We start from the raw sequence: 55599 nt of genomic DNA, 5'->3' as shown, positions 1-55599 counted from the left end.
GTGCTCTCACTGCTCGCGACCTTCGGCGCCCTCACCGCGGTCTACCAGTTCGGCTGGGCCAGCGCAGTGTTCGGCGTGCACGACCCCGCCCCGATCCTGAGCTTCCTGCCCGTGATCGAGGTCGGTGTGCTGTTCGGTCTCGCGATGGACTACCAGCTGTTCCTGGTGTCGGGCATGCGGGAGGCGTACGCCCACGGCGCCCCCGCCAAGATCGCCGTTCAGCGCGGCCTCTACGCCGGTCGCGCCGTCGTGACGGCCGCGGCGATCATCATGATCTCGGTGTTCTCCGGCTTCATCTTCTCGGAGTCGTCGACGATCCGCCCGATCGGCTTCGGGCTCGCCTTCGGTGTGCTCCTCGACGCCTTCGTCGTGCGCATGTTGCTGATCCCGGCGGCGATGCACCTGCTCGGCAAGTCGGCCTGGTGGTTCCCGAAGTGGCTCGATCGCATCGTGCCCGACGTCGATGTGGAAGGCGCGAAGCTCGAGCGCTCGCACCCCGATGCCGAGACGGCTGGCGAGGGATCCTCGGCCGCTCCGGGCTCGCATGCTCACGCTCACGCCGCACCGGCACCCGTCGACGCGCCGAGCTCGGCGCCGCACGAGCCGCACCCGAACCACCGCGCCTAGCAAGGCCTAGCCGCTCCCTGCTTGCAAATTCGAAGGAAAAGCACCCCGCCGGAACCGGAAACATCAGGATCCGGCGGGGTGCTGCACGCGTTTCCCCTTCAAATTCGGAGGCGGCAGCGACGACGCAGGGCGCGAGCTATTCGAAGTGACGCGTCGCGAGCGGCACGGTGCTGCCCGTCACGGTAATCGACACGGCCCGGATCGACGCCGCGGGAATAGCGGTCGCCGCAGTCAGACCCGTCGCCTTTCCGCCGATCGCCTGCCACGAGGCCACGACGGTCTGGGCGCCGCTGTCGTCGGTCACGAGGAGGTCGTACGACCCCGATCCGCCCTTCCACGCCGTGGCATACGAGCACTCCCAGTCGAGACGCGAGCCCCACTTCGTCGAGGCGAGGGCGATGTCGGCGGTGACTTGGCTTCCGCCCGCGGGCGTCATGGCGGCAGAGGGTTCCGAGGATCCTGATGCCCCCGCCGTGAGGCCTCCCAGCGTGTAGCCGCCGACGACCAGCGCGACGACCGCCGCGGCCGCGACGAGGCTCGCTCCGACACGGCGGCGACGTCGACGGGCCGAGACGCGAGCAGCGAGTGCCTGCACCGTGCAGGTGCCGGCGGCGACGTCGTGGGTCGGCTCGTCGTCGAGCAGCGCCAACGCCTCGTCGACCGAGATCGATCGGAGCAGGCCGGGAAGACGGGCGAGATCGGCGACGTCGTCGCGCGCCGCCGGGTGCTCGTCGAGGTACGCCTCGTATTCGAGACTCTCGGCGGGGGTCAGCGCTCCGAGCACGTACGCGGCGTCCCAACGCCTCGGATGATCTCCGGGAACCGATTCGGGGTGATTCGTCATTGGGTCACTCCTCGTTCTTGCAGTGCCAGCCGGAGGGCCCGCAGGCCGTAGTGCAGGCGCGATTTGATCGTTCCCTCGGGAACGCCGGCCTGCGCGGCCAGCTCGGCAATCGGCAGCCCTAGGTGATAGGCGCCGATCACGACGGCCCGATGCTCGCGGCTGAGCGATTTGAGGGCGTCTTGCAGCAACCACTTCGACAGGCTGGCGTCGGTCTCGTCCGGGCTGGCGCGCTCGGGCACGAGCTCCGACTGGATCTCATGCCGACTCCTGGCGCTGCGAGCTTCGTCGACCGAGAGGTTGCGCGCGACGGTGAACAGCCACCGGCGCGCGGCCAGGTCGTCCGATTCGAGCAGCGAGTGGTTCTTCCAGAGCCGCAGCAGCGACTCCTGCACGATGTCTTCGGCGAGAGCGGGATCGCTGGTGAGCCGGGCGACGTACCGGTGGAGCGCGGGCGCATGCGCGTCGTGGACCGCCTGGAGCAGCGCTCCGCGGTCGCCGAGCGGCGTTCGTTTCTCGGGCATGGTCGCCTCCTGTGTCTCAGTATCCGGTGAAGGCGTCGGTGACGACGCGTTTCACACCCGAGGAGCGCAGGATCCGGCGCACGCCGCTCACGAGCCGCGGCGATCCCGCCACGTAGGCGCGCCTCGACCCGGCGTCCGGCACGGTGCTCTGCAGCAGGTCGGTGGTGAGGGGCCCGCTCCCGCCGTAGGTCCACCCGGCGGGAAGCGCCGACGGGCTCTCCGCTGCAAGAAGGACGCCGCGGAGTCGACCGCCGAGGGGCAGCTCGTCGAGGTAGGCGGCCTCGTCGGGCGTCGACACCGAGTAGATCACCACGGCGTCGGTGGAGGCAGACCGGGCCTGCACGTCGCGAAGATGACTGACGAACGGAGTGATGCCGATGCCTCCGGCGACGAGCAGGAGCGGAACCGTCTCGTCGCGCGGCAGGAGGAAGTCGCCGCCCACGAGGGTTCCGGTGACTCGCTCGCCGGGGTCGAGGTCGAGCAGCCGGGTCTTGAAGCTGCTCGAACGATCAGCGGTCTTGATGCCGAAGCGGACGACGTCGCGCTCGGAGGGCGGCGACACGATGCTGAAGGTGCGTCGCTGACCCCGGGTGTCGGCACCGGAGTGCGGCAGGCCGAGCTCCAGGTACTGGCCGGCCTGGAAACGGATCGGCTTCCTGGGGCGGAACGACAGCTCCCAGCTCGACGGCGACAGTCGACGCCGCTCGACGAACTCCAACCGCACACCGCGGCGCTGCCCGACGGCGAACGCCAGGATGTTCCCGATGACGAGGGCGAGCTCGTAAGTGCCGTAGAGCGGACCGAAGTGGAACGGAACGGCGAAGAGCACGCCGACGACCACGGCCAACGCGAGCTGCTGCCAGCGACGGGGCGGCAGGGTCAGGGGCTCGGTCAGCATGAATCCGGCGAAGAACACGATCGGCGACGAGAGCACGGCCGCCGAGAGAGCCGCCGACAGCGAACTGCCGAACGACAACCCGGCGAGGGCCACGCCGACCGTGGCAACCACGACGAAGACGGCTCCGAGCGGCAGCTTGCGGGTGCGGTGAAGAATGACGAGGGCGGCCACGAGAACGACCGGGAGCAGAGCCGGAGCGCCGACCCACCACCCGGGGAAGGCCGCCGGCAGCGCGACGCTGATCACGACGGCGGCGAACGCGGCCGGGTTGACCACGTGGCGTCCGCGAACGGCCAGCAGGTACTTGGACGCCGAGGCAATCACGCCGGCGAGGGCGACCGCTCCCACGCTGAGGGTCGTCATCGACGGCTGGAAGAGCAGCAGCAGGATGAGCCCCGTGACGAGCGACGACTCGGTGTGCGGTCGGACGCGGAAGACCAGCGCGAACAGCCGATTGCTGACGAGCGTCGCGACGACGACCGCCGCGCCGTTCGCCAGAATCGCGAGGGGCTCGTAGGCGATGAGCCCGGCGGCGCTCGTCACGAGGGCGGCCGCGACCACGACCAGCAGTGCGATGAGCACGAGCCGGTACATGGTGACGCGGGCGGTGACGGAGTCGAGCCAGGTCGAGAGGCTCCGGGGCGATCGGCCGACCGACGCCCGGGCCGCGGAGGGCGAGGTGGCGGTCATGCGAAGAGCACCGCCTCGAACGCGGGAGAAGCCTCGACGACCGGGCCGCGGAGGATCCTGAGCCCCTCGAACCGATCACCGACCCCCGCGGCTCGCAGCTCGTCGACTCCGCCGAAGAACAGCGCCGTCGCCAGACCGTCGGCCTCGAGCGCCGTCGGCGCCAGCGCCCAGGTGGCGAGAACGTCACGGGTCGGCTCGCCGGTGCGCGCGTCGAGGATGTGGTGGAGACCGTCACCCCAGGTGCGGCGGTTCGGCGCCGAAGCGGCCAGTGCGGCGTTGTCGAGTTCGATGACGCCGATGGCGAGCGACGGGTCGTCGGGGTGCTCCAGGGCGACCCGGGCCGGCGTGGCACCACGGTGCAGCAGGTCTCCCCCGGCATCGACGACGTACTCGTCGACCCCAAAGGACCGAAGGATCCCGGCCACCAGATCGACGAGGTAGCCCTTGCCGGCCGCCCCGATGTCGAGCATCACGGGCTCGCGGGTGGTGAGCACGCGGCCGTCCCAGGTCGCCGCGTCGCTCCAGGCGGGAACGCCCACCGGGTCGGCCGACGCGACCAGCGAGTAGGCGGCGTCGTAACCGAGACCCTCGAGGCGGCGCCCCACCAGGGGGTTGACGCTGCCGTCGGTCGCGCGGTCGAGCCGGGCGTAGAGGTCGAGCAAGGGCGCAGCATCGGCCGGAAGGACGTACTGCCCCGGAGTGCGGGCGATCGCGCTCACCAGCGAGTCGGCACGGAAACGCGACCAGTCGCGGTCGAACCGCTCGATGCGCTCGGCGACCGCGCGGCGCACGTCGGCGGGGAGCGCGCGGTCGGTCGTGATGTGCCACACGGTGCCGATCGCCTCGAAGCGATGCCGTCCGATCGCGTCGAGAACGGCCGGTGCGTCGAGCTCTGCGAGCACGGCCGGTGCCTCGAGCACGTCCGGTGCCTCCAGCACGTCAGGCCTTGGCATCGGTCTTGATCTTGCCGAGGGCGTCGGCGAAACCCTGGCTGGTGAGCGACGAGCCCGCCACGTTGGTGACGTTGAGGTCGTCGATCTTCTTGCCGACGACGGCGTCGCCGATGCCGCCGATGAACTTGTTCTGGTACTGCGTCGCGGTCGGATCGGCCTTGACGGTCTTCACGGTGACGGCCTTGACCGCGTCGCTCGCGATCACGAGGTTCACGCTGATGACCTCTTTGCCGCCGGGCGACGAGTAGGTGCCCTGCTCGGTGTACGAGCCGTCTTTGTAGGCGCCGGATGTGGTGGCCGTGCCGCTCGTAGCGCCAGAACCGGCCGCGGGCGTGGTGGCGGTGGCGGCCGGGGCGGATCCTGCGGTTCCTGATCCGGCGTCGGCGGTGCCGGTGCTGGCGCATCCGGCGAGCACGCCGATCGCCGAGAGGCCGGTCATGGTCAGAAGTGCTGCTCGGGTACGGGGGGCCATCGGGGTCTCTTCTCGTCTGGGGCGGACTACTGTCACCCGTACGACGAGGTAGCGCACCGGAAGGTTCACACAAGGCGGATTTTGTTTTTGATTCCGATTCCGATTGCGATTCCGAATTCGAAGGAGAAACCTGCGGCCGGCAACGCAGACATCAGGATCCGGCGGGGTGCGGCGCGCGTTTCTCCTTCGAATTTGCAGAGGGCACCGCCGTGTTACGCGGTGAGTCAGCGCGATTGGGCCTCGCCGGGAGCAGCGGGCAGGGTTGAGGCCTCGGATCAGCACGAGACCATTCCCCGCTCACACCGGGCTCCGCCGCCCCGCCCCGCATCGAAAGAGGCCCCCATGTCTGCACCCCAGCTCCCCGCCCGCGAGCGAAGCCGTCGACCGCTCGTGACCGGCATAATTGCGGCGATCGTCGTGATCGCCGTCGTGATCGTGCTCATCGTCGTTAAGCGCTCGATCGCCACCGACGACAGCGCCTCGGGTGCCGCACCGAAGACCGTCTCGATCGGTGTCGCCGATGCCTCCGAGCCGTACTGGAAGACCTACTCGACCCTCGCCAAAGACAAGTACAACGTCACGATCAAGCTGGTGAACTTCTCCGACTACAGCCAGCCCAACCCGGCACTCAGCCAGGGGCAGACCGACCTCAACGAGTTCCAGCACATCCAGTACCTGGCCAACTACAACGTGACCACCGGGAGCGACCTGCAGCCGATCGGCGCCACAGCCGTCTACCCGCTGCCGCTTTACTCGACGAAGTACTCCACGCCGTCCGAACTCCCCGAAGGTTCCAAAGTCGCGATCCCGAACGACGCCGTGAACGAGGCTCGCGGCCTCCTGGTGCTCCAGGCCGCCGACCTAATCACACTGAAAGACGGAGGTAACGCCTTCTCGACCGTGACCGACATCGAGACGAAGAAGGTCGACGTCACGGCCCTCGACGCTTCGCAGACCGCCAACGCCCTCAAGAGCAACTCCGTCGCCGCCGCCATCGTCAACCAGAACTTCGCCACTCAGGCCGGGTTCCAGAAAGACGAGGCGATCTTCAAAGACGACCCGTCGTCGACGAGCGCAGCTCCCTACGTCAATGTCTTCGTCGCCCAGAACAAAGACAAGAACAACTCCCTCTACCTCGACCTCGCGAAGCTCTACCACACGGCCAGCGTCGAGAAGGGGGTCCAGGAGGCCAACAACGACACTGCGGTGTTCCGCGACACCTCCGCCGCCGACCTGCAGAAGGAGCTCGCCACAGTCGAGTCCGACGCGAAAGCAGCAGCGAAGTAGTGACGTCTGCGGTTTCGACTCCGCTCGTCCGGCTCGAGGGTGTCAGCAAGGTCTACGACACCCCGGCCGGGCGGCGCACTGCGGTCGATGACGTCTCGCTCACGGTCAACGAGGGCGAGATCGTCGGCGTGATCGGCTACTCCGGCGCCGGCAAGTCGACGCTGGTGCGGTTGATCAACGCGCTCGAGCTCCCCACGAGCGGGCGGGTGTTCGTTGGCGACAGCGAGCTGACCGCCCTACCCGAGCGGTCCCTCCGTGCGGTGCGGCAGGGCATCGGCATGATCTTCCAACAGTTCAACCTGTTCCGCTCGCGCACGGTCGCCGGCAACGTGGCGTACCCGCTACGCGTGGCGGGCCTCGGCAAGGCGGAGCGCGATGCCCGCACCGCCGAGCTCCTCGACTTCGTCGGCCTGCTCGACCGTGCCCACAGCTACCCCGAACAGCTCTCGGGCGGCCAGAAGCAACGCGTCGGCATCGCACGGGCTCTCGCCACCAACCCCCGACTGCTCCTCGCCGACGAGGCGACCAGCGCTCTCGACCCCGAGACCACCGCCGATGTGCTCGCGCTGCTGAAGAAGGTCAATCGCGATCTCGGCGTGACGATCATCGTCATCACCCACGAGATGGACGCCATCCGCGCCATCGCCGACCGTGTCGCCGTGATGGATTCCGGCCGCATCGTCGAGAGCGGACCGGTCTACGACGTGTTCTCGAAGCCGACGACGCCGGCGGCCGCCCGCTTCGTCCGGTCGGTTCTGCAGGACCGCCCCTCGCCCGAGACGCTGACGCGCCTTCGGCAGAACCACGACGGCAGGATCGCGACGGTGCAGGTCGCCGAGATTCCCGGCTTCATCGGGGTGGTCACCTCCGCATTCACGGGCCAGGACGTCGCCGCCGACCTCATCTTCGGTGGCATCAGCGAATTGCAGCAGCGACCGGTCGGCGCCTTGACCTATGAGCTCAGCGGTGACGACGCCCGGATCGACGCGGCCCTCGCCGACCTCACCGCGCGCGGCATCGACTGGATCGAGGAGAACTGATGGACTTCTTCCTCAGCAACACCGACGTCTTCATCACGGCGATCGGCCAGACCCTGTTCATGGTGGTCGTGTCGATCGTGGTCGCCGGGATCCTCGGTCTCGCCCTCGGTATCGGCCTGTACGTGTTCCGCCCCGGAAACCTCCTGTCGAACCGCGCGGTCTTCACCGTGCTCAACGTCGTCGTGAACATCGTGCGCCCGATCCCCTTCGTGATCTTCATCGCCGCGATCCAGCCGCTCACGACCCAGGTCGTCGGCACCACGATCGGGCCGAACGCCGCCGCCTTCGCGCTGTCGCTCGCCGCCGCCTTCGCCGTGTCGCGGATCGTCGAGCAGAGTCTCGTCGGAATCGACCCCGGTGTGATCGAGGCCGCCCGCGCGGTCGGCGCGGGGCCGGTGCGGATCATCTTCACCGTGCTGATCCCGGAGGGGCTCGGGCCGCTGATCCTCGGCTACACGTTCATCTTCGTGGGCATCGTCGACATGAGCGCGCAGGCCGGGATCCTTGGCGGCGGCGGGCTCGGCGACTTCGCCGTGGCCTACGGTTCGCAGCGCTACAACTGGCCGGTCGTGTACATCACGGTGGCGGTGATCGTCGTGATCGTGCAGCTCGGTCAGTTCGCCGGGAACGCGCTGGCACGGAAGGCGCTGCGCCGCTGACCTCGGGCTGCTCCCCCCTCGGGCTACTCCCCCTCGGGCTGCTCCCGAATTTGAAGGAGATCCGTGCTGCAGACCCCGGCGAATCCTGATGTTTGTGTTCCTGGGCTCGGGTTTCTCCTTCGAATTTGCACGCGGGGGCTGGGGCCAGCTCTCGGGCGGCACCCAGGCGAGCGACTACCGTCGACCGCCGATCCACTCGAAAGGACACCCACGTGACCACCATCGCCATCATCGGAGCCGGCCCGGGGCTCGGAGCAGCGGTCGCCCGCCGCTTCGGCCGCGAAGGCTTCTCCATCGCCCTCATCTCGCGCAACCAGAGCCGTCTCGACGACCTCGCCGCCACGCTGACGTCGGAGGGACTCACCGCCCAGGGATTCGCTGCCAACGTGCGCGACACCGCATCCCTTCAGGCCGCGCTCGTCAATGCCACCGAGCAGCTCGGTCCGATCGAAGTGCTCCAGTACAGCCCGCTTCCGGCCAAGGAGTACATGCGCCCCACACTCGAGACGGTCGCCGACGATCTGGTCGGGCCGATCGAGTTCTCGGTCTACGGGCCGGTGACGGCGGCTCGGCAGGTGTTGCCTGGCATGCGTGCGCTCAAGGGCGGCACGATGATCTTCGTGAACGGCGCCAGCGCAGTGCGTCCGCGCGACGCCGTCACCGGCACATCGGTCGCGTTCGCCGCCGAGAGCGCCTACGTCGAGCTGTTGCATGAGGCTGTCGCTCCCGAGAACATCCACGTCGCTCAGCTGATCATCCCCCGCGGGATCGGTGGCGGCGAGCCCTCGCACGAGCCGGCCACGATCGCCGACACGATCTGGGGGCTGCACTCCGAGCGCGGGGAGTTCCGCACCTACGTCGCTCCCCTCGACTGACGCTTCGCGCCGGGGCGCTGCCGAATTCGAAGGAAAAACCTCGGGGCGACCCCCGCCGATCGGCATGAAGTGGCAGGCCGAGGCGCGTTTTTCCTTCAAATTTGCACGGGCCGGGCGATAAGGGGCACCGCCGCTCAGTGCCGGTGCGGCAGCTCCCACGCGGGCAGCGGATCGTCGAACCGCGCCCAGAGCATCGGGCCGCCGAGCAGCTCGTCCGGCGTGAGCAGACAGCGTCCGAGTTCGTCGGTCAGCGCAGCGGCGTCGAGGTCTCGCCCGTAGAACACCAGCTCCTGCCCGAGCGGCGCGTCCGAATCCCAGCTGTCGATCGAAGTCGGATCGAGCGAGAACACGTCACCGGCCGAAGCCCAGGATCCGACGGCGAACGGTCTCGAGGCCAGTCGCGCCAGTCCGCGCGAGCGCAGGATCGATCGGGGTCGCTGCCCGAATTCCGCGGCGACCGCCTCGGCCAACCGCCCGGGGTGGAACGGCAGCGGCTCGCGAAAGACGACCGCGTCGATGCCGGTGGAGGCCCGCCCGAGCAGGTTGCCGTCGGAGAGCTCGCGTTGCCACCCGAGATTCTGCGCCAGTAGCGCTGCCGCCCCCGGCACGACGGCCGCCGCTGGACGCCGAGCCTGGGTCGCGCGTTCGACCGGGACGATGCGGGCCACGACGTTGAGTCGCCGCAGCAGGCCAAGCGTCTCGTTCAGGAGCGACGGCGAGATACCGCTCGTATCTGTGACCACCAGCAGGGTCGCGTATTCGATCTGTGCTGCCAGGCGCTCGGCGGTGTCGTAATCGGGGCGTGCGGGATCCTCGTCCCTCTCCGCGAAGAGCCAGGCGCGAACGTCGAGGAGCGAGACCACCGTGACGATGTCGCGCACGAGCACCGGAGTCTCGTCCGGTTCGCGTGCGTCGCAGACACCTCCGACGACGAGGCCGACCTGGACGGGATCCGCCCGCGACGGGAGATGCACGACGATGTCGCCGCAGAGGCCGTGGTCGACCTGGCTGAGCAGGTCGTCGATCAGGTCAGCGGCAAAAGCCGCGCTGTCGGCGGGGATGTCGGCGACAGGGCTCTCGTCGGGGAGGTCCCACCCGATCTCGGCGACGCTCTCGGCGACGTCGACACTCGCCCCGGTGAATGCCCGAGCGAGGTCGCCTGCCGCCCGAGGTCGCAGCGAGCTCAGGAGCGTGAGGTGAAGAGGGCGAACTGTGCGCATGAAAGCCACCTTAGGTGATAATGGTTATCACTTAGCCATTTCACCGAAGGGAACACCATGAAGGTCCGCAACTCGCTCGCGTCGCTCAAGAAGCTGCCCGGGGCGCAGGTCGTCCGCCGTCGCGGACGGACGTTCGTCATCAACAAGCTGAACCCGCGCGGCAAAGGACGTCAGGGCTAGGAGCAGACTCGGTATCGGGCGGCATCACGGTCGCCCGAGGAGCACACCGGGAGGCACCGTGTCCGAATACAGCTACCAGGGCCCAGCAGACATCGACCGCGCGATCGGATTCTTCGTCGCACTCGACGACGCCCAGCGCAACGCCCTCGAGGTGCTGCAGATCGACCAGGTGCTCGAGGAACTCCAGGGCGAATACACGAAGGCAACGGCTGACTCGTCGTACCGGCCGAGCGACGACTTTCTCGCCCGGCTCAGCGGCTACCTCGAGCGAGCCGACGACTGGGACGCCTCGGTCGCCTAGGGCTTAACCACGTCGATCCAAGGAATTCCCGTTCGATCCATCGCCTGCGATGAAGGGAACGGGAATCCTTGGATCGATTCGCGTCGGGCGGGTCTACTTCGCCAGGAACGCCAACACGTGCTCGTTCCACTCGTCTTTGTGGCTCACGGTGACACCGTGGGGAGCGCCCTCGATGACGACGAGCTCGCTGTTCGCAACGGCCTCGTGAGTGCGCTTGCCGCTTACCTCGAACGGGACGATGGCGTCGGAGTCGCCGTGGATGACGAGCGTCGGCACGTCGATCTTGGTGAGGTCGTCGCGGAAGTCCGTCGTGGCGAAGGCAACGGTGCAGTCGAGGGTGCCCTTGGGCGAGGCCAGCTCGGCGATCGCCAGGTTGTAGGCGACCTGCTCGTCGCTCACGAGCGGCTTGTTGATCAGCGACGGCTTGCCGGCCGTGAAGAACATCTTGACGAACTCGTTGAGGAACTTGGGTCGGTCGCCCACGATGCCGTCGTGGAACCACGCGGCGAGATCGTCGTCGACGCCACCCTCGGGGTTGTCGCTCGCCTTGTAGAGGTACGGCGGCACGGCGCTCGCGAAGACGAGCTTGGCGATGCGCTCGGTGCCGTAGAGGCTGACGAAGCGGGCCAGTTCACCGCCGCCCATCGAGAAGCCGATGAGGGTGACGTCCTGCAGGTCGAGCTCGTCGAGCACAGCCTTGAGGTCGGCGGCGAAGGTGTCGTAGTCGTAGCCGTTCCACGGCTGCGACGACTGGCCGAAACCGCGGCGGTCGTAGGTAATGACGCGGTGGCCGGCCTCGACGAGGGCGGGAACCTGGCCCTCCCACGAGCGACCGCTCAGCGGCCAGCCGTGGATGAGGACGACGGGCTTGCCCTGGCCGTAGTCCTCGTAGTGGAGGTCGACTGCAGGGCCAGAGGCCTGGGGGACGGTGAGGAATGGCATAGAGTGCTCCTTCGCGTAGCAGGGATGGTGGGTCTGAACGTACGCCGCGAGGGATCCTTCGCTCCGATGTGTCGCGGAGGATTGTCCCCCGGGCTACAGGCCCGGGAAGGGCTCCGTCAGGTCGGTCAGCACGGCGTCGGCGCCGGCGTCATGCAACTCGTCGGCCGAGAAGTGCCCGGTCGCGACACCGATACCCTGAGCCCCGGCGGCTTGCGCCGACGTGATGTCGTGCGGGGTGTCGCCGACGACGAACACCTCGTCGGGCTGCAGATCGTGACCGACGAGCAGCGAGGCCTTGCGGATGGCGGCCCGGGTGGCCTCGTCGCGATCGGGCGAGTCGGATCCGTAGCCGCCGAAGACGAAGTAGCGGCCGAGGCGCCCCGGCTCCATCTTCGTGCGGGCCGCGCCCTCCATCGCTCCCGAGATGACGCCGAGGACGACTCCGGCCTCGGTGAGGCGAGAGAGCAGGTCATCCACACCCGGCTCGACGCGATATCCGTCGGAGGTGCGGATGTCGTCGGACAAATGCCAGAGGTAGCGGGAATAGAGCTTCGACAGCTCGTCGGGGCGCGGCGTGCGGCCGAGGACGCCCTCGAAGGTCTTGCTACCGACCTCGGGGTCGGTCTCTCCGGACGACGTGTGCGCGCCGATGTCGGCCGGGATGTCGTACAGGTCGAGGAACGCCGCCTTCCAACTGCGGCCGCCGGATCCTCCGGTGTGGACGAGGGTCTCGTCGATGTCGAACAGGACGGCGAGGGGTTTCTTCATGCCTTCGGGTCTACTCCCCCGGGGCCGAGCGAAGCGGGCTGCGAGGTCGTGGTTCGGGCCTCGGGTCGGGGCGGTCGGGGTCGCGCTGGCCCGGGTCGGGCAACTTCCCAGCACGTTTTGCGCCGCTTCGAATGCGACGCGAATCGAAACGAACACGTCGGGCTGGGGTTCGATTCCTATCAAATGTGACACGAATCAAAACGGGCAGGGGCACTCGCGATTCGATTTCGATCACATTTGATGCGGCGCAAAACACCTCCAGAGAGAGTCGCCTCCCCGCGCGGGACACGCTGACGCCGGGCGCGCCCGCTACCCCCAGCCGCCGAGATACGCCTCGACGTCGACCGCGGCAGGGTCGAGCGCCGCGACGCCGGGCAGCACGACCGACGCACGCTCGAACAGGTCGTCCTGCCCCCAGCGAGACGCCCGGGCAGCGGCCCGCGTCGACCGCACGACGCAGAGCGGCTCGCCGTCGTCGGCATCCACGACCTCCAGCGATCCGAGCGACTCGGCGCCGAGCCGGACGACGGCCTCGGCGAGCGCGGAGCCCCTGACTCGGAGGGGGCGGAGGACGTCGACGAGGATCCTGCACATCGCACTCGACGAACCGCCGCCGGGCAACCCGGCCAGCGGCAACGCCTCGGCCAGCGAGTCGAGCGTGACGAACCACGCGGCATCCCACCCGGTGACCTCCTCAGGCGCAGTGACGCCATCGGGCACGGAGACGAGCACATCGGCGAAACGTCCGCGCAGCCCGCGAGGCCCCGACCCCGGCACCGGGATCAGCTCGGCGAGCCGCACTGACTCCTCGTTCTTGCGCGCGAGCGCCGCTTCGGGGCGCCCCGACCACTCGGGTCCGTCGTGCCAGGCGATCGCCGTCGGCACGTGGGCGAGAACGGCGCCGGCGAGCCAGGCGCGGTAGGCCCACTCCCAGTCCTCTCCCCCGTAGCGGTCGAATGATTCGTCGAAGCCGCCGCTGGCGTCGAACAGCTCGGCGCTGCAGGCGACGACCGCGCCGATCACGAACCGGTACGAGCGGTCGTCGGCGTCGAGCAGGTTGCGGCTGCGGGCGTAGGCGTCGTCGAGCCAGCGCGGGGCGGGCAGCGCGAGCAGCGGCGCGTCGACTTCGATGCGTGCGTCGGCGTCGACCTCGTCGAACACGGCATGCAGGCGGCGTCCGACCGTCACGACGTCGGGTGCGAGCGCCGGAAGCCTCGTCAACTCGGTCAGATACGACGGCTCGGGCGCGGTATCGGCATCGAGAAAGCACAGGATCCGGCCCGATGCCCGAGCCACCCCCGCATTCCGGGCGGCTGCGAGCCGGAACCCGCGGTCCTCCTGCACGATGAGGATGACTCCGTCCGGCACAGTCGGCGGCGTGATCGATCCGTCGTCGACCACGATGATCTCGAGCCGCTCGGGCGGATGGTCCTGTCTCTGCAGCGCGAGGAGCGTTCGGTCGAGCTGGCTCTGCTGCTCGTAATGGGCGATGATCACCGAGACGAGGGGTGGCTCGTCCGGTCGCACGCCGTCGAGACGGTCCCAGTCGTTCCGCGGCAGAGCGATGCCCCGGGGCCTGGAAGCGGCGGAGGGTGTCACCACGCGATGCTCTCCCACCAGGTGAGGTACGAGGCGGCGGCATCATCGAGCGTCGGCCCGATGGGGTGGCCTGGGTGGAGGAACGTGGACGCCGGATCCTGATGTCTCGCCTGTATCGCGTCGGCCAGGTCATCGAGGGCGGTCAGATGCAGGGTTCCGGGGCGCAGTGCGGCCATCTCGCGGGTGTAGCGGGTGTCGACCACGATGGGTCTCCGCCCCTGCTCGGCCCAATCGAGGAGCGAGCGCGACGCCGAGTAGTGCCGGTGCGCGACCAGGGGGATGCCCGCGGTGACGCAGCGTGCACGGTACTCGGCGGGTTCGAGGTAGCCGGTTACCGTGAAGTCGACGCCCAGTTCGGTGGCTCGGGCCGCGAACCGGTCGGCTTCGACCTCGTGCCCGGGCGAGATGCCACCGAGGGCCGTGACCGATGCCGACGCGCCGGTGCGCGCCGACACGAGGGCGGCCGCCTCGATTGCGTCGTCATGCCCCTTGCCCGGGTAGACGTAGCCGGCGAGGAGCACTTCGAGGGCGCCCGGTGTCGGCGGGACTTTCGGAGTAGGAGGCGACAGGGGGTGACGGGTGCCCAGCGGGATCACGGACACCCGCAGGTCGGCACCGAGATGCTCGTGCACGAGTGACTCTTCGTGGTGGCTGTTGACCACCACGCCGGCCGCTGCGTCGGCTATAGCCCGATAGGCCGTCGACCTCCGGGCCACGTTGCGCTCGCCGTCGGAGGCCTGAGGGACATCGTGGAGTGTGACCGTGACCCGCCCGGCCCCGAGGAGGCGCACTACGCGGGCGGTCGCCTCCTCTAGCGTGGCGCCGTAGAGACCGTCGGTGACGTGCAGGTGAACGCGGCCGTAGCGATGGATGAGCGCCTCGGCAGCGTCAGCCGAGTCGACATGGTGGACGTCCCCACCCGTCTGTAGTCGAGCCACCGCCTCCGCCGTCTCTCGGGCGTATTCCGTGACCCCGTGGTGGAGTGGGCCGACAAGGATCTGGGCGGGAGGTGAAGTAGACACTCGGGCGAACCTTGCACGGCCACTGGCCCTTCGTCAATGGGGTAGACACAGAAAGATCCGAATTCACATTCGCTGCGTAGCCTGCACAGAGTGCCCACCGGGGGTGCCGACTCGACCCCTACGGAGCCTCTATGACGCAGACCCTCTGCGTCGCTTCCGTACCCGCAGGTCATCCTTACATCGCTCGTGCTCTGGCAGCCCCGATCGGTGCCCCAGTGCAGGTTCGGGTTGTACCTGATCCTCAGCCCGTGGGTGCACCGGCGGGCCAGTGGTGGCCGCCCGCGATCGTGGCTTCCGGGTGGATCGACTCGCACCGCTCCGACGCCGACCTGCTGCACCTCCACTTCGGCCTGGAGTCGTTCACCGTCGACGAACTCGTTGCCGCAGTGGATGCCGCTCACGACGCGGGCTGGCCGGTCGTCTACACCGTGCACGACCTCGAGAATCCCCAGCTGGTCGACCAGGCACCCCACGTCCGACAGCTCGACGCGCTACTCCCTCTCGTCGACGCCGTGGTGACCCTCACTCCCGGCGCCGCGAGCGAGATCGCCGAGCGTTGGGGCCGGACGGCCCTCGTGCTCCCCCACCCGCGCCTCCTGCCCGACGACGTCGAACCGTCCCGCGGTCTCGCGCACGACCTTCCCGTGATCGGAGTCCATCTGAAAGACCTGCGCCCGAGCGTTGATGGGGCCGCCTCCGTGCGAATCCTCCTCGGCGCGCTCGATCTCCTCCGAGACCGGGGTGTCAGCACCACCGGTGAAGTCCGCCTGCACCGGAGTGTGCGCGACGACGAGCAGCGGGAGCAGATTCGTCTTCTCTGCGCGGAGCGCTCCGACGTCGTGCTGATCGAACACGACCGCCTCGACGACGAGGCTCTCGCGGAGGCCCTCGCGCACCTCGACGTGTGCGTACTGCCGTATCACTCGGGCACCCACTCGGGCTGGCTCGAACTCTGCTGGGATCTCGGCGTCGCCGTCGCCGTGCCCGATGTCGGGTACCTCCGCGAGCAGCACGACGACGAAGCGACGATCGCGGGCTTCTCGCGAGAGGGCCTCGACGGCGATCGCGTCGAATCGCTGGCCGGCGCAATCGCGCGTCTCCTCGACTCGGCTCCCGAGTCCGGCAGCGAGGCGCGTCACGATCTGGCCGTTCGTCGCCTTGAAGAGCGCACCACGACCGACGAGATGACGGCGCGCGCCCACGCCGACCTCTACTCCGATCTTCTGGCCGAGCGGTCGTGACGGTGACTCTGCGCATCGTCATGATCGCTCCCCTGCGCTTTCCGATCCACGCTCCCTTCGCGGGAGGCCTGGAATCGGCCGTCTGGAACGAGATCCGACTGCTTCGTGCCCGCGGGCACCGGGTCGAACTGATCGCAACCGAAGGATCCGACTACCTCGAGGGCGGCCCGCGCCAGTTCGTGCTGCCCGCGGTCGACTGGCACGGCGACCCCGCAGCCGCTGACGACACCTACCCGCCGGGGTACCTCGGCCGCGCCCTGCCCGCTCTCGACCGCGCTCTCGCCGTGGTGGCCGAGCGCGCCGCGGCCGGCGACATCGACATCGTCGTCAACCACTGCCTGCACGGCCTTCCACTCGCCCGCGCCGGAGAGATCGGCGTGCCGATGGTGTCCACTCTCCACACGCCCATCGTGCCGGAGCTCGTCGCCTCGCACGCCACCGGTCGGGGGCGCGGCAGCCGGTTCCTCGCGGTGAGCGGACACACGTCTCGCACCTGGTCGGTCGAGGGCGTCCACTCGGCGGTCTTGCACAACGGCGTCGACACCGACGTGTGGCCCCGGGGCGACGGCGGAGAAGGCCTGGTCTGGTTCGGCCGGATCAACCACGAAAAGGCACCCCACCTCGCGCTCCAGGCCGCCCATCTGATGGGACGACCGCTGACGATCGCCGGCCGGATCGGCGATCAGACGTACTTCGACGAAGAGGTCGCTCCCCTCCTCGACGGCGACCGGCAGTACGTGGGACCGCTCGGCACGACCGAGCTCGCGAGCCTCGTTCGTCGGAGTGCGTGCGCTCTGACGACGCCGCTGTGGGACGAGCCCTTCGGCCTGGTCACCCCGGAGGCACTCCTCTCGGGAACCCCCGTCGCCGCATTCGCGATCGGCGGCATCACCGAGCTCGCCGTCGGGTCGATCGGACTCACGACGGTTCCGGTCGGCGACGTCGCCGCTCTCGCCGCAGCCGCGACCGCACTCATCGCCCAGAGCGACGCCGACCCCGCGTTCCGGGCGACGGTGAGTCACGCCGCCGCCCTGCGCTTCTCGCTCTCCAGCCGCATCGTGGCCCTCGAGCAGATCTTCGCCGAAGCTATCGCCGACGAAGCCCTCATAGAGAACGGTCGGACGGACTACGGCAGCGACGACTCCGACAGCGGTGCTCTCGAGCGAGCATCCGCCGCATGAGCCGTCCGACCATCGGCTGGTACGTGCACCATCACGGCCACGGGCACATCACTCGGTTTCTCGCCATCCGCCCTCAGCTCGACGCCGACGTGGTCTGCTTCAGCACTCTCGAAGCACCGAGCCCCCTTCCCGATCGGACCATCTGGATCCAGCTCGACCGTGACGACCTGGCCGAGTCCGGCTCCGGCGGCAGCCTCTCCGAACCGGCAGACGCCGACCCCACCGCTGCGGGTCTGCTGCACTGGGCTCCGCTCGGCCATCGCGGGCACCGCTCGCGGCTGGCCCACATCGCTGCGGAGATCGTGAAGCACCCCGTCGCCGCCTTCGTCGTCGATGTCTCAGCCGAGGTGACCCTGTTCGTGCGCCTACTGGGAATCCCCGTGGTGCTCGTCGGGCAGCCCGGACGTCGCACCGACGACGCGCACAAGATGGCGTTCCGGGCGGCCAGTCGGATCCTCGCCCCCTGGCCCGCGGGCGTCGTCACCCAGCCGGACTTCGGCGACGGCGTCGACGTCGTCCACACGGGCGGAATCTCTCGCTACGACGGCCGCCAGCCCCTGTCCGACGACACACGATCGGGAGTGCTGGTGATGCTCGGGTCGGGCGGCGGCGACGTCAGCGACGACGACCTGCGAGCCCTCGACGAGGCCCTGCCCGAACAGACGATCACCGTGCTCGGGCCCGGGCGAGACTGGCAGGACGACCCGTGGCAGGCGCTCTCGTCGGCCGAGATCGTCGTCTCGTGGGCCGGTCAGAACTCGATCGCCGACCTGGCCGCGGCCGGCGCGCGCGGCATCGTGATTCCGCAGCAGCGACCCTTCGACGAACAGGTCGAGATGGCGACTGCCCTCGAGCACGCCGGACTCGCAGTCGTCGAGCGCGGCTGGCCCGAAGCGTGGCAGTGGCCGTCGGTGCTCGATCGGGCGCGAGCGCAGGATCCCACGTGGTCGGCCTGGCAGACGACCGGTGCGGTCGAGCGCGCCGCGGCAGCGATCCTCGACCTGGCAGAGGAGTGGTCGCGGTGACGGCGTCCACGACCGACTCGGCGGTGCCCTCGCAGGCACCGGCGATCGCCGTGGTGACGCTGGCCTCGGCAGCCCGGCGGGCCCACGTCGACAACCAGCTGGCGGTGGTCGGTCGGTCGAGCGAGGTGCGCCGGATCCTCGTCTGGCTCGGCGACGACTCCCCCACCGGCATCGACGCCGACGTCGTGCTCTCGGTGCCGCCCGGGCCCGATGGCCTGCGCCTGGCCGCCGCCCGCAACGCCGGCGCCGATCGCGCCGTGGCAGACGGTGCCGGGCTCGTCGTGTTCCTCGATGCCGACTGCGTGCCGGATCCTTCGCTCTTCTCCGCCTACGCCGCCGCCGCGGCCGCGCAGCCGGAAGCCGTGCTGTGCGGGCCGGTGACGTACCTTCCGCCCGGCGTCGACTCCCTCGATCCGGCCGCCCTCGACCGGCACCGGTCGCCCCACGCGGCACGCCCGACACCGCCCAGGGGCCAGGTGGTACTGGCCCCGGCCGACGACTACCGCCTGTTCTGGTCGCTGTCGTTCGCGCTGACGGCAACCGCGTGGAGTACCGGGCCGCGGTTCGACGAGACGTTCGAGGGGTACGGCGGCGAAGACACCGACTTCGCCTACCGACTGCGATCGGCCGGGGTGCCGCTGGCCTGGGTGGGCGGCGCCGACGCCTACCACCAGCATCACCCGACCACCTCGCCTCCGGTCGCGCACCTCGACGACATCCTGCGGAACGGTGCCCTGTTCGCGCGCACCTGGGGCGAATGGCCGATGCTCGGCTGGCTGGAGGCCTTCGAGCGCAACGGGCTCGTACGACGCGTCGGTGCGGGGTGGGCTAGGCGCTAGGGGCGTCGTGGGGCGCTGAGCTCGAGGTTGATGTCGTCGGGATCCTGCAGCGACAGCACCACCTGGTTGAACGTCGGCAGGTCGGTGACCTCGCCGTGCTCGATGCCGGCCTCCGAGAGTCGCTCGGCCGCCCGGTGCAGATCGTCGACGCTCGCCACCCGGAAACTCACGTGGTCGAGCCCCACCCGGTTCGGATCGAAGGTATCGCCCGGATTCGCCACCGGACGCAGGCCGAGCGTCTGCCCCTGGAAGGTGAACGAGCAGCCGCCGTAGGTGCGCCACGGGTCGTCGTGAATGGTCGGGTCGTCGATCTGGTCGCTGAAGTCGCTGCCCGGCGCCATGCCGAACAGCTGCTCGTAGAAGGCCTTGCTGCGGTGGATGTCGGTGACGGTGAGGCGAACATGGGCGAACCCGCTCGGCGTGACAATGGCGTCGTTCATGCCCTCCAGCTAAGCGCGACGCACCCTCGGATGGCCACGGCGCCCCTGGCAGACGAGGGTTTTCTGGACATTCGGGGGTGCGTCGAGCGCGTCACCATGTACCCCTAGGGGCGCGCGCGGAGAACGGCCAGACCGAGGGCCTCGAGAAAGGCGCCCCACTCGGTTGGCGTCGTGCGGCTGCTCCGCCGGATCGATGTCTCCGAGAACAGACTCGGCCGAGAACGCGGGCGCGCATCCGCGAGGAGGAGGTCGAACGTGTCGCCGTTCTTCGACACGAGCACCTCGGAAACGGTGCTGAGAGCGATGCGCTGGAGGGGCGGTCGGTCGAGCTTTGACCGATACAGGAGTGTGTCGCCGACGAGCTCGACGTACCCCGTCACGCCGCGGACGACGAGAGTTGCGGCGGGTGCGGCCGGGGCTGAATCGGGCGGAGCGGAATCGGGTGATGAGGGAGCCGGTGACGACGAGGATCCGGCCCGCGTCCGATCGGTCCAGCGCGTGCCGTCCCACCACCGCTCGACCTCGGGGTCGGCGTCGGGGTACCAGCCCGCCGGTGCACCCGGCGGAGGAAGGTCGCTCACGGGTCTCGCCCCTTTCCGGCGACGCCGCCGTTACCTGATTGAGACACAGATGTTTGTGTTCAGGTGACGATACCGCTTACGATTGCCCACAGCTTGTGAGCGCTCACAACGACCGAATCGCCACCTTGACATTGGAGTCTTGCCATGACGACACTCGTCTTCACCTGAGACTCCTCGCGCTTCGCTCGCTCCGGTCCGGCCACCAGGCAGACCCGCGATCACACGCATCTCCACCTTCACCCGGGTCGCGCACCCCTGCGCTGCCCCATCTCGCAGTCACAGATCACCACCTCCCGAACAACACCACACAACACAAAAGGAACAACATGAAGACAAAGAAGTTCTTCGTCGGCGTCGCAGCCATCGGACTCGCTTTCTCCCTCGCCGCCTGCTCCGGTGGTCGCGGCGGCTCCGGTAGCACCGGTGGCGACGACAACAAGGGCGCCCTCGTCGGCGTCGCGATGCCCACCAAGGTCTCGGAGCGCTGGATCAAAGACGGCAACGCCGTCAAGAGCGACCTCGAGAAAAAGGGCTACAAGGTCGACCTTGAGTACGCCGACAACAAGATCCCCACCCAGGCGCAGCAGGTCAGCAACATGATCACCAAGGGCGCCAAGGTCCTCATCGTGGCCTCGATCGACGGTGGCTCGCTCAGCGACCAGCTCGACGCGGCGGCGAAGGCCGGCATCAAGGTCATCTCGTACGACCGCCTCCTCACGGGCAACAAGAACGTCGACTACTACGTCTCGTTCGACAACTACAAGGTCGGCGTCGACCAGGCCACCAGCCTTCTGACCGGACTCGGCGTCCTCGACGCCGACGGCAAGAAGACCGGCGACAAGAAGGGCCTCAACATCGAGCTCTTCGCCGGTAGCCCCGACGACAACAACGCCACGTTCTTCTTCAACGGAGCGATGGACACCCTCAAGCCCTACATCGCCGATGGCACGCTCATCGTCGGATCGGGCCAGACCGGCTTCACTCAGGCCGCAACCCTGCAGTGGGACCCGGCAACCGCCAAGTCGCGCATGCAGAACCTGATCGCGAAGTCGTACTCCGGCGGAAAGAACGTCGACGGCGTCCTCTCGCCCTACGACGGCATCTCGATCGGCATCATCTCGGCGCTCCAGGGCGCCGGCTACGGCACGTCGTCGAAGCCGCTCCCGGTCATCACCGGCCAGGACGCCGAGGCCGCTTCGGTCAAGTCGATCGTCGCGGGTGAGCAGTACTCCACCATCTACAAAGACACGCGCCAGCTGGCGACCGAGTCCGTCACGATGGCCGACGACCTGCTGACCGGCAAGACCCCCGAGGTCAACGACACGAAGACGTACGACAACAAGGTCAAGGTCGTTCCGACCTTCCTGTTCCAGCCCACCGTCGTCACCAAGGACAACTACAAGAAGGTCCTGATCGACAGCGGTTACTACACCGAGGCCGACCTCAAGTAGGTCGCCCCGGGGCGAGGCGGGCCGCGCACTCCGCGGCCCGCCTCGCTCTTCTGCCCCACATCCCCACTCAGAACCCGAGCAAGGAGCCCCTGTGGCGAACACCATCCTCGAGATGCGTGAGATCACCAAGACCTTCCCCGGCGTCAAAGCCCTCCAAGACGTCACTCTGGAGGTCGAACGCGGCCAGGTCCACGCGATCTGCGGTGAAAACGGCGCTGGCAAGTCGACGCTGATGAAGGTGCTCTCCGGCGTCTACCCCGCCGGAAGCTTCGACGGCCAGATCCTCCTCGACGGCAAGCCCGTCGACTTCAAGAACATCAACGACTCCGAAGACGCGGGCGTCGTCATCATCCACCAGGAGCTGGCCCTCAGCCCGTTCCTGTCGATCGCCGAGAACATCTTCCTCGGCAACGAGCGATCGAAGCGCGGCTTCATCGACTGGAACGACACCAACCTCGAGGCGGCGAAGCTGCTTGCCCGGGTCGGTCTGCGCGACAACCCCATCACGAAGATCGTCGACATCGGAGTCGGCAAGCAGCAGCTGGTCGAGATCGCGAAGGCGCTCTCCAAGAAGGTCAAGATCCTGATCCTCGACGAGCCGACCGCCGCTCTGAACGACGACGACTCTGCTCACCTGCTCGACCTCATCAAGAGCCTGCAGGGCCAGGGCATCACGTCGATCATCATCAGCCACAAGCTCAACGAGATCAAGGCGATCGCCGACAAGGTCACGATCATCCGCGATGGCAAGACCATCGAGACGCTCGACATGCACGGCGACGAGGTCTCGGAAGACCGGATCATCAAGGCGATGGTCGGCCGCGACCTCGAGAGCCGCTACCCCGACCACACGCCGAGCATCGGCGAAGAGCTGCTGCGGATCGAGGACTGGACGGTTCACCACCCCCTCGACGCCACCCGCGAGGTCGTGCACCATGCCAACCTCAACGTGCGCGCCGGTGAAATCGTCGGTATCGCCGGCCTGATGGGCGCCGGTCGCACCGAGCTCGCGATGAGCGTGTTCGGCCACAGCTACGGCACCAACATCTCGGGCACCGTCTACAAGCGGGGCACGCCGATCAAGACGAACACCGTCTCGAATGCGATCAAGAACGGTCTGGCATACGCCACCGAAGACCGCAAACGCTACGGTCTCAACCTGATCGACGACATCAAGCGGAACATCTCCGGTGCGGCGCTGAACAAGCTCGAGCACCTCGGCTTCGTCGATGCCTCGAAAGAGACGACCGTCGCCGACAAGTACCGCAAAGACATGAACATCAAGGCTCCGAACGTCTCGGTGCTGACTGGCAAGCTGTCGGGCGGCAACCAGCAGAAGGTCGTCCTCTCGAAGTGGATGTACTCGGATCCTGAGGTCCTCATCCTCGACGAGCCCACCCGCGGCATCGACGTCGGCGCGAAGTACGAGATCTACACGATCATCAACCGCCTCGCCGATCAGGGGAAGGGCGTCATCGTCATCTCCTCCGAGCTGCCCGAGCTGCTTGGCATCTGCGACCGCATCTACACGCTCTCGGAAGGGCGCATCACGGCGGACGTCCCCCGTGACCAGGCGACCCCCGAGTACCTCCTTAAATACATGACTCAAGAACGAGAGGCCCCGGTCAATGAGCGCGACATCTGACCTCAAATCCCCCCGCCAAGACCTGGTCCCCGGCAAGCAGCCCGGTCCGATCGGCTCAGCCGTCAGCTACCTGACCGGCCAGCTCCGTCAGATCGGCCTGTTCATCGCGCTGATCGTGATCGTGCTGTTCTTCCAGGTCGCGACCAACGGCATCACCCTCCGTCCGATCAACGTGTCGAACCTGGTGATCCAGAACAGCTACATCCTGATCCTCGCGATCGGCATGGTGATGATCATCATCGCCGGCCACATCGACCTCTCGGTCGGTTCGGTCGTCGCGTTCATCGGCGCCATGTCCGGTGTCATGATCACCCAGTGGGGTCTGCCCTGGTGGGCCGCGATCATCCTCTGCCTCATCCTCGGAGCCCTCGTCGGCGCCTGGCAGGGGTTCTGGGTGGCGTACTTCGGCATACCGGCGTTCATCGTCACCCTGGCCGGAATGCTCGCGTTCCGTGGAGCGGCGCAGATCGCCCTGCAGAACCAGCAGATCTCGCCCTTCCCGTCGCAGTTCCGCGCCCTCGGCTCGGGCTTCCTCCCGTCGATCGGTGAAAGCGGCTACGAGCCGCTGACTCTCATCATCGGCGCGGTGGCCGCGATCGCGATCATCCTGTCGGGTCTCCGCGGTCGTGCGGTGCGTCGCAAGTACGAGCTCGAAGACGAACCGTTCCTGTGGTTCATCGTCAAGATGGCCTTCACCGTGGCGCTCGTCGTCTACGTGGCCTTCCTGCTCGCCAGCTACTCGGGAACCCCGATCGTCCTCGTCGTGCTCGGCGCGCTCGTGATCATCTACGCCTCGGTCATGCGCAACTCGGTCTTCGGCCGCCACACCTATGCGATCGGTGGCAACCTCCAGGCCGCCGCCCTCTCGGGTGTCAAGACGAAGCGCGTCACGTTCCTCCTGTTCGTCAACATGGGTGTCATCTCGGCTCTCGCCGGCCTGGTCTTCACCGGACAGCTGAACCTCGCCAGCCCGTCGGCCGGTACCGGATTCGAGCTCGACGCCATCGCGGCCGTCTTCATCGGTGGCGCTGCCGTCACAGGTGGTATCGGTACCGTGCCGGGCGCCATCGTCGGTGGTCTGATCATCGGAATCCTGAACAACGGAATGTCGATCCTCGGCGTCGGAACCGAGTATCAGTCGCTCATTAAGGGGCTCGTGCTCTTGGCCGCGGTCGCGTTCGACGTCTTCAACAAGCGCCGCGCCGCCTCGTCCATCAAGTAGCGAAGCGCACCACCCCCGTCTATCGGCCCCGAACGCTCGTCGTTCGGGGCCGATCGCCTTTCGTCGGACGACCCGACCCGAGATTCACCCGACACCCGTCGGCCAGCCCGATGTGAGCGATCACATGTCACCCGAAGGACACCACGTGAAGGCACTCAAGACGCGACAGGCGACGATCTTCGACGTGGCGCGACTGGCCGGGGTCTCGCACCAGACCGTCTCGCGCGTGCTGAACAACCTGCCGAACGTCCGCCCGACGACCCGCGAGAAGGTCGAGGTCGCCATCCGGCAGCTGAGCTACACCCCCTCCCCCGCGGCGCGGGCCCTGGTTACCCGACGCTCCGCCACCATCGCGGTCTTGAACACGGGAGCAGCCGACTTCGGCCCGGCGAGCATCGCGATCGGCCTGTGCGAGGCCGCGGGGCCAGCGAACTACACCGTGACCATGTCGAACTCGGGTGGGTCGGATCCTGAGTCCATTCGCTCCGTGATCGTGCAGTTCGTGCGACAGAACGTCGAAGCCATCGTCGTGATCGCTGCCCGCACCGCGAGTCTTGAGGCGCTCTCGGGCATCGACCTCGACATCCCCCTGCTGACGATCGAGTCGGCCGGTCGGCCCGGGTTCCATAGTGTCTCGCTCGACCAGTACCGCGGTGCCCGCCTGGCGGTTCGGCACCTGATCGACCTCGGCCATACGCGCATCGAGCACGTGGCCGGGCCCTCCGACTCCCTCGACGCTCTCGAGCGCCTGCGCGGCTGGCGGGACGAGCTCGGTGAGGCCGGCATCGCGGCCCCCCGCCCCCTGCAGGGGTCCTGGACACCCGACTCAGGATCCGACGCGGCCACAGAACTGCTCGCCCGGTCCGATCGCGGCACGGCCGTGTTCGTCGCCAACGACCAGATGGCACTCGGCTTCATGCACACGCTCGAGCGCGACGGCATCCACGTGCCCGACGACATCAGCGTGATCGGCTACGACGACATCCCCGAGGCCGCGTACTTCACTCCCCCGTTGACCACGATGAAGCAGGACTTCGACGCGCTGGGTCGCCAGATCATGGGGCATCTGCTCGAAGTGCTGCGGGATCCTGCTGCTCCGTCGCCGACCCGGTTCGTGCCGTCCCTCGTCGTGCGGGAGTCCGTGCGGGCGCTTCGGTAGTGAGCTGCTCTGCCGTGCGAGGTCGCGCGAATCGGCCGACATCGCGCGCCGCGGCGCTTTGACCTTGGCCGATTCACGCGCGGTCGCCCAGCAAGGTCACAGGGCTAGACAAAGCGAATCGCGTCAGGCTGCGGGCCCGGCAGCGGCCGGCGCGACGGGAACCACCCAGACATCGCCCACACCCGCACCCGCATCAGCCCCCGCGCGCACGACGGCCCCGGGCACGAGGCCGAACTCCTCCGCTCGCACCAGCTCCTGGGGGTCGGCATCCGAGACGCGCACGACGCGATAGTCGCCCGGTGGCGCCACCGCCAGACGCAGAGCACCGCCCGGCACGGCCGTCGCCCCCTCCCGCGACGGAATGGGATCGCCGTGCGGGTCGGCGACGGGCCGCCCGAGGAAGTCGTCGATCCGATCGATCAGCGTCGTCGACACGGCGTGCTCGAGCCGCTCCGCCTCGTCGTGCACCTCGCTCCAGCCGTAGCCGAGGCTGGTGACGAGAAACGTCTCGATCAGCCGGTGTCGCCGAACCATGTCGAGCGCGAAGCTCGTTCCGCGAGGCGTGAGACTGACCGGACGATAGGGCTCGTAGTCGACGAGGCCCTGGGTTGCGAGCCGGCGCATCGTGTCGGTGACGTTGGCGGGAGTCGTGCCGAACCGCTCGGCGAGGCCCTTCGCCGTGATCGGCGGATCGCCCCACTCCGTCGCCGCCCAGATCGCCTTGACGTAATCCTGGGCGACGGAGCTGATCGAATCGGTGTCCACGGCTGTCGACTCTACGGCCCGGCCACTGTCAACACGACGAGCACCACGTTGAGCAGGCCGATCGAAGCAGTAACGACCCAGGCGACGACGGTCAGGATCCGGTGGTTTGCAAACACCCCCATGATCGAGTGGTCGCTGGTGTACTTCACCAGCGGCACCAGCGCGAACGGGATGCCGATGCTCAGCAAAACCTGGCTGAGAACGAGCGCCCGGGTCGGTTCGAATCCCGTCGACAGGATCACCAGCGCCGGGATGAGGGTGACGACTCGGCGCACCAGGAGGGGAATGCGGAGGTGCAGCAGCCCCGCCATGATCGTGGAGCCGGCGTAGCACCCGACCGACGTCGAGGCGAGGCCGGACGCGAGGAGCCCGACTCCGAAAATCACCCCGACGGCCGGGCCGAGAGCCGCCACCACGGCGGCGTGGGCCCCCTCGATGGTGTCGGTGCCGTCGACACCGCGAAGGCTCGAGGCGGCGAGCAGCAGCATGGCGACGTTGACCGTGCCGGCGAGCACAAGAGCGAGCACGACGTCGACGCGCGTCGCTTTGAGGAGCCGTCGGATCCTGGGCTCTTCGAGGGTGGCGCCGTGCCGGTCGCGAGCGAGCCCCGAGTGCAGGTAGATGGCATGGGGCATCACCGTCGCCCCCAGCATGCTGGCGGCCAGCAGCACCGTCTGCGTGCCCACGAAGCGCGGCACGATGCCCGCGGCCGCGTCGCTCCACGAGACCGGGCTGACGACGACCCCGGCGAGGAACCCGATCGCGATGATTGCGAGGAGCGCGATGATCACGAACTCGAACGGTCGCTGCCCTCGACGCGACTGGATCGACAGCAGCACCATCGAGACGACGCCGACGATCAGGCCGCCGAGGGGTAGCGGAACGCCGAAGAGGATCTGCAGCGCGATGGCGCCGCCGATCACCTCGGCGAGGTCGGTACCCGCGGCGATCACCTCGGCCTGCGCCCAGAAGAGGAGCCGTCGCCGTCGAGGCAGCCGCTCCCCCAGCAGCTCGGGCAGGCTGCGGCCGGTGACGAGACCGAGCTTCGCCGACAGGTACTGGATGATCACGGCCATCACGTTCGCGGCGACGAGCACCCAGACGAGCAGGTAGCCATACGAGGCACCGGCGGTGAGGTTCGCGGCGACATTGCCAGGGTCGACGTAGGCGATCGCAGCGACGAACGCGGGGCCCAGCAGCCACAGCAGTCGGGCCTCGGGGCGCGCACCGGGTTTCGGGCCGCGCTCGCGCGCCAGGGTCGTCGTCTCGGAGTCGCTCACAAAGTTAAGCTAGCTTAAACCGTCGGCGTCCGCCCATCTTGGCGCCGCCAAGGTTGTCAGTGCGAGACGCGCGACAGGAACTCCTTCAGAGCGGGGTGCCGCGGCGAGTCGAGCAGCTCGGCAGGCGGGCCCTCCTCGACGACCTCGCCGAGATGCAAGAACACGATGCGGTCGGCGACCTTGCGGGCGAACGACATCTCGTGAGTCGTCATCAGAATGGTCGAGCCCTGCTCTTTGAGCTCGGTCACCAGGTCGAGCACCTCGCCGACCAGCAGCGGGTCGAGAGCGCTCGTCACCTCGTCGAGCAGCAGCAGCTCGGGGTTCGTGGCGATGGCCCGGACGATCGCGACCCGCTGCTGCTGGCCGCCCGAGAGGCGGTCCGGATACGACGAAGCGAAGGATCCGAGACCGACCCGCTCCAGCAACCGCCTGGCCTCCGTCTCGGCCGCGGCCTTCGCCACGCCGTGCACCTTGCGCGCGGCGAGCGTGACATTGGCCAGCACGGTGAGGTGCGGAAAGAGGTTGAACTGCTGGAAGACGACGCCGATGCGCGACCTTGTGCGGTCGACGTCGATGCGGGGGTCGCTGATGTCGGCCCCCTGGAGCAGGATCTGGCCGTCATCGATGGATTCGAGCAGATTCGCGGTCTTGAGGAGCGTGGATTTGCCGGATCCTGAGGCTCCGATCACGACGATCACCTCGTGCGCGTGCAGCTTCAGATCGATGCCGCGGAGCACGGCGACGTCGCCGAACGACTTGCGGATGCCGCGAAGCTCCAGGACGGGGGCGGGTGTGCTGGACGCTGATGTCTGGTCGTCGCGGCTCTGATTCTGGTGACTCTGGGTGTCGGGGCTCATACGGCACCGCCAATCTGCTCGCGGCGCTGTTGGCGTCTCGCGAGGCCATCCGTCAGGCGGATCAACGGCAGGCTGATCAGCACGAACAGGAGCCCTGCGACGAAGTACGGCGTGAAGTTGAAGGTCTCGGCCTGAGCGATGTTGGCTGCGCGGACCGCGTCGACCGCCCCGAGGATCGACACGAGACCGACGTCTTTCTGCATCGAGACGAAGTCGTTCATGAGCGCGGGCGTGACCTTGCGAAGCCCCTGCGGCAGCACGACCAAGCGGAGCGTCTGCGCATGCGAGAGCCCCAGCGACCGGGCCGCGAGGCGCTGCGACGGGTGGACCGCCTCCATGCCGGCACGGAGCACCTCGGCCACGTACGACGAGTAGGTGACGATGATCGCGACCGTGCCCCACACCTCGGCCGGGAGCCGCGGGAAGATGCCGAGCCCCGGGATCCCGTAGCCGACGAGGTAGAGCACGATGATCAGCGGCAGGCCGCGAAAGAGGTCGGTGTAGCCGGTCGCCACGACCCGCAGCGGGAAGAACACCGGGCTGCGGAGACCGCGGATCACGGCGAGGAGCGTGGCGAAGATCGCGACGCCGATGCTCGCGAAGAAGAGGATCCGCACGTTGAGCCACAGGCCCTGCAGGATGCTCGGGAACGTGTCGACCGCCACGCCCGGATCGAAGAACGACTGCTGCACCGTCGCCCAGCCCGGAGTGTTGACGACGCCGACCCAGACGAGCGCCACGACGACCACGGTCGACACGATGCTCACCAGGATCGACTGGCGCCCGCGCCGCGACCGGTAGAGACGCCGCTCGACCTCGATCTGAGACGGAGGCGCCGCTACGACGGCGGCGCCATCGCCGGCTGTCACTTGAGGATCGGCACGTCGACCTCGGTCGACAGCCACTTCTTCGTCAGGGCCTCCAGCGTGCCGTCACTCTTCAGCGTGTCGACCGCGGTCTTCACCTTGTTAGTGAGCGCCGATCCCTTGGGCAGGACGATGCCGAACTTGTCGCCATTGCCGTCGTCGGCGAACTGGCCGATGATCTTGCCGTCGTCGAGCTGGGCCGACGACATGTAGAACGCGGTGGGGAGGTCGGTGACGACAGCATCGATCTGACCCGACTTCAGTGCCAGCACGGCGTCGTCGTTCGAGTTGAACACCTGCGGGGTCGTGCCGAGCTCGTCTTTGGCGACGGTGAGGCTCGTCGTGCCGGTCGCGACGCCGACCTTGAGGCCCTTCAGTCCGGCGATGTCGGTCACGCCCGCGGCGGCGGACTTGCTCGTCGTGACGACGGCCTGCGTGGTCGTGTAATAGACCGGAGAGAAGTCGACGGCCTTCTCGCGCTGAGCGGTGATCGAGAACTGCTGGATGTTGAGATCCCAGTCTTTCGCGCCGGGCGCGATGGCCGAGTCGAAGGTGCTACGCGTCCACACCACGTCGGACTTTTTGTAGCCGAGCTCGTCGGCGACCGCGTAGGCGACGGCAGACTCGAAGCCCTTGCCCGACTCGGGCTTGTTGTCGTCGATCCAGGGCGAGTAGGCGGGCTGGCCGGTCGCGATCGTCAGCTTGCCGACGGTGACGGTGTCGCTGCTGCCGTTGCCGCCATTGCCGCCGCCGCCGCTCGAGCAGGCGGTGAGGGCAACGGCCGCGAGGAGCGCTGCGGCACCGGCGAGGGCCGCGGTGCGACGGCTGACGCGGCGCGAGGTGCGGGGGCTGGAACGGGGGCTGAGTCGGGTCACGGGAGGGCCTTCGGTCAGGGGGTGAAGTCTGGATAGTACCGTCCCGCACGCCACGCGTGTGACGGTCGCGTCATAGAGCGTCTCGGGTGGCGGGTGCCGGACGTGTGCCGCGAGATGGCCTTATCAACGGCTTCTGCGTCCACTTCCGGCAGATTCGGCCATCTCGCAGGGGTCGGCCCTGCCGTGGTGCCACTCCCCGCGACCGGGCACGCCTCGACCCTTGCCATACTGATGCCATGCCCGAGCCGGATGCCGCCGCACCACACGACGAGACCGACACCCGCACCGACGCCACCCGAAAGACCGACGCCGACCTCGCCTCGTCCGCCGTCCGTCGGTTCGCGCGGGCGACGAACCAGGTCATCGCCGGAAAGACCTTCAGGATCCGCGGAACCGCCCCCGCACTCGACCGACTCCTGCGCGATCTCGGCGCCCGACCGGCCGCCGCGGGGCACGACGCCGATCTCGACTGGTTCGCGGCCGTCGGCCACGACGCCGAGCCGACCATCGCCCTGCCGAACCGGGGCGACGCGACGGGCCGCATCGACTGGGCTCGACGCCACATGACGGTGTCGGCCCGGCTGGCAGCCGCGCTCACCCACGACGGGATCGTGCGCGGCGTACGGATCGGCATCGCGATGGTGCTCGAACCGAAGACCGCCGTGCTCGCCCTCCTGCTGCGCGACGCCGGCGCCGAGGTCGTCGTGTACGCGCACGCCGACGAGACCGACGACGAGGTCGCCGACGCCCTTCGCGCGGAGGGGCTCGAAGTCTTCGCCGACTCCCGCGCCACGCTCGCCGAGCAGCGTGCCCTTGCGGTAGACCTGCTCGATCGACGACCCGCCGTCCTTCTCGACGACGGGTCGCACGTGATCCGGCTCGCTCACGAGATCGGGCATCCGGCGCTCGACACGATGGTCGGAGCAGCAGAAGAGACGACGAGCGGATTGCGGCCGTTGCGGATCCTCGCCCGGCGAAACGAACTCGTGATTCCCGTGATCGCGGTGAACGACGCGCGAACGAAGACGTACTTCGACAACCGCTACGGCACGGGCCAGTCGTGCGTGTTCGCGATCCTCGATCTGCTCGACACGCTGCCCGAGACGCCGGTTCGAGCAGGATCCCGCGCCACCGTCGCCGGATTCGGCCCCGTGGGCGAGGGCGTCGCCCAGGTGCTCGCGGCACTGGGCCTCACCGTGACCGTGGCCGAGACCGATCCGGTGCGAGCGCTCCAGGCCGTGTACGCCGGGTACGACGTCGCAGAGCTCGCGGTCGCTGCCAGCCAGTCTGACCTGATCGTCTCGGCGACCGGCGTGCGCGAGACGCTCTCGCTCGAGGTGCTGCGAGCCACTCGCGAGGGTGCCGTGGTCGCTGTCGCGGGCGGCGTCGACCAGGAGGTCGTGCTCGACGCGGCTGCCGAGGCCGGGGCCACTCGCGAGCCCGTCGTGCCGAAGATAGAACGGTTGACCATGTCGGGTGGCCCTAGCCTCTTCCTGCTCGACGACGGCGGCTGCATCAACATCACCGCCGCCGAGGGCAACCCGATCGAGATCATGGATCTCTCGTTCGCGGTGCAACTCGAGGCGGTGCGCATGCTCGTCGACAGCGGCTCGACGCTCGAGCCCGGTGTGCATGCGCTTGGCCCGAAGGCGGATCGAGTGATCGCGACCGAGGCCCTTGCAGCGCAGGGCATCGCGGCTCCGGGGGCGGTCGCCGAGGCCAGGGCGCCCCGCGACGGCGATCCGGACGGCGATTCCGCGGATCCTCGGACCACCCGCTTTGGGCCCCTCGGCCCGGAGGCGCGCTCGTGACCACCCCCGCCCGCGACTTCTCGCCCGTCGTCGTGCACTCGGCACGCATTGTCGTGCCGATGACTGCGCCGCCGATCCTCGACGGGGCGGTCGCCGTGCAGAGCGGTCGAATCCTCCACGTCGGAGAGCGTTCGTGGGTGCTCGACCGGCTCGGCGCGAGCCGGCTCCGCTGGAGCGAGCGGCACTGGCCGGGTGCGATCCTGCCCGGTCTCGTGAACGCACACTCGCACCTGCAGTACACCGGAATGGCGAGCGTCGGCGAGGGCTCGTACAACGGCTTCGACGACTGGGCGAAGTCGTTCGGAGCCGTCTACTCCGGCCCGCACGACTGGGCCGCCGAGGCCGCTCGCGGCGCCGAGCTGTCGATTGTCGCGGGCGTCACGAGCGTCTCCGACGTGGTCACCGATATGGAGGCGGCCTCGGCGCTCGGCGACGCCGGGCTCGGCGGCATCGCCTACTGGGAGGTGATGGACTGGGAGAACGAGGCCTGGGCCGAACGCGGGCGCGACCAGATCTTGGACGAGCTGACGAGGATCCCGGCGGACCCGGGCGTGGGCCTCTCGCCGCACGCGCCGTATTCGCTCGACGTCGAACCGCTCCTCGAGCTGCCCGACATCGTCCGGCAGCGCGGGCTCCGCCTGCACCTGCACCTCGGCGAGTCGGCGTTCGAGGGCGAACGCGGAATGGAGCCGGGTGGCTCGTCGACCGGCGACTCGGCTGCGGGTGGGCATGACGCCTGGCATTTCGTCGGCGTGCCGAGCTTCCGGGCACTCCGCGAGCTGGGATTCGGTGCCAGCGCCACGGCGTTCGTCGACCGGCTCGGCGTGCTCGGCCCCGACTGCCACGTGGCACACGGCGTCTACATGACCGCCGACGACCGCGCTCTGCTCCGGGCCCGCGGCACCACGGTCGCCCTGTGCCCCCGATCGAACGCGGTCATCGGCCTCGATCCTCCCCCCGTCGCCGACTACCTGCTCGAGGGCAGTGCCATCGCCGTGGGCACCGACTCGCTGTCGTCGTCGCCTTCGCTTGACCCGCTGGCCGATGTGACCGCGTTGCACCTGATCGCCCGGTCGCAGGGCTACGCCCGGCACGACCTGCACGAGCGCCTGCTCACTGCGGCGACTCTCGGCGGCGCCCACGCGATGGGGCTCGACGTCGGGCCCGACCGCGTCGGCCATCTCGCCGTGGGAGCCCGGGCCGACCTCGCCGTGTTCGACGTCGATGCGCGCACCGTGCCCGACGCCTACGCCGAACTCGTCGAGGACGGCGCCGGTCGATGCGTCGCCACGATTATCCGCGGCGTCGTCCGCCACCAGAAGGAGCCCACATGAACGCCGTTCCCCCCGTGCCCCCATTCGCCGGTGCAGTCGCCCGGCGTTCGGTCGAGGGCGTCGTCCTCGAGTGGCTCGCTGTCCCGCCGCGAGCCTCGGCCCTCGACCTCGAACCCCACCCCGAGGGCGGCTGGTACCGACGTACGTGGACTTCCGGCGCCGCGACCTCGACCCCCGGCGGCGAACGGCCCGCAGCCACGCTGATCCTGTTCCTGCTGCCGCCCGGCGAGGCATCGGCGTGGCACCGGGTGACGTCGGACGAGATCTGGCTGTGGCACGGGCCGGATGCCGTGCTGCTCGAACTCGGCGGCGATGGTGAGGCCCCCGGGACGTCGACCGGGATCCTTCTCGATGGCTCGTCGACGCAGGGGTTCGTGCCTGCGGGAGTCTGGCAACGGACCGTGCCCTCGGACGGCGAGGCGCTGGTGTCGTGTGTCGTGTCGCCGGGCTTCTCGTTTGCCGACTTCACGCTGGCTGACTGACACACGGGTTTTCCGCTGGGTGCCCAGGCTTTCCGCTGGGTGCCCGGTGGGAGTCTGCTCGACCGGGCAGCGAGAACGGCGTAGGTTTCTCTGTGCAAAGAATTTTATTCTTTGCGACGACCGTCGGGCGCCCCTGCCCGTGAAGCTAGTGCCCCGCTCGATCGTCAGGGCCGTACCTCGTGTTGAGAGGTGCGGCCCTTCTCATCGCCCGAAGCGTGTCGCCTCGGTGATGCGCTCACCCGTCGATAACGAGTGCGATCGAGACGTCCGCGAACCCGGGGCCCTGCCGTGAAGCTACCCACGGGCCCGCGGAACATCGTTGCCGACCAGACTTGGCGGACTCGCCCACCGTACGAGACAACGGAATGCGATTTCTACCCCTGTACACCGTGCAGCTCACGCGGTACTTTAATCCCAGGTCAAGTCCGCTTTTCGCTAGTTGAGATAGCTAGTTGACTTAGCTAGTTACTCTAACCAGGTGCGCTCTCGGCCGAGCGCAGTCACTGGTCGGTGACGTCGATTGCCGCGGTCATCTCGCGAAGGAACTCCGTCACGGCCCGGGCAGCATCGGCGTCGAGGTTTTCGGCCGCCGAGATCATTCGCGCGTGCATTCCCGCCATCGTGGCGCGCACTTCGTCATCCGAGCCGCCCGTGGCGGTGATCAGCACGCCCCGCCGATCGGTCGGGTGCGCGTGGCGTTGCAGATGGCCGCTCTTCACCAATCGGTTGATCAGCACCGATGTCGACGCGGTGGTGATCGCGAGATGCTCCGAGAGCGTCTTCGCCGAGACCGTCTCGCCAGCCCGCTGCGCCCGGAGGAGGAAGCGAATCGCAGCGAGATCGGTCTCACCCATCTTCATCGACGTGCGGGTGCGCTCGCGCATCTCTTTCTCGGCCTGACGGTAACGCCGGAGAGCGTTGAGCACCTCGGTGGCACGTTCTTCGGCGGTGACGTCGTACCAGAAGCCGGACGCGTCGAAGGTGCCCGAGGCCGCTGATGGCGTGGAATTCTCCATGGCCACACAGTAATTGCTAGACGCTGCAGGAATCGAAGAATCGGGGTCTCACCGGGCGCGATTATCCGAATTACGCACCTTTGTGGCTGTAGCTAGACCGGCTAGATACCTCCGGCCATACTCATCTCAGGCGCCGGTTCACGGCGGCGCCGGCCCCGGTTCACGGCGGGGTCCAGTTCGAGTAGTTCCCCTCAGGCAGTGCAGGCTGTCAGAATTGAGATGAACAGATGTCCCTTCTCCGACCCTCCACCACGCAGGTCTCGCCCTTCTCCGAGATCCGCCAGATCGAGCGCAACAAGACCCTCGCGGTCATCGCGGCCTCCACCGTCGTTGCGACGAGCTGCCTCATCACGGCCGTCCTCGTGGCACTGGGCGTGCTCGCATGAGCATGTACCGTCGCGCCGAGAACGTCCCGCCCGTTCGCATCTCCGGATATCCCAAGCGCCACCGCGGCTTTCTGAACGACGTGCGCCTCGCCACCGTTGATGCGATGCCGGTGCGTCAGCCCCGCCCGAAGCAGCCCGTCGAGGTCTGCTACGCCGACTTCTTCGCCCCAGCGGCTGAGGAGCTCGCAACCGCCTGACCTCTTCGACCCCTCCTCCTCTTTCTGGCCCGGGCGTCGAAACTCCACAAATGGTCCATGTCGCGCAAGCGGCATAGGCCATTTGTGGAGTCTCGGCGCCTCCCCACCGCATCGCAGTGGCAGACAGGCGGGAGAGCTGAAGCGGAAGGGAGCCGGAGCTACTTCTCTTCGTGCTTCAGGGCGAGACCCAGGGCGAAGAAGGTCGGCGCCCAGTGGCCGATGAAGATGCCCCAGCGGTCGGACTGCGCCTTGTCAGACGCGTCTTTACCCTGCGACGCGAGCCACGCGACGAGAGCGATGACGATGGAGGCGAAACCGCCCCAGTAGGCGTGCTCGCTCTTGATGCCGACGTCGGAGAGAAATTTGATGGGGTTCATAGCAGCTCCTAGGAGTGAAGTGGTCGAGATAGGTTCACTCCACTCCTCGGAGCCAGCCACGGTCCAAGAAAAGTCTCCGGCCCGAGAGAAGCAGACGACCGTCGAGCGCTAGACGCCCGGCAGGGCGGCGACGATCGTGTCGACCTCGGTGCGGGTCGTGTAGTCGACGTGCACGTCGACGAATGTGACGACCTGGTCGGCGTCGACGACGATCACGGTCGGGAACGGGATGTCGCCGGTGGCATCGGCGTTGCTGTCGGCCACGTCGAATCCGAGGTCGGTGTGGGCGGCGCGCGCGTCGGCGCTGGGCTCGGTCAGGAGCCCCAGCTGACGGACCAGCACGTTGCCGGGGTCGGAGAGCACGGTGTACTCGAGCGACCCGTTCGCGACCGAGAGCTCGCTGCCCTCGGGAGTCTGCGGGCTGATGGCGACCAGTTCGATGCCCCGCTCGCGAAGAGTCGGCAACAGCGACTCCTGGTAGTGCTTCAGAGTCAGGTTGCAGTACGGGCACCAGGATCCTCGGTAGAAGACGACGACGGCTCCCCCAGCGCCGAGAGCGTCGGCGAGCGCCACCGCCGTGCCGTCCGGTGCGACGAGGCTGGCGTCCGGCAGCCGCGACCCCACCGTCACTGCGGCATCCGGCACACCCGAGGCCGTCAGGGCTGCCTGCTCGTCAGCGAAGACGCCGCTCAGCCGCGGTCCGATCTGCGCGGTGAATCCGTCGTTGAACTCGTCGATCTGCGTCTTCAGGGTGGTCGTCGCGGTGCCGGTCATGGGTCGTCCTGTTCGGGTCGGGTCAGCTGGTGAATCGACAGTACGACTGCGCTCCAGGATCCGTCCTCCCGCCCGTAACGCGAAGTCATGCGTACGCTCGGCGTATGCCCGCGACCCCTCCCACCGCCGATCGACACGGCGCCGACCGGCGTGGGGCCGAACCGGTCTCGACCAAGGCACCCGATCTCGCCGGCCCCGCCGTCATCTCGCAGTTCTGGGGCGACCTCGCCTTTCTGCACTGGCGCGTCGACCCCGCTCTCGTCGAGCCGCATCTGCCGCACGGAGTACGCCCGGACATCTTCGACGGCTCGAGCTGGGTCGGGCTGATTCCCTTCGAGCTGTCGCGCTCGGCGTTCGGCCCGTTGCCGCCGGTGCCCTACTTCGGCCGTTTCGCCGAGACCAACGTCCGCCTCTACGGCATCGGCCCCGACGGCCGTCGGAGCGTCGTTTTCCGCACCCTCGAGGCTGCAAAGCTCGTTCCCGTCCTGACGGCGCGCCTCGGTCTTGGCCTGCCCTACACCTGGGCCGACATGAGCATCGTTCGTGGCGGCGGCACCATCACCTACGACAGCCGGCGGCGCTGGCCCCGGGCGACGACGGGCGAGCCTCTCCCCCGCACGCACGTGAAGATCCGCCCAGGATCCGAGACGGTCACGGGCGACCCGCTGGCCGACTTCTTGACGGCGCGCTGGGGTATGCACGTCGGCCGTGCTGGCCGGACGCGCTTCTGGCCCAACAACCATCCGGCCTGGGAGCTCCGCTCCGCCGAGCTGCTGGAGCTCGACGACGAGTTGCTGGCCGCGACCGGGTTCGAGGGTCCGGCCTCGCGCCAGCCCGACTCGGTGCTCTATTCGCGGGGTGTGACGACGAGGTTCGCGGCGCCTACCGCGTAGCTCGCTCTCCCCGGTTTGCTCGCCTGCTAGGGTCGGCGCGATAGCTACGGGGCAGCCTTCCCCACGCAGAATTGATGGTTAATGATGTTTGGTGACTTCGGCGTCTCGCACCTGCTCGTACTCATCGCGATCGTCGCCCTCGACGTGATCGCACTCGCGCAGGTCTGGAACGACAAGACGCGAAGCGACCTGGTCAAGATCGTGTGGACTCTCGCGATCGTCTTCCTCCCGCTGGTCGGCGGGCTCGGGTGGCTGGTCAACTGGCTGCTCGGCCGCCTCACGAAGCGCATCGAGAGGCGCTCCGCCTAGGTCGCTCTCCCACCGCGTACTGACCAACCGGGAAGCACCCGTCAGTCGGTGACCCGGGCGTGCGGTGCGAACATGATCACGGCTACGCCGAGCAGGCAGATGATGGCTCCGGTGATGTCCCAGCGGTCGGGCTGGAATTTGTCGGCGACGACCGCCCACACCAGCGAGCCGGCGACGAAGACCCCGCCGTATGCGGCGAGGATCCGCCCGAAGTCAGCGCTCGGCTGCAACGTCGCGATGAACCCGTAGGCGCCGAGCGCGACGATCCCGAGCCCGGCCCACCACCAGGCGCGCCCCTCGCGGACGGCCTGCCAGATCAGCCAGGCTCCGCCGATCTCAGCGACGGCGGCCACGGCGAACAGAACCACGATGCGGGCGATCGACATGCTCGATCATCGCAGGTGCCTTCTTGAAGGGCGCCCCTCGCGAGTGCACGAAAACCGCCCCTACCCGGACGCCAGCGGGCCGAATTCGTCCTCTCGGCGGTGCCTTACTGCGGATAGACCCTGCTGACGCCGTCCGCGACAGCGCTAGGCCACGTGCCAGACGAGAGCGCCCTGCATGCTCGACGGGTAGGCGGCCGCGATCCGGGCGACGGCCTCGCGGAGGGTGTCGGGTGAGCACGCGAGGTTGAGTCGGGCGAAGCCGCGGCCCTCGGCGCCGAATCCGAGGCCCGAGTTGAGCGCCACGTAGGCGTGTTCTCGCAGCGGGACCGCCGGATCCTCGCCCAGCCCTAATCCACGGAAGTCGAGCCACGCGAGATAGCCCGCCTTGGGCCGGTGGTACACGACGCCCGGCAGCTGATCGGCGATGAGCTGGGCCAAGAGGCGGTCGTTGGCGACGATCTTCGCGATGGCATCGTCGAGCCAGCCCGTCGCGAGCGTGAAAGCGGCGATGTTGGCGTGCAGACCGAGGATGCTGGTGCGACAGGCGACCTCGTCGGTGAACGTGTCGAGCAGGGCGGCCGTGCGGTCGTCGCCGGCGACCACGACCGAGCATTTGACGCCGGCGAGGTTCCAGCCCTTGCTGGCCGACGTGACGACCACCGAGCGGGCGCCGCGCGACTCGGCGATCGGCGCGAACGGCTCGAAGACGACGCCGGGGTGTGTCAGAGGCCCGTGGATCTCGTCGCTGATGACGAGCACGTCGTACTTCGCGGCCAGGTCGGCGAGCGCCTCAAGCGTCTCGCGGGAGTGGACGAGACCGACGGGGTTGTGCGGGTTGCACAGCAGGAAGACGCCGACCCCGTCGGCGAAGGTGCGTTCGAGGCCCTCCAGGTCGAGTGACCAGACGCCCCACTTCTCGAGCAGCGGTACTTCGGCGACCTGACATCGGGCCTCCTCGACGAGTTCGAAGAAGGGCGGGTACACGGGCGGGCAGATCGCGACGCGACCGGCGTCTGGCAGGGCCACCCGGATCGTCTCGACGATGCCGACGCTGACATCGGTGGCGATGTGGACGCGACCAGGATCCAGCGCCCACCCCCAGCGATCCCGAGCGAACTGCGCGAAGGCCGGCGCGAGGGGGCCCGGCCCGTCGAGGTAGCCGAGGTCCGATGACCGGACCCTTGCCACGAGGGCCTCTTCGATCTCGGGGGCGATGCCGTGGTCCATCTCGGCGACGAACAGCGGGAGCACGTCGGGTGCGTAGCGCGTCCACTTGATGCTGGTGCGGGCCGCGCGGATGTGCGAGGTCGGATCCTGGTCGTCGATGTGGTCGCCCATGCCGTCATGTTCCTCCGTCATGGCCCCGCGCGCGACTCCCGCTGTCACACCGGGAAATCTGGCGTCATGCACGAGCGGCCGAGCGCCGACGTCGGCAACACTGCAGGGCATGTCCACCCCCACCACGATCGAGAAGCGCACGCCGCCCCCTCCCGCCTCGCCACGATCCGACGATCTGCTTCGACTGGCCCGGCGCCCCGTGCGCTCCCTCCGCCACCCCGTCCAGTGGATCGTCACCGCGCTCGTCGTCGTGGTGGCACTCAACTTCGGGCAGACCCTCTTCACCAACCCCGCGTGGGAGTGGGCGAAGGTGCCGGAGTACGTCGTCAGCCCCGCCGTCCTGACCGGACTGAAGGTGACGCTGATCGTCACGCTGATCTCGGCCGTCGTGAGCTTCGCCGGCGGCATCGTCGTGGCGGTGGCTCGCCTCTCGCGCAACCCGGTGCTGAAGTCGCTGAGCTGGCTGTACGTGTGGGTGTTCCGGTCGGTGCCCCTGATCCTCGTCCTGATCTTTCTGTACAACCTCGGCAGCCTCTACCCGACGATCGGCATCGGCGTCCCGTTCGGACCGCAGCTCTCGGTGCCGACCGTCTCGGTCCTCTCCGACATCACCCTGGGCGTCGTCGGTCTGAGCCTCGCCGAGATCGCGTTCGCCTCCGAGATCGTCCGGGCCGGTCTGCTCTCGGTCGACCACGGGCAGCACGAGGCGGCGAAAGCTCTCGGGCTCCCCCGATGGCGCCAGTTCTCTCGAATCATCCTGCCGCAGGCGCTCCGGTCGATCGTTCCGGCCTACGTGAACCAGATCGTCGGCCTGCTGAAAGGATCGTCGCTGCTCTTCTACGTGTCGCTGCTCGACCTCTTCGGAGTGGTGCAGAACCTCGGCAGCACGTACCCGACCGACATCATCCCCCTGCTCGTGGTCGCGACCATCTGGTATCTGCTGCTGACCAGTGTCATCTCGCTCGTGCAGTACTTCATCGAACGCCACTACTCGAAGGGAGTCGCCCGATGAGCACCGCTCTCGCGACCATCACCGGCGGTGCCGTCTCGATCCGCCACGCCACCAAGTCGTTCGGCTCCAAGGCCGTGCTGAACGGGATCGATCTCGATGTGCCGGCCGGCTCGGTCACGGCGATCATCGGGCCGTCAGGATCCGGTAAATCGACACTGCTCCGCACCATAAATCACCTGGAACGACTCGATGAGGGCTACGTCACCGTGGGTGACCAGCTGATCGGGGTGAAGGTGCACGGCGAGCGGTTCACCGAGCTCCCGGAGCGGGCGATCCTCCGACAGCGCTCCCGCATCGGGTTCGTCTTTCAGGGCTTCCACCTCTTTCCGCACCTGACAGCGCTCGAGAACGTCGTCGAGGCCCCGGTCGCCCACCGGCGCCCGCTGGCCGAGGCGCGCGCAGCAGCACAGCGGTTGCTCGAGCGCGTCGGGCTCGGCGACCGGGGTGATGCCTACCCGGCCCAGCTGTCGGGTGGGCAGAAGCAACGCGTCGCCATCGCGCGGGCGTTGGCGCTGGATCCTGCCCTCATCCTGTTCGACGAGCCGACGAGCGCTCTCGACCCCGAACTCGTCTCGGATGTGCTCGAGGTGATTCGTGCTCTCGCGGGCTCCGGCACCACGCTCGTGATCGTCACCCACGAGATCTCGTTCGCCCGCGAGATCGCCGACCAGGTCGTCTTCATCGACGACGGTCGCATCGTCGAGCAAGGGCCGCCCGCGCAGGTGCTCGATCACCCGTCGCATCCCCGCACGCAGGATTTCCTGCGTCGCGTCCTCTAACTACCCTTCCACCACCTCTCAGGAGCACAGCCATGCCTCTCGCCCCTCTCCCCTCGCCATCACCCGCGCGCTCGCTTTCACGCCTCCGCCTCGTCGGAGCCCTCGCGCTCAGCGCGTCCCTCGTCGGCGGTCTCGCCGCCTGCTCGCCGTCGGCGGATGCGGGTACGGGCTCGGGATCCGCCTCGGGCTCGTCGAACTCCGTCACCGTGGGTGCCGCCTCGAATGGCGCGGCCACCGAGACCACCATCGATGTGCCGACCGTCGAGTCGATCCGGAAGGAGCTGCCCGCCGATGTGCGGACATCAGGAAAGCTCGTGATCGGCGTCGGCAACCTCCCCGCCGGATTCCCGCCGTTGTCGTACCTCGGTGACGACCAGAAGACCCAGACCGGCTCCGAGCCCGACCTCGGCCGCCTCGTCGCCAAGGTGCTCGGCCTCGACCCCGAGATCAAGGCCGCCACCTGGGACAACCTTTTCGTCGGCATCGACACCGGAGCCACCGACGTCGGCCTCTCGAACATCACTGACACCGAGCAGCGCAAAGAGAAGTACGACTTCGCCTCCTATCGCGAAGACAACCTCGCGTTCGCGGTGAAGAAGTCGAGCACGTGGGAGTTCGATGGCGACTACGAGAACCTGGCCGACCAGACCATCGCGGTGAGCGCGGGCACCAACCAGGAGAAGCTGCTGCTCGAGTGGCAGAAGAAGTTGAAGACGGAGGGCAAGACGCTGACCCTCAAGTACTTCCCCGACACCAACTCCACCTACCTCGCCCTGAACTCCGGCAAGATCGACTCACTCTTCGGCCCGAACCCGGGGATCGCCTACCAAAACACCCAGTCCGCCGATTCGGCGAACCCCACGAGGACGGCCGGCACATTTTCGGGTGCGGGATCCTCGTTACAGGGTCTGATCGCCGCCACCACGAAAAAAGGCAGCGGCCTCGCCGAGCCTCTGGCCGACGCGATCAACTACCTGATCGAGCACGGGCAGTACGAGACGTGGCTAAAGGCCTACAACCTCGCCGACGAGGGCGTCGAGAAGTCGCTCGTCAACCCGCCCGGCCTGCCCCTCGACAACGAGTAGCTGTTCTCCCCCCTCCCTCCCTCCCTCCCCTCTTCCCCCGGGGCGTGAGTGTCCACGATCTGCTGATGTTGCGTGCCGAACATCAGCAGATCGTGGACACTCACCGTCGCCCGGGGTGAAAGAGAGGGAGAGGGGGTGTGGAGAAGGGAAACGGGGAAGAGGAGGGGGCGGCGACGATGTCGGGACGCAGAAGAGAGAGCTCCCGGCCGAACTCAGGGGCACCGCGTTTCGGGTCAGCGACGCTCTCGAGAGCGGGGTGGCGGCGCATCGGCTTCGCGCCCTCGACCTCCGGTCACCGCACTCGGGTCTGCGCTCCACCGGCGAGACCCCAACGGATCTGCTGACGCGATGCCTTGAACTTGTGCCACTGCTCGGCGAGGGCCGCTGCTTGAGCCACATCACGGCGGCGCAGCTCTGGGGGTTGCCGGTTCCGCTGGGCACCGCGCTCCACGACACGAACCTGCACGTGACGTCGACCGGCCCGACCCGCGAACCACGGCGGCCCGGCATAACCGGCCACCGCAGTGCGGACGCGCTCGTCATGAACCACCTCGGTCTGCCGATCGTGTCGCCGCTCCGCGCCTGGGGCCAGTGCGCCGAGACGTGCGGCGTCGACGATCTCGTGATCATGGGCGACGCCCTGGTATCGAAGTGGTCGCCCCATAGGCAGGCGCGATTTCGCACCCTGCGGCAACTCGCCCAGCTGGTGCAGCGGTGGGAGGGCCGCCGAGGCGCCCTGGCGCTGCGAGAGGCGTTGGCGCTCGTGCGACTCCGATCGTGGTCGCCGAAAGAGACGGAGCTGCGCCTCTTCATCGTCCGCTGCGGGCGGCTGGAACCACCGGAGTTGAACCGCCGCATGTACGCCGCCGACGGCAGCTACCTGGGGCGCCCCGACCTGGCCTACCGCGACCGCAAGATCGGCATCGAGTACGAGGGCGACTACCACCGAGTGTCGGCGTCGACGTTCCGCTCCGACATCGCCCGCCGGGAGCGCTTCGCCGACGAGGGCTGGCGCACCCTCCGCGTCACCGGCGACGATCTCGCCTCCCCCGCCGAACTGGAGTCTCGCTGCCGCAGAGTTCTCCCGCCCGCCGCGTGATGCCCCCTTTGCTTTGGTCGTCCCAGCGGTGAGTGTCCACGATCGGCTAGTCCGAGCCGCCTGACATCAGCAGATCGTGGACACTCACCTCTTCGGCGGACGGAGCCGGAGCGGCGGGAGACGGAGCGGCGGGAGGGGCGGAAGCGACAGCGGACAGGACGCCACGGGCGACGGCGTCGTTCTCACGGAAGGCGAGCGCGTTCGTGCGAGGGCGCGAGAAGGCGCCGACGAACGGTGCCGACGTCGACGGCCCCACGGCGAAACGTCGGGGGTGCGCGCTGCCGTCCGGTCGGCTCACGCGAGCATCGGCGCCGATCACCGAGACGAGCCCGGTGGCGAAGCGGCGCGCGGCCACGGCGGCACCGGTATCCACGGCGGCATCGACACCACCGAGACCGACGGCAGGATCCGACACCACGTGCTCGACCCCGACCCCGCTCTCCACCAGATCCCGCAGCACCGGGTTGTCGCTCGTCGACGCGCTCTCGGATGGCAGCCACGCGTCGACGAGGGCCCGAGCCGTCACGACGTCGCTCGTGCTCGAGCCGCGCGCCGTGAACAGGCCGGTGGCATCGTCGGCCGCGACCGTCATGCCGGCACCGAAGAACGTGACGATTCCGGCCTCGGCCAGCGCCAGCATCTCTTCCAGACGGGGGCCGGGCGGCCCTGACGACACGAAGCTGAAGTACCGCACCCACCCGCCGCCGAGGTCGCGTTCGCGCGACTCGGCCGTCCAGTTCGGCGCGTCGACGATGCCGAGCACGACGCCGTACGCCTGCAGCAGCGACAGGAAGAGGCCCTGGGTGGCACTGTGCCGCGGGTGAGTGCGCCGGTCGAGATCGTCGCGGATGTAGTCACGCACAGCGGCGTCGACGTCGGCAAGGGGCAGGCCGGCAGGCGCCGAGCCGGTAGAAGCGGGCCCCGCAGGAGACAGCCCGTCGAGCGGCCGATCGAAACGCACGAGATCGAGCTCGTCGGCGGGGTCGACCAGCGCGCCGGCGACGAGCTCGTGGCGATCGTCGCCGAACGGGTCGACCGCGTCGAGCCGGGCCACGAACGACTCCCACGGGATGCGCACCCGCGACGGGTGCCCCGAGAAGAGCTCGGCGTAGTACCCGTGCAGCATCTCTTTCGCGATGGCGGGCCACACGTGCTCGCGAAAGTCGAGTCGCTCGTGCGCGGCCACGATCGACGCGGCGATCGGAGCGGAGAAGTACCGCGGAGCCGGAGGCGCTCCGACGAGGGCCGAGGTGATCTTCGAGTGGTACGGCACACCGCGGCCCGAGCCGATCACGATTCGTGGCTCCCGCCCCGACGGCGTGTAGCGGAGCACACCGTCGACCCGCGTGAAGTGACCGCCGCGCCCCTCCCCGAGCAGCACCAGCAGGTCGACGGCGGCGAGTCCGAGCCCGCGCACCAGTACCGTCTCGCCGGCGGCGATGCCGGAGAAGTCGGCATCGGCCGTGTACGACGGTGGCAGGTAGAAGAGGTCGTGGGCTTCGGCGAACGCCGCGAGGCCTGCAGACTCCGCGTCGAGGGCGCTCGAGGAGTGACCGAGGGCGTACACCACCGCGTCGACCTCGATCGCACCGCCGTGCTCCAGCCGCACGCGCTGGCGCCCGCCCGGTAGGTCGTCGACACCCACCGCCGGATCCTCGTCGTGTGTCACCGTCACCCCCTCCGGCAGCCGCGACAGCGTGCGCCGGAGGAACCAGTCGAGGTAGAGGCTCTGCAGGCGCCTCGTGGGGAAGCTCTTCGGGCCGAGGCCCGCGAGCTCGGCGGCGAGAGCAGGATCCGACGGGGTCACGTCGCGGATCAGACCGTCCCGAACCAGCCGCGCCCACTCGGCGAGGGAGGGCCCGGGCACGATCGGCCCCTCGATGGTGCTCGACGAGTCGGTGAACAGGGTGACGTCTTCGGCCAGCGAGTTGAGCTTCAGGAGGGGCGACTGGTCGAAGCGCCAGATGCGCCCCGGCCCGGCCGGGTGCGGGTCGATGAGGCGGATGTGCAGCTCGCCACCGAACTCGGCGTGGTTCTCGGCGAGGCGTTCGACGAGGCCGATCCCGCGCGGTCCGGCACCGATGATGGCGACGACCCTCGGCTGCGCGCGGTCAGCCATGGGCGTCGGCGGGCTCAGGTGCCGCTGTCGTCGCGGGGGTCGGCACGCCTGCACCACCCCGACGGGTGAGCGGGGCGCGCAGGCCGAGGTTCTCGCGGAGCGTCTCGCCCGGGTACTCGGTCCAGTAGATGCCGCGCTCCTGCAGTGCGGGCACGAGCTTGTTCACGATGTCGTCGAGCCCGGTCGGCACCAGCCAGGGGCTGACGTTGAATCCGTCGACGACGTGCTGCTCCGAGAACGGGATCAGCTCGTCGGCGATGCTGTCGGCCGTGCCCGCGAAGCCGCGACGGGTGCCGATCTCGATGACGAGTTCGCGCAGCGACAGCTTCTTGGTCTCGGCGAGAGCACGCCAGGCCGTCGCGGTCTCGAGGGCTTTAGCGGCCCGGAAGCCCGCGCCGCGCGTCTCGCCCGTCTCGGCCTGCACCGGGTCGAAGCTCGGCAGGTCTCCGTCGGGGTCGTGCCCGTCGAGGCTCGTGCCCCAGAGCTGCTCGATGAACGCCAGCGCGGTGGCCGGCGTGACCTGGTTCTCGCGCACCCAGCGCACCTTGTCGTCGACCTCCGCAAGGGTGTCGGCGATGATGAACTCCTGCCCGGGGAAGATCTTGAGGTCGTCGGCGGGCCGGCCCGCGGCGACCGTGCGGGCGCGGATGTCGTGCGCGAAGTCGCGAGCCGCCTCGAATGTGTTGTGGGCCGAGAAGATCACTTCGGCGTGGTTGGCGGCGAAGTCGCGCCCCTCCCCGGAGTCGCCGGCTTGGAACAGCACCGGGTGCTCCTGGGGGCTGCGCGGCAGCGATCCCGAGGCGTCGACCGAATAGTAGCCCGTGTCGTAGTGGAACGGCGCGGGCGCGGCTCCCCACTGCGGTGCCTGCCGATCCACGGCGATGCCGGCCGGGTCGCGGGAATCCCAGACCCGCCGGGCGATCGCGATGACGTCGGCCGCGTGCGAATAGCGATCGGAGTGATCGAGGTAGCCGCCGCGACGGAAGTTCTCGCCCGTCCAGGCGTTGTCGGTCGTGACGACGTTCCAGGCGGCTCGGCCGCCCGACAGCAGGTCGAGGCTTTGCAGCCGGTGGGCGAGGTCGACCGGGTCGTTGTAGGTCGTGTTCTGCGTCGCGACCAGGCCGATGTCGCGCGTGATCGCCGCGAGTGCCGCCAGCTGAGTGAAGGCGTCGGGGCGCCCCGCCACGTCGAGGGCGTGGAGTGCACCGAGGTGTTCACGCAACCGCAGCCCTTCGCCGAGGAAGAACGCCGTGAACAGCCCGCGCTCGGCGGTCTCGATGAGGCGCCGGAAGCTCTCGAACTCGGTCTGCGACCCGCTGTCGGGGTGCGACCACACGGTCGAGAAGTTGACGCCCTGAAAGAAGACGCCCAATTGGATGCTCATCGAGAGACCTCCGCGAATCGGTTGACGGCCGCTCCGAGCCCGAGGCTCTCGCGGAGGGTGCTTCCGACGATTGGCGACCGGAAGGCGCCGACATCGCGGAGGCGGGGCAGAACGGCGCGGGCCAGCTCGTCGAGGTCGTGGCCCAGCACGGCGGGCCGGATCCTGACGCCGTCGACGACATCGGTGAGAGAGACCAGGATCCGCGCCAACCCCTCGGCGTCGCCGACGTAGCGCGCGCGACCGCTGCCGGCCCACACGGCGTGCTCGTCCAGAGCCGCGACGCGTTCGGCGCCGGTCTGCCCGGCCCGGTCGAGGGCGATCTCGAGTTCGAGGATCACGCGGGTGTCGGCGGGATGAGCCGCGCGAGCCTCCCGGACAGCGTGGAACGAGCCATCGATTGGCGCGTCGACCAGCACCACATCGGCGCCGATTCCCGAGTGGGCGGAGAAGACCGGCAGCTGACCCTGCGGCGAGCGCGGCAGGATCGCCGGGCCCTTGACCGAGAAGCGGTGCCCCTCGAAGTCGGCGTAGTGCACTTTGGCGGGGTCGAAGAAGCGGCCGGTCGAGACGTCGCGGATGACGGCGTCGCCCTCCCAGGTATCCCAGAGGCGGCGGATGGCCTCGACGACGTCCGTCAGTTCTTCGGCGACGAGAGGGGCCGGGAGGGGTTCGCGGCCGTGTCGAGCGGCAATCCGGGGATCCTCGTCGCCTTCGATCAGTACTCCGGCGCGCCCGAGCGAGGCCGTGTCGACCGTGGCCGTCTGGGTCGCCAGGTGGAACGGCTCGGTGTAGAGGCCGTGCACGACCGGAATGAGGCCGAGCGCGCTGGTGAGAGGTGCGGTGAACGACGCCTGGAGCACGGCGTCGAGGCGGGCCGTCGGGCCGTCGACATCTCGTGGCGGGAGGGGGTGGTCGCTGAAGGTCACTGCAGTGACACCCGCGCGCTCGGCCGCGCTGACGTTCGCGGTGACCCAGGCGGTGCTCAGCAGCTCGCCGGGTTCGGCGTCGGCGTGCCGCCACGCGGCTGGGTGGCTGCCCGCTCCGTCGACGTCGACGATCACGGCGAAAGGAGAGGTGCTCATCTCCAACACCCTAAAGAGCACCCCCACCGCGGTGCGCTCCCCCACGTCTCGCAACGTAACCCAGCCGGGTGATCGTCCACGATCTGCTGGTGCCTGGGGGTCGGCATCAGCAGATCGCGGAGAGTCACGACCCGCTAGTAGACGTAGAAGCCCTCACCGGTCGCGGTACCGAGCTTGCCCTTGTCGATGTAGTTCTCTTTGAGGTAGGCGGCGAAGTACTGCGAGCCCTCGTCGGGCGAGGCGACCGACACGTTGTACGCCGTGGTCAGGCCGATCACGTCGAAGATCTGGAACGGGCCGAGGGGCGCCCCGGTGCCGATCCGCCAGGTCTTGTCGACGGTCGCAGGATCCGCGACACCCTCGAGCAGCAACCCGGCGGCCGCGTTCAGCAGCGGCACCAGCAGAGAGTTGAGCACGTAGCCCGCCTTCTCCTTCTTGATCTCGATGGGTTCGAGACCACTGCGCCGGGCGAAGTCGACGACCGCCTCGTAGACGGCAGGGTCGGTGTCGGTGGTGCCCATCACCTCGGCGGTGTTCTGCTGCCAGACGTGGTTCGCGTAGTGCAGTGCGAGAAAGCGCGTCGGCCGACCGGTGAACGACTTGAGGTCGCTCGGCAGAAGCGTCGACGAGTTCGTCGCGAAGATCGTGTGCTCGGGAGCCACCCCGGCGAGCTTCTCGTAGAGATCGCGCTTGATGTCGAGACTCTCGGGGACGGCCTCGATCACGAGGTCGGCCTCTTTGACCGCGTCGCCGAGGTCGGCGGTGAGCAGGATGCGGTCGAGAGCCGCGCGTGCTCCGCCGTTCTCGGATCCTTTGACCCGGTCGTGCTCGTAGACGCCGACGAGCTGCTCGAACCGCGGGCCGGCCGCGGCGACGGCATCGTCGCTCACGTCGTAGGCGGTCACGTCGAAGCCGTGGAAGGCCGCCTGGAATGCGATCTGCGAGCCGAGAACGCCGCTGCCGAGCACGGTGACGCGCTGGATCGGGGCGATGGGGGAATCGGACATGGGGGGTTCCTTTCAGGAGGGGGTGTCGGTGACGTAGATGGCTCGCAGCCAGACGGCGGCGAGGACGTCGAGGATCCCGCCGGGGTCGATGGCAGGAGAGTCGCCGTTGAAAGAGGCGGTGAGCGCACGCTCGTTCATCAGGTTCAGGGCGATCGCGAGCTCGCGGGCGTCGAGGTCCAGGGGGCCGGTCGGGGCAGCGCCACGAGCCCGCTCGGCGACGATGACCTCGGTCGAGTAGTCGACCCACGACGCCATGGCCTTTGACCACAGCGCGTGCACCTCGGGGTTGCGGAGGCGCGCGGCGACCGCTGCGGCCGAGACCGCACGGTGGGCCGAGAAGACCTCGACGAACACGCCGATCGACTCACGCCAGGCATCGGCCGGAGCCGCCGCGAAATCACGGGGCAGGGCCCCGACCCGGCGCTCGACCTCGCCGATGACGCGGTCGAGGAGGGCCAGTAGCACGTCGTCTTTCGACGAGAAGTAAAAGTAGAACGTGGGGCGCGAGATGCCGGCACCGGTGGCGAGCTCTTCGATCGAGATCTCGTCGAGCGGCTTGGTTGTGAGCAGGCTCTCGGCCGCGACCAGGATCGCCTCCTGTCGCTCGTCTCCCGAGACCCGGGTCGTCCGTCGTCCGCGCTGCACCATTCGTCCACTGTAGCGACCTTTCTCGACACGGTGTCGACAAACTCAACACGGTGTCGATAAAGTTGCCTGCATGAGCGAACACGTGGATGTGATCATCGTCGGAGCAGGCCTCAGCGGCATCGGAGCCGCGGCCCGCCTCAAGCGCGAACTGCCCGGCAAGACCTTCGCGATCCTCGAGTCGCGCGGGGCGGTCGGCGGCACCTGGGATCTCTTCCGCTACCCCGGCGTCCGCTCCGACTCCGACATGTACACGCTCGGCTACTCGTTCCGCCCCTGGAAGGGCGCCAAGGCCATCGCCGACGGGGGGTCGATTCGCGACTACATCGAGGGCACGGTCGACGACGAGGGGCTTCGGTCGCGGATCCTTCTCGGTCACCGCGTCGTCGACGCCTCCTGGTCGAGCGAGACGGCGCTGTGGACCATCACGGCGATCCGCACCGGTGACAGCGAGTACGTCGAAGGCGGTGACACCGCAGGATCCGAGACGGTCACTTTCACCTGCGGGTTCCTGTCGGTCTGCTCGGGCTACTACCGCTACGACGAGGGCTTCACCCCCGAGATTACCGGCTCGGAATCGTTCGAGGGCCGCCTCGTGCACCCCCAGCACTGGCCCACCGACCTCGACTACGACGGCAAGCGCGTCGTGATCGTCGGCAGCGGCGCCACGGCCGTGACGCTCGTGCCGTCGATGGCGGGCCGCGCCGAGCACGTGACGATGCTGCAGCGCTCCCCCACCTACATCGCCGCAGTGCCGTCGCGTGACCACCTCGCCGACCGGCTTCGCGGGCGCGTGCCCGACCGGCTCGCCTACGGCATCGTCCGGGCCAAGAACATCGTGTCGTCGATGCTCACGTACCAGCTCGCCCGCCGCCGACCCGAGGCCCTGAAGGCGATGCTGCGCAAGTCGGCCACCGAGAAGCTCCCCCAGGGCTTCGCCGTCGACACGCACCTCACCCCCACCTACGAACCCTGGGATCAGCGCCTCTGCGCGATCCCGAACGGCGACCTCTACCGGTCGATCAGCGCGGGCGAGGCCGACATCGTCACCGACCGGATCACGAGGATCACGCCCACCGGAATCGACCTGGCTTCCGGAGCGCGACTCGACGCCGACGTCATCGTCACCGCCACCGGCCTCAACCTCCTCGTGATGGGCGGCATGACGCTCTCCGTCGACGGCTCCCCCGTCGATGTCTCCAAGGCCCTCACCTACAAGGGCATGATGCTCGCCGGGGTGCCGAACTTCGCCCTCACCATCGGCTACACGAATGCCTCGTGGACGTTGAAGGCCGACCTCGTCGCCTCCTACGTCTGCCGCCTGCTGGCGAAGATGGATCGGTCGGGCATCGCCTGGGTCATCCCCGTCGCCCCGACCGACGTCGCGGACGGCGACGTCGCGCCGCTCATCGACCTCCAGGCCGGCTACGTGCTGCGAGGCGTCGGCCTGCTGCCTCAGCAGGGCGCGCGATCACCGTGGCGTCTGCACCAGAACTACCTGCGCGACTTCGGCCTGCTGCGTGCCGGCCGACTCACGCGCGACGTGCGGTTCGGCCGCCGCGGCGAGATCGTTCCCCGGAGTGCGCTGATCGGATAGCGTCGTCGCAACCTCCTTGCACGAGCCAGAGGAGGCTGGTTAGGTGTTGTGCACGGGAAGCACGGTGCCTCCCCCGCGACGATGAAGGGTTCGGCCACCATCGACCGCTTCGATCCCGCCTTCACCGATTTCGGTGACTTCTTCGAGCCACTCGAGCCCGACCTCCTCTTCGAGTGCTCCGCCTCGGTGCAGGGCGAGCACAACGCCCTCTTCGTCTACCTCGGTCACATCGTCATCGAGGGCCCCGAGGTGCCTGTCGCCACAGCGTCGGTTGATGTCCAGACCATCGAGTCGTGGACTCTTGAGCGCGAGCCCACCGCCGTCCACCTGACCCTTGTCGGCAAGTCCGTCTGGGCTGCTCGCCTGCCGACGACGCTCGCACCGGTGCTCGAGGTCGCGCTCGGCAAAGTGCTCGCCGACAAGAGGGCCGCGTAGCGCTTCGGTCGAGGTACGTGTGGCCGGATCCTGATCAGGCCGCTCGACGCAAGACGAACTGGTCTGGTGCGGATTTCTGCAACAATTCGGCCTGTGTCGCCCGAGAAGAACAACCCCATCCGCACCGAGGTGGGTGGTCGTGATCTCGATCAGGCGCGAGCCATGTACGAAGACGACTACAACGGTCGAGGGTTCTCGACCGGGTTGACCGAGGCCGACTTCGCCTACCGCTACACGGTCACCGGCGACGACGAGATGACTCTGCGATCGTCCATGTTCCTCGGCGAGATCCGCGGGGCCATCCAGCCCGAAAACGAGTACGTCGTCGCCTGGCTGACCGAGGGTCGAGGAATCGTCGATGCCTCGGCCGAGCAAACCGCCTTCGTGCGCGGTCGGCCGATGATGTTCCCGACCGGTAAGCAGTTCGACTTCGAGATGTCGACCTACAAACAGAGCCTCATCCACTTCAACGCCGGGTTCCTCGAGCGGGTCGCCGCCGAAGAAGAGGGCACCCTGCCCGGCGCCCTGACTTTCCACCACACCGCCGTACCGTCGGCGTCGTCCCTCCAGGCGTGGCGCGACACGGTCGGCGAGGTCGCCAAGACGATCCTCCGCGGGGAGGCATCCGCGCTTGCCCGCTCCGAGGCCAATCGTCGCGCCGCGGTCTCGCTGCTGCGCACCTTCAGCCACACCGGCCCGCAGCTTCCCGAGGCGCTGCTCGCACCGCGCAACGGGCGGCTCCGCGAGGCCGTCGAGTTCATGCACTCGCACGCCGACCAGACGATCACGCCGACCACGGTCGCGCAGCACGCCGGGCTCAGCCTCCGCGGGCTCCAGGCGGCCTTCAAGAACCAGCTCGACATCTCGCCCACCGACTACCTGCGCGGCATTCGCTACGACCGAGCTCGGGTCGACCTGCTCAACCTGGCTCCGGGCGAGGTCACGGTCTCGGCCATCGCCGATCGATGGGGCTTCACGCACGCGGGGCGCTTCGCGGCCGGCTATGCGGCTCGCTTCGGCGAGTCGCCCTCAGCGACGCTCGCGCGCTAGCCGCGCTCGCGCCCGCGCGCTCGCGCCCGCGCGCGCCCGCTTGCGCGCGGGCGCGCCGCGAAACCTCAAAATCGACGCTTCTGATCGCGCTGAAGTCGTCGATTTTGAGGTCTCACCACCCGGCCTAGAGCTAACTACGAGTGACGTTCTGCACGTAGATCGCGCCGGTCGACACATCTTCTTCGAGCTTCTCGAGAGTGCGACCCTGGGTCTCGGGAACAGCGCGCCAGACGAAGAACAGCGACACCAGGTTGATCACGCCGAACGCGAAGAACGTGTTCGTGATGCCGAGCCCCGCGATAACCGTCGGAAAGTACAGGCCGACGAACGCGTTGGCGATCCAGAGGCAGAAGACCGAGACGCCGATGCCGAAACCGCGCATCTTGAGGGGGAAGATCTCGGAGAGGGTCACCCACGTCGCGACGTTGAGGAACGTCTGCATCGAACCGACGAAGGCCACGATGAGCACGAGCAACACCCACGGCCTGGCGGGGTTGCCGGCGGGCAGCACGACCGAGCCGAGGCCGATGAGCAGGTGGCAGACGGCGACGAGAGAGAAGCCAAGCAGGAAGGTGCGACGCCGGGAGAAGTGATCCATGATGCGGAGGGCGATGATCGCACCGAGGACGGCGACGATGCCCGGGGCGACGTTGGCGATGAGAGCGGCGTTGGCCGAGAACCCCGCCTCTTTCAGCACCGTCTGGCCGTAGTAGACGACCGCGTTGATGCCGGTGAGCTGCTGGGCGACACCCAGGCCGATGCCGACGAGGATGATGCGGACGAACCATTTATTGCGCAGGATCTCGGCGATCGGCAGCGACTTGCGGCTCGCCTCCTCCGACGTCATGGACTCGACCTCGCCGAGCTCTGCCTTGGCGCGCTCTTTCGTGCGCAGAGTCGAGAGCACCTGCAGCGCCTCGTCGTCGCGACCCTTGCTGACGAGCCAGCGCGGCGACTCCGGCATCCGCATCATTCCGATGAAGAGGGCGATGGCGGGGAGCGCCTCGATCGACAGCATGATGCGCCAGACGCCGTTGCCCTCGCCCCAGACGTTGCCGATGATCGCGTTGATGATGAAGGCGAGGAGCTGACCGAACACGATCATGAACTCGTTGCGACCCGCGAGCGACCCGCGGATCTCGAAGGGCGCGAGTTCGGCGAGGAACACCGGCACGACCGTCGAAGCAGCACCGACGGCGAGGCCGAGGATCACGCGGCCCACGACCATGACGCCGAACGTCGGGGCGAGAACACAGACCATAGCGCCGATGAAGAACAGCACCGACATGAGGATGATCGACTTGCGCCGACCCCACGCATCGGAGAGCCGACCCCCGGTGATCGCGCCGAGGGCAGCGCCGAAGAGCAGAGAGCTCGTGACGACACCCTCGGTGAGGGTGGTGAGCCCGAGTTCGCGCACCATCGGAGACAGGGCTCCGTTGATGACGGCGGTGTCGTACCCGAAGAGGAGTCCGCCGAAGGTGGCGATGAGCGCCACTCGCCCGAGACGCTTGCTGTGCGGCCCCTTCGTCAGGGGCGGAAGCGCCGCGGCGGCATCGCCGGCCGATCCGGACCCCTGCTCTCGTGTGCTGGTCGACATCGGAACTCCTTTGTTCTAACAATAGGACAGGGCGACGTTATCACTTTTCCGCCCGGTCGTGCAGTCTGCCCGGTGCGCAACTGCCCACGCTGCTCACACGCCGCTCGTGCCTGGCGCGCCCCTTGCTCGCAGCCCCGCCCGCAGGCCCGCCCGCGAGACTCCACAAATGGCCCATGCAGTCCGCCCCGATGGGCCAAACGAGGAGTCTCGCAGTAGCTGTGAGATGCTCAGGGCATGGATGAGCAGAGCCCGATTCAGCCGATGAAACCGGTGCGCTCGCAAGACGCGATTCCCGACCCGGGCCCCTTCGGCTCGACCCGGCGAGCTCTGACGTCGATCGCGACACTCGTCGTGACCTGGATTGCCATCTTCATCGCCACGCAGGTGCTGCATCTTCCGGCGCCGCTTCTCGTCGGCCTCGGCATCGGTGCCGTCGTCGTGCTCGTCGGCACTGACGTCGTGCGGTGGAGCCGTCGACGCAGCCGATAGGTGCCTTCCGCCTACCGAATCACGCAGTTCTAGTCGAAACGCCCACCCGTTCAGCCCATCTCGTGGGCTGAGGGCACCACCTCAGCGATCGACAGGCATCCACGCCGACGCCAGCTCGAGGGCACCCTCGAGCTCGGCCCGCTCCCCCAGCTCGGCAGCCGACACGGTGATCGCGGCGGCGATGGCGGGCTGCGAGTACCGGCTGATCGACGATCGGACCCCTTCGAGCAGCGGTGCGCCGAGCGCCCCGAGCTCCCCGCCGACGATGAGCGCGTCGGGGTTGAGCAGATCGCACAGCTGAGCGAGCACGCGACCGAGGGTACGACCCGACTCGTTCAGGATCCGAGTGGTCACCTCGTCCGCCTCGGCGCTCAGATCGATGCTGCTCCTCTCCCACGCGGGATGCGTCAGCGCGATCTGGTCGCGGAGCGACTCGACGGAGATGACCGCCTCCAGACAGCCGCGGTTTCCGCAGCGACACGACTCGATTCGGCCGGGGAGGTTGATGTGCCCGATCTCGCCGGCGATGCCGGTCGCGCCCGTGTAGGGCTGCCCGCCGATCACGAGACCGGCGCCAATCCCGTGCGA

The 55599-nt window shown here is 68.4% G+C and carries 59 protein-coding genes (2 of these 59 cut by a window edge); 30 read left to right on the top strand and 29 right to left on the bottom strand.

The genetic code is table 11. The features are described from left to right. On the top strand, positions 1-627 hold the final stretch of the coding sequence (locus EDF39_RS15530) for an MMPL family transporter (RefSeq protein WP_123944537.1). It extends 1989 nt beyond the left edge of the window; only the last 627 of its 2616 coding nucleotides appear in the window; its start codon lies beyond the left edge, outside the window; it ends in the stop codon at positions 625-627. Positions 628-763: 136 nt separating this feature from the next. Here EDF39_RS15530 and EDF39_RS15525 read toward each other — a convergent pair whose 3' ends face one another. From EDF39_RS15525 to EDF39_RS15505, 5 genes are read right to left on the bottom strand one after another with little or no spacing between them, the layout of a single operon-like run. Further along, positions 764-1471 (bottom strand): anti-sigma factor, encoded by a 708-nt coding sequence (locus tag EDF39_RS15525; RefSeq protein WP_123944535.1) that lies wholly within the window; start codon positions 1469-1471, stop codon positions 764-766. Beyond that, entirely contained in the window at positions 1468-1992 is a 525-nt protein-coding gene (locus EDF39_RS15520) for a sigma-70 family RNA polymerase sigma factor (RefSeq protein WP_123944533.1), read from the bottom strand. The genes EDF39_RS15525 and EDF39_RS15520 overlap by 4 nt, the downstream gene beginning before the upstream one ends. A gap of 16 nt (positions 1993-2008) precedes the next feature. Next, positions 2009-3580 carry an FAD-dependent oxidoreductase gene (locus EDF39_RS15515; RefSeq protein WP_123944531.1) on the bottom strand — a complete coding sequence of 524 codons (1572 nt, stop codon included), beginning with the start codon at positions 3578-3580 and terminating at the stop codon, positions 2009-2011. Next, positions 3577-4533, bottom strand: a complete 957-nt coding sequence (locus EDF39_RS15510; protein ID WP_123944529.1) for an FAD:protein FMN transferase — start codon at positions 4531-4533, stop codon at positions 3577-3579. The genes EDF39_RS15515 and EDF39_RS15510 overlap by 4 nt, the downstream gene beginning before the upstream one ends. Continuing rightward, positions 4520-5005: a hypothetical protein gene (locus EDF39_RS15505; RefSeq protein WP_123944527.1), complete on the bottom strand. Its 486-nt coding sequence runs from the start codon at positions 5003-5005 to the stop codon at positions 4520-4522. Before EDF39_RS15505 ends, EDF39_RS15510 begins: the two co-directional genes overlap by 14 nt. Positions 5006-5347: 342 nt before the next feature. On the opposite strand from EDF39_RS15505, the gene EDF39_RS15500 reads away from it, so the two are divergent. The 4 genes from EDF39_RS15500 to EDF39_RS15485 all read left to right on the top strand — a co-directional run bounded on the left by EDF39_RS15500 (position 5348) and on the right by EDF39_RS15485 (position 8866). Beyond that, a complete protein-coding gene (locus EDF39_RS15500) occupies positions 5348-6292 on the top strand; it encodes a MetQ/NlpA family ABC transporter substrate-binding protein (protein ID WP_123944525.1) in 945 nt (314 codons plus the stop codon). Continuing rightward, entirely contained in the window at positions 6292-7332 is a 1041-nt protein-coding gene (locus tag EDF39_RS15495; protein ID WP_123944523.1) for a methionine ABC transporter ATP-binding protein, read from the top strand. The genes EDF39_RS15500 and EDF39_RS15495 overlap by 1 nt, the downstream gene beginning before the upstream one ends. Continuing rightward, positions 7332-7991, top strand: a complete 660-nt coding sequence (locus tag EDF39_RS15490; RefSeq protein ID WP_123944521.1) for a methionine ABC transporter permease — start codon at positions 7332-7334, stop codon at positions 7989-7991. The genes EDF39_RS15495 and EDF39_RS15490 overlap by 1 nt, the downstream gene beginning before the upstream one ends. Positions 7992-8203: 212 nt before the next feature. Further along, positions 8204-8866 (top strand): SDR family NAD(P)-dependent oxidoreductase, encoded by a 663-nt coding sequence (locus tag EDF39_RS15485; RefSeq protein WP_123944519.1) that lies wholly within the window; start codon positions 8204-8206, stop codon positions 8864-8866. A gap of 134 nt (positions 8867-9000) precedes the next feature. Here EDF39_RS15485 and EDF39_RS15480 read toward each other — a convergent pair whose 3' ends face one another. After that, positions 9001-10086, bottom strand: a complete 1086-nt coding sequence (locus EDF39_RS15480; RefSeq protein WP_123944517.1) for a GTP-binding protein — start codon at positions 10084-10086, stop codon at positions 9001-9003. Between the two features lie 57 nt (positions 10087-10143). Between EDF39_RS15480 and EDF39_RS15475 the strand changes: the two genes are divergently transcribed. Both EDF39_RS15475 and EDF39_RS15470 read left to right on the top strand, forming a co-directional pair. Continuing rightward, on the top strand, positions 10144-10266 hold the full coding sequence (locus tag EDF39_RS15475; RefSeq protein WP_055958990.1) for a ribosomal protein bL36: 123 nt from the start codon (positions 10144-10146) through the stop codon (positions 10264-10266). A 58-nt stretch (positions 10267-10324) separates the two neighbouring features. After that, complete coding sequence (locus tag EDF39_RS15470) at positions 10325-10567, top strand: hypothetical protein (protein ID WP_123944515.1); 243 nt, start codon at positions 10325-10327, stop codon at positions 10565-10567. Between the two features lie 93 nt (positions 10568-10660). Here EDF39_RS15470 and EDF39_RS15465 read toward each other — a convergent pair whose 3' ends face one another. The 4 genes from EDF39_RS15465 to EDF39_RS15450 form a co-directional block, all read right to left on the bottom strand. Next, positions 10661-11509: an alpha/beta fold hydrolase gene (locus EDF39_RS15465; protein WP_123944513.1), complete on the bottom strand. Its 849-nt coding sequence runs from the start codon at positions 11507-11509 to the stop codon at positions 10661-10663. Between the two features lie 93 nt (positions 11510-11602). Then, a complete protein-coding gene (locus tag EDF39_RS15460; RefSeq protein WP_123944511.1) occupies positions 11603-12277 on the bottom strand; it encodes an HAD family hydrolase in 675 nt (224 codons plus the stop codon). Positions 12278-12586: 309 nt separating this feature from the next. Further along, positions 12587-13876, bottom strand: a complete 1290-nt coding sequence (locus EDF39_RS15455; RefSeq protein WP_123944509.1) for a glycosyltransferase — start codon at positions 13874-13876, stop codon at positions 12587-12589. After that, positions 13873-14898 carry a hypothetical protein gene (locus tag EDF39_RS15450; protein WP_123944507.1) on the bottom strand — a complete coding sequence of 342 codons (1026 nt, stop codon included), beginning with the start codon at positions 14896-14898 and terminating at the stop codon, positions 13873-13875. The genes EDF39_RS15455 and EDF39_RS15450 overlap by 4 nt, the downstream gene beginning before the upstream one ends. 131 nt (positions 14899-15029) lie before the next feature. Between EDF39_RS15450 and EDF39_RS15445 the strand changes: the two genes are divergently transcribed. From EDF39_RS15445 to EDF39_RS15430, 4 genes are read left to right on the top strand one after another with little or no spacing between them, the layout of a single operon-like run. Next, positions 15030-16139 carry a hypothetical protein gene (locus EDF39_RS15445; RefSeq protein WP_123944505.1) on the top strand — a complete coding sequence of 370 codons (1110 nt, stop codon included), beginning with the start codon at positions 15030-15032 and terminating at the stop codon, positions 16137-16139. After that, positions 16136-17320, top strand: coding sequence for a glycosyltransferase (locus EDF39_RS15440; RefSeq protein ID WP_233573163.1), 1185 nt, complete (start codon positions 16136-16138; stop codon positions 17318-17320). The genes EDF39_RS15445 and EDF39_RS15440 overlap by 4 nt, the downstream gene beginning before the upstream one ends. Further along, complete coding sequence (locus EDF39_RS15435; protein WP_123944503.1) at positions 17317-18345, top strand: glycosyltransferase; 1029 nt, start codon at positions 17317-17319, stop codon at positions 18343-18345. The genes EDF39_RS15440 and EDF39_RS15435 overlap by 4 nt, the downstream gene beginning before the upstream one ends. Next, positions 18342-19184 carry a glycosyltransferase family 2 protein gene (locus EDF39_RS15430; protein WP_233573162.1) on the top strand — a complete coding sequence of 281 codons (843 nt, stop codon included), beginning with the start codon at positions 18342-18344 and terminating at the stop codon, positions 19182-19184. Before EDF39_RS15435 ends, EDF39_RS15430 begins: the two co-directional genes overlap by 4 nt. Here EDF39_RS15430 and EDF39_RS15425 read toward each other — a convergent pair. Both EDF39_RS15425 and EDF39_RS15420 read right to left on the bottom strand, forming a co-directional pair. After that, complete coding sequence (locus tag EDF39_RS15425) at positions 19181-19624, bottom strand: VOC family protein (RefSeq protein WP_123944501.1); 444 nt, start codon at positions 19622-19624, stop codon at positions 19181-19183. The two genes, EDF39_RS15430 and EDF39_RS15425, sit on opposite strands and share 4 nt — an antisense overlap. A gap of 104 nt (positions 19625-19728) precedes the next feature. Next, positions 19729-20205, bottom strand: a complete 477-nt coding sequence (locus tag EDF39_RS15420; RefSeq protein ID WP_123944499.1) for a DUF2510 domain-containing protein — start codon at positions 20203-20205, stop codon at positions 19729-19731. 326 nt (positions 20206-20531) lie between these two features. On the opposite strand from EDF39_RS15420, the gene chvE reads away from it, so the two are divergent. The 4 genes from chvE to EDF39_RS15400 all read left to right on the top strand — a co-directional run bounded on the left by chvE (position 20532) and on the right by EDF39_RS15400 (position 25682). Beyond that, positions 20532-21656, top strand: a complete 1125-nt coding sequence (gene chvE / locus EDF39_RS15415) for a multiple monosaccharide ABC transporter substrate-binding protein (RefSeq protein ID WP_123944497.1) — start codon at positions 20532-20534, stop codon at positions 21654-21656. Between the two features lie 91 nt (positions 21657-21747). After that, entirely contained in the window at positions 21748-23301 is a 1554-nt protein-coding gene (gene mmsA / locus EDF39_RS15410; RefSeq protein WP_123944495.1) for a multiple monosaccharide ABC transporter ATP-binding protein, read from the top strand. Further along, the gene (mmsB, locus tag EDF39_RS15405; protein WP_123944493.1) at positions 23285-24523 is read left to right on the top strand and encodes a multiple monosaccharide ABC transporter permease; all 1239 of its coding nucleotides are present in this window, start codon (positions 23285-23287) and stop codon (positions 24521-24523) included. Before mmsA ends, mmsB begins: the two co-directional genes overlap by 17 nt. 124 nt (positions 24524-24647) lie before the next feature. After that, complete coding sequence (locus EDF39_RS15400; RefSeq protein WP_123944491.1) at positions 24648-25682, top strand: LacI family DNA-binding transcriptional regulator; 1035 nt, start codon at positions 24648-24650, stop codon at positions 25680-25682. A 123-nt stretch (positions 25683-25805) separates the two neighbouring features. Here EDF39_RS15400 and EDF39_RS15395 read toward each other — a convergent pair whose 3' ends face one another. The 5 genes from EDF39_RS15395 to EDF39_RS15375 are packed head-to-tail and all read right to left on the bottom strand — an operon-like array spanning position 25806 to position 30325. Next, complete coding sequence (locus EDF39_RS15395) at positions 25806-26447, bottom strand: metal-dependent transcriptional regulator (protein WP_123944489.1); 642 nt, start codon at positions 26445-26447, stop codon at positions 25806-25808. A gap of 11 nt (positions 26448-26458) precedes the next feature. Then, the gene (locus EDF39_RS15390) at positions 26459-27727 is read right to left on the bottom strand and encodes an Nramp family divalent metal transporter (RefSeq protein WP_370275199.1); all 1269 of its coding nucleotides are present in this window, start codon (positions 27725-27727) and stop codon (positions 26459-26461) included. A 56-nt stretch (positions 27728-27783) separates the two neighbouring features. Then, a complete protein-coding gene (locus EDF39_RS15385) occupies positions 27784-28584 on the bottom strand; it encodes an amino acid ABC transporter ATP-binding protein (RefSeq protein ID WP_123944488.1) in 801 nt (266 codons plus the stop codon). Continuing rightward, positions 28581-29453 (bottom strand): amino acid ABC transporter permease, encoded by an 873-nt coding sequence (locus tag EDF39_RS15380; RefSeq protein ID WP_055959028.1) that lies wholly within the window; start codon positions 29451-29453, stop codon positions 28581-28583. The genes EDF39_RS15385 and EDF39_RS15380 overlap by 4 nt, the downstream gene beginning before the upstream one ends. Continuing rightward, a complete protein-coding gene (locus EDF39_RS15375) occupies positions 29450-30325 on the bottom strand; it encodes an ABC transporter substrate-binding protein (RefSeq protein WP_123944486.1) in 876 nt (291 codons plus the stop codon). The genes EDF39_RS15380 and EDF39_RS15375 overlap by 4 nt, the downstream gene beginning before the upstream one ends. Positions 30326-30561: 236 nt before the next feature. On the opposite strand from EDF39_RS15375, the gene EDF39_RS15370 reads away from it, so the two are divergent. Genes EDF39_RS15370 through EDF39_RS15360 form a run of 3 tightly spaced genes read left to right on the top strand, consistent with a single transcriptional unit; the run spans position 30562 to position 33952 of the window. After that, positions 30562-32136, top strand: a complete 1575-nt coding sequence (locus tag EDF39_RS15370; RefSeq protein WP_123944484.1) for an adenosylhomocysteinase — start codon at positions 30562-30564, stop codon at positions 32134-32136. Beyond that, positions 32133-33470, top strand: a complete 1338-nt coding sequence (locus EDF39_RS15365) for an amidohydrolase family protein (protein ID WP_370275198.1) — start codon at positions 32133-32135, stop codon at positions 33468-33470. Before EDF39_RS15370 ends, EDF39_RS15365 begins: the two co-directional genes overlap by 4 nt. Continuing rightward, positions 33467-33952, top strand: coding sequence for a cupin domain-containing protein (locus EDF39_RS15360; RefSeq protein WP_123944482.1), 486 nt, complete (start codon positions 33467-33469; stop codon positions 33950-33952). Before EDF39_RS15365 ends, EDF39_RS15360 begins: the two co-directional genes overlap by 4 nt. 500 nt (positions 33953-34452) lie before the next feature. Here the strand turns inward: EDF39_RS15360 and EDF39_RS15355 are convergent, their stop codons facing one another. Beyond that, complete coding sequence (locus EDF39_RS15355; protein ID WP_055959036.1) at positions 34453-34968, bottom strand: MarR family winged helix-turn-helix transcriptional regulator; 516 nt, start codon at positions 34966-34968, stop codon at positions 34453-34455. Positions 34969-35195: 227 nt separating this feature from the next. On the opposite strand from EDF39_RS15355, the gene EDF39_RS17550 reads away from it, so the two are divergent. Together EDF39_RS17550 and EDF39_RS15350 are read left to right on the top strand one after the other, a co-directional pair. Next, a complete protein-coding gene (locus tag EDF39_RS17550; protein WP_158613249.1) occupies positions 35196-35354 on the top strand; it encodes a hypothetical protein in 159 nt (52 codons plus the stop codon). Continuing rightward, positions 35351-35551: a hypothetical protein gene (locus tag EDF39_RS15350; protein ID WP_123944480.1), complete on the top strand. Its 201-nt coding sequence runs from the start codon at positions 35351-35353 to the stop codon at positions 35549-35551. Before EDF39_RS17550 ends, EDF39_RS15350 begins: the two co-directional genes overlap by 4 nt. Before the next feature lie 158 nt (positions 35552-35709). Here EDF39_RS15350 and EDF39_RS15345 read toward each other — a convergent pair whose 3' ends face one another. Both EDF39_RS15345 and EDF39_RS15340 read right to left on the bottom strand, forming a co-directional pair. Continuing rightward, positions 35710-35928, bottom strand: a complete 219-nt coding sequence (locus EDF39_RS15345) for a hypothetical protein (protein WP_055959041.1) — start codon at positions 35926-35928, stop codon at positions 35710-35712. Between the two features lie 108 nt (positions 35929-36036). Beyond that, positions 36037-36702 (bottom strand): peroxiredoxin-like family protein, encoded by a 666-nt coding sequence (locus EDF39_RS15340; protein WP_123944478.1) that lies wholly within the window; start codon positions 36700-36702, stop codon positions 36037-36039. Positions 36703-36806: 104 nt separating this feature from the next. Here EDF39_RS15340 and EDF39_RS15335 point away from each other — a divergent pair, with 104 nt between their 5' ends. Both EDF39_RS15335 and EDF39_RS15330 read left to right on the top strand, forming a co-directional pair. Further along, positions 36807-37595, top strand: a complete 789-nt coding sequence (locus EDF39_RS15335; protein WP_123944476.1) for a YqjF family protein — start codon at positions 36807-36809, stop codon at positions 37593-37595. Between the two features lie 81 nt (positions 37596-37676). Next, positions 37677-37904, top strand: coding sequence for a PLDc N-terminal domain-containing protein (locus EDF39_RS15330; RefSeq protein ID WP_123944474.1), 228 nt, complete (start codon positions 37677-37679; stop codon positions 37902-37904). Between the two features lie 41 nt (positions 37905-37945). Here EDF39_RS15330 and EDF39_RS15325 read toward each other — a convergent pair whose 3' ends face one another. Continuing rightward, complete coding sequence (locus tag EDF39_RS15325; protein ID WP_123944472.1) at positions 37946-38290, bottom strand: YnfA family protein; 345 nt, start codon at positions 38288-38290, stop codon at positions 37946-37948. A gap of 144 nt (positions 38291-38434) precedes the next feature. Beyond that, positions 38435-39628: a MalY/PatB family protein gene (locus EDF39_RS15320; RefSeq protein ID WP_123944470.1), complete on the bottom strand. Its 1194-nt coding sequence runs from the start codon at positions 39626-39628 to the stop codon at positions 38435-38437. Between the two features lie 109 nt (positions 39629-39737). Between EDF39_RS15320 and EDF39_RS15315 the strand changes: the two genes are divergently transcribed. The 4 genes from EDF39_RS15315 to EDF39_RS15300 all read left to right on the top strand — a co-directional run bounded on the left by EDF39_RS15315 (position 39738) and on the right by EDF39_RS15300 (position 43603). Continuing rightward, on the top strand, positions 39738-40640 hold the full coding sequence (locus EDF39_RS15315) for an amino acid ABC transporter permease (protein ID WP_123944468.1): 903 nt from the start codon (positions 39738-39740) through the stop codon (positions 40638-40640). Continuing rightward, positions 40637-41419: an amino acid ABC transporter ATP-binding protein gene (locus EDF39_RS15310; RefSeq protein WP_123944465.1), complete on the top strand. Its 783-nt coding sequence runs from the start codon at positions 40637-40639 to the stop codon at positions 41417-41419. Before EDF39_RS15315 ends, EDF39_RS15310 begins: the two co-directional genes overlap by 4 nt. A gap of 32 nt (positions 41420-41451) precedes the next feature. Continuing rightward, positions 41452-42504, top strand: coding sequence for a transporter substrate-binding domain-containing protein (locus EDF39_RS15305; RefSeq protein WP_123944463.1), 1053 nt, complete (start codon positions 41452-41454; stop codon positions 42502-42504). Between the two features lie 388 nt (positions 42505-42892). After that, positions 42893-43603: a hypothetical protein gene (locus EDF39_RS15300; RefSeq protein ID WP_123944461.1), complete on the top strand. Its 711-nt coding sequence runs from the start codon at positions 42893-42895 to the stop codon at positions 43601-43603. A gap of 46 nt (positions 43604-43649) precedes the next feature. Here EDF39_RS15300 and EDF39_RS15295 read toward each other — a convergent pair whose 3' ends face one another. The 5 genes from EDF39_RS15295 to EDF39_RS15275 all read right to left on the bottom strand — a co-directional run bounded on the left by EDF39_RS15295 (position 43650) and on the right by EDF39_RS15275 (position 49843). Further along, positions 43650-45722: an FAD/NAD(P)-binding domain-containing protein gene (locus EDF39_RS15295; RefSeq protein WP_123944459.1), complete on the bottom strand. Its 2073-nt coding sequence runs from the start codon at positions 45720-45722 to the stop codon at positions 43650-43652. Further along, positions 45715-47106 (bottom strand): NtaA/DmoA family FMN-dependent monooxygenase, encoded by a 1392-nt coding sequence (locus EDF39_RS15290; RefSeq protein WP_123944457.1) that lies wholly within the window; start codon positions 47104-47106, stop codon positions 45715-45717. The genes EDF39_RS15295 and EDF39_RS15290 overlap by 8 nt, the downstream gene beginning before the upstream one ends. After that, a complete protein-coding gene (locus tag EDF39_RS15285) occupies positions 47103-48188 on the bottom strand; it encodes an LLM class flavin-dependent oxidoreductase (protein WP_123944455.1) in 1086 nt (361 codons plus the stop codon). Before EDF39_RS15285 ends, EDF39_RS15290 begins: the two co-directional genes overlap by 4 nt. Before the next feature lie 134 nt (positions 48189-48322). Next, entirely contained in the window at positions 48323-49195 is an 873-nt protein-coding gene (locus EDF39_RS15280; RefSeq protein ID WP_123944453.1) for a 3-hydroxyacyl-CoA dehydrogenase, read from the bottom strand. Positions 49196-49207: 12 nt separating this feature from the next. After that, entirely contained in the window at positions 49208-49843 is a 636-nt protein-coding gene (locus EDF39_RS15275; protein WP_123944451.1) for a TetR/AcrR family transcriptional regulator, read from the bottom strand. 70 nt (positions 49844-49913) lie between these two features. Between EDF39_RS15275 and EDF39_RS15270 the strand changes: the two genes are divergently transcribed. The 3 genes from EDF39_RS15270 (at position 49914) to EDF39_RS15260 (ending at position 52922) form a co-directional block, all read left to right on the top strand. Then, positions 49914-51437 carry an NAD(P)/FAD-dependent oxidoreductase gene (locus EDF39_RS15270; protein WP_123944449.1) on the top strand — a complete coding sequence of 508 codons (1524 nt, stop codon included), beginning with the start codon at positions 49914-49916 and terminating at the stop codon, positions 51435-51437. A gap of 48 nt (positions 51438-51485) precedes the next feature. Beyond that, entirely contained in the window at positions 51486-51872 is a 387-nt protein-coding gene (locus EDF39_RS15265; RefSeq protein WP_123944447.1) for a hypothetical protein, read from the top strand. A 93-nt stretch (positions 51873-51965) separates the two neighbouring features. Continuing rightward, positions 51966-52922, top strand: coding sequence for an AraC family transcriptional regulator (locus EDF39_RS15260; RefSeq protein WP_123944445.1), 957 nt, complete (start codon positions 51966-51968; stop codon positions 52920-52922). 130 nt (positions 52923-53052) lie between these two features. On the opposite strand, the gene EDF39_RS15255 is transcribed toward EDF39_RS15260, so the two are convergent. Next, a complete protein-coding gene (locus tag EDF39_RS15255; RefSeq protein ID WP_123944443.1) occupies positions 53053-54522 on the bottom strand; it encodes a sugar porter family MFS transporter in 1470 nt (489 codons plus the stop codon). Between the two features lie 234 nt (positions 54523-54756). Here EDF39_RS15255 and EDF39_RS15250 point away from each other — a divergent pair, with 234 nt between their 5' ends. Then, entirely contained in the window at positions 54757-55011 is a 255-nt protein-coding gene (locus tag EDF39_RS15250) for a hypothetical protein (protein ID WP_123944441.1), read from the top strand. Positions 55012-55092: 81 nt separating this feature from the next. On the opposite strand, the gene EDF39_RS15245 is transcribed toward EDF39_RS15250, so the two are convergent. Continuing rightward, on the bottom strand, positions 55093-55599 hold the end of the coding sequence (locus tag EDF39_RS15245; RefSeq protein WP_123944439.1) for an ROK family transcriptional regulator. It continues 657 nt past the right edge of the window; the window shows 507 of its 1164 coding nt (coding positions 658-1164); the start codon falls outside the window, past its right edge — the gene reads right to left on this strand; its stop codon occupies positions 55093-55095.

Source organism: Frondihabitans sp. PhB161 (assembly GCF_003814635.1).
Taxonomy (GTDB): Bacteria; Actinomycetota; Actinomycetes; order Actinomycetales; family Microbacteriaceae; genus Frondihabitans.
Note: the sequence above shows the minus strand (reverse complement) of the source record. Positions and strands in the feature narration are given on the sequence as shown.

Coding starts and splice junctions, on each gene's coding strand:
- EDF39_RS15350 (WP_123944480.1), top strand. CDS start 35,351: ATGAGCATGTACCGTCGCGCCGAGAACGTCCCGCCCGTTCGCATCTCC.
- EDF39_RS15280 (WP_123944453.1), bottom strand. CDS start 49,195: ATGTCCGATTCCCCCATCGCCCCGATCCAGCGCGTCACCGTGCTCGGC.
- EDF39_RS15385 (WP_123944488.1), bottom strand. CDS start 28,584: ATGAGCCCCGACACCCAGAGTCACCAGAATCAGAGCCGCGACGACCAG.
- EDF39_RS15330 (WP_123944474.1), top strand. CDS start 37,677: ATGATGTTTGGTGACTTCGGCGTCTCGCACCTGCTCGTACTCATCGCG.
- EDF39_RS15250 (WP_123944441.1), top strand. CDS start 54,757: ATGGATGAGCAGAGCCCGATTCAGCCGATGAAACCGGTGCGCTCGCAA.
- EDF39_RS15480 (WP_123944517.1), bottom strand. CDS start 10,086: ATGCGCACAGTTCGCCCTCTTCACCTCACGCTCCTGAGCTCGCTGCGA.
- EDF39_RS15310 (WP_123944465.1), top strand. CDS start 40,637: ATGAGCACCGCTCTCGCGACCATCACCGGCGGTGCCGTCTCGATCCGC.
- EDF39_RS15370 (WP_123944484.1), top strand. CDS start 30,562: ATGCCCGAGCCGGATGCCGCCGCACCACACGACGAGACCGACACCCGC.
- EDF39_RS15270 (WP_123944449.1), top strand. CDS start 49,914: ATGAGCGAACACGTGGATGTGATCATCGTCGGAGCAGGCCTCAGCGGC.
- EDF39_RS15505 (WP_123944527.1), bottom strand. CDS start 5,005: ATGGCCCCCCGTACCCGAGCAGCACTTCTGACCATGACCGGCCTCTCG.
- EDF39_RS15355 (WP_055959036.1), bottom strand. CDS start 34,968: ATGGAGAATTCCACGCCATCAGCGGCCTCGGGCACCTTCGACGCGTCC.
- EDF39_RS15510 (WP_123944529.1), bottom strand. CDS start 4,533: ATGCCAAGGCCTGACGTGCTGGAGGCACCGGACGTGCTCGAGGCACCG.
- EDF39_RS15275 (WP_123944451.1), bottom strand. CDS start 49,843: ATGGTGCAGCGCGGACGACGGACGACCCGGGTCTCGGGAGACGAGCGA.
- EDF39_RS15305 (WP_123944463.1), top strand. CDS start 41,452: ATGCCTCTCGCCCCTCTCCCCTCGCCATCACCCGCGCGCTCGCTTTCA.
- EDF39_RS15500 (WP_123944525.1), top strand. CDS start 5,348: ATGTCTGCACCCCAGCTCCCCGCCCGCGAGCGAAGCCGTCGACCGCTC.
- EDF39_RS15435 (WP_123944503.1), top strand. CDS start 17,317: ATGAGCCGTCCGACCATCGGCTGGTACGTGCACCATCACGGCCACGGG.
- EDF39_RS15445 (WP_123944505.1), top strand. CDS start 15,030: ATGACGCAGACCCTCTGCGTCGCTTCCGTACCCGCAGGTCATCCTTAC.
- EDF39_RS15335 (WP_123944476.1), top strand. CDS start 36,807: ATGCCCGCGACCCCTCCCACCGCCGATCGACACGGCGCCGACCGGCGT.
- EDF39_RS15515 (WP_123944531.1), bottom strand. CDS start 3,580: ATGACCGCCACCTCGCCCTCCGCGGCCCGGGCGTCGGTCGGCCGATCG.
- EDF39_RS15465 (WP_123944513.1), bottom strand. CDS start 11,509: ATGCCATTCCTCACCGTCCCCCAGGCCTCTGGCCCTGCAGTCGACCTC.
- EDF39_RS15340 (WP_123944478.1), bottom strand. CDS start 36,702: ATGACCGGCACCGCGACGACCACCCTGAAGACGCAGATCGACGAGTTC.
- EDF39_RS15295 (WP_123944459.1), bottom strand. CDS start 45,722: ATGGCTGACCGCGCGCAGCCGAGGGTCGTCGCCATCATCGGTGCCGGA.
- EDF39_RS15285 (WP_123944455.1), bottom strand. CDS start 48,188: ATGAGCACCTCTCCTTTCGCCGTGATCGTCGACGTCGACGGAGCGGGC.
- EDF39_RS15490 (WP_123944521.1), top strand. CDS start 7,332: ATGGACTTCTTCCTCAGCAACACCGACGTCTTCATCACGGCGATCGGC.
- EDF39_RS17550 (WP_158613249.1), top strand. CDS start 35,196: ATGTCCCTTCTCCGACCCTCCACCACGCAGGTCTCGCCCTTCTCCGAG.
- EDF39_RS15325 (WP_123944472.1), bottom strand. CDS start 38,290: ATGTCGATCGCCCGCATCGTGGTTCTGTTCGCCGTGGCCGCCGTCGCT.
- EDF39_RS15255 (WP_123944443.1), bottom strand. CDS start 54,522: ATGTCGACCAGCACACGAGAGCAGGGGTCCGGATCGGCCGGCGATGCC.
- EDF39_RS15460 (WP_123944511.1), bottom strand. CDS start 12,277: ATGAAGAAACCCCTCGCCGTCCTGTTCGACATCGACGAGACCCTCGTC.
- EDF39_RS15475 (WP_055958990.1), top strand. CDS start 10,144: ATGAAGGTCCGCAACTCGCTCGCGTCGCTCAAGAAGCTGCCCGGGGCG.
- mmsB (WP_123944493.1), top strand. CDS start 23,285: ATGAGCGCGACATCTGACCTCAAATCCCCCCGCCAAGACCTGGTCCCC.
- EDF39_RS15400 (WP_123944491.1), top strand. CDS start 24,648: ATGTCACCCGAAGGACACCACGTGAAGGCACTCAAGACGCGACAGGCG.
- EDF39_RS15520 (WP_123944533.1), bottom strand. CDS start 1,992: ATGCCCGAGAAACGAACGCCGCTCGGCGACCGCGGAGCGCTGCTCCAG.
- EDF39_RS15345 (WP_055959041.1), bottom strand. CDS start 35,928: ATGAACCCCATCAAATTTCTCTCCGACGTCGGCATCAAGAGCGAGCAC.
- chvE (WP_123944497.1), top strand. CDS start 20,532: ATGAAGACAAAGAAGTTCTTCGTCGGCGTCGCAGCCATCGGACTCGCT.
- EDF39_RS15315 (WP_123944468.1), top strand. CDS start 39,738: ATGTCCACCCCCACCACGATCGAGAAGCGCACGCCGCCCCCTCCCGCC.
- EDF39_RS15425 (WP_123944501.1), bottom strand. CDS start 19,624: ATGAACGACGCCATTGTCACGCCGAGCGGGTTCGCCCATGTTCGCCTC.
- EDF39_RS15290 (WP_123944457.1), bottom strand. CDS start 47,106: ATGAGCATCCAATTGGGCGTCTTCTTTCAGGGCGTCAACTTCTCGACC.
- EDF39_RS15360 (WP_123944482.1), top strand. CDS start 33,467: ATGAACGCCGTTCCCCCCGTGCCCCCATTCGCCGGTGCAGTCGCCCGG.
- EDF39_RS15525 (WP_123944535.1), bottom strand. CDS start 1,471: ATGACGAATCACCCCGAATCGGTTCCCGGAGATCATCCGAGGCGTTGG.
- EDF39_RS15320 (WP_123944470.1), bottom strand. CDS start 39,628: ATGGGCGACCACATCGACGACCAGGATCCGACCTCGCACATCCGCGCG.